This is a genomic window from Corynebacterium sp. 20-84, assembly GCF_053479455.1.
This window is the reverse complement of sequence record NZ_JBRBCB010000006.1, coordinates 1-57,671: the sequence shown is the minus strand read 5'-3', so window position 1 is coordinate 57,671 and position 57,671 is coordinate 1. Positions and strand designations below refer to the sequence as shown.

Sequence of the window (57,671 nt, the reverse complement as noted above, 5' to 3'; positions counted from 1 at the left end):
CAAGCCTCATCTGCTCCTCGTCGGAGAGACCACCGTGCATGACTGCGATGGAGTCTTTGGGCATCTTGAGGTCTTTGGTCAGATTCTCCTGGAGCCAGGTGAGTGTGGCGACGCGCTCGGAGAAGATGACGGCGCGGGTGTCGGACTTTTTGCCCACGCCGATCTCAGTGAGGTAATTGATCAGCGCCGCATACTTGTTGGAGTTCTGACGGGTGACCTTGGAGTTTAGCTCGTGGAGTCGCTCGAGCGCCTCACGCTGTTTCGAGTCGCTGGTGGGAATGCGTTTCAGGCGGTTTGAGACCGTCTCCGCGAGCGCGGCAGGCGAAGACAGGAACGCTTTGACCAAGGTCCACGGGAAGAGCCGATCCTGCGCCGGGATTTGGCCGTCCTCCGGGTGAATCCATGTGGCTTCAAGTTCAGCGGTGACTGCGTTTTCTTCTTTCGATGCCTCCACCGGAATGTTCAGTGGGTCTTTTCGGACGGCCCACTTCTCCCCCACAACCGTGGCTACTTCATCACTGTGCCGGTGGCGGCGGATGAGGAGTCGCCTCACCGCGTCCTTGTCAATCGTCCCGTCCGGCATGACTGCGGTCGGGTCCAGCAGACGGAGAATCTCCTTGAAAGACTCGGGATCGCCGTTGTGCGGCGTTGCCGACGCAAGAAGGAGCGCTTCGGTGGTCGGCGCCAGAGTGCGGGCGAGCTCGTTGTTCTGCGTGCCCACATTGGTGGCGTTGTGGATTTCGTCGATGACCACCGCATCCCAGCGGACCTTTTCCAACTGCGCACGGTATTTGGGACTCTTCAACGTGTCCATCGAGACAATCACGCGGGAAAAGTAGGTGAACGGGTTCCGGCTCGATGGCAGGATTCGACGGACACGCTGGATTCCAGCCGAGTCGAGGCGGACCAGGGGGATGGCGAAGCGGGACCACATCTCCTGCTGGAACTGCTCCATGACGTGCTTCGGAGTGACCACGAGGATGCGGTCCCCGCGGCCGCGACGGATCAACTCGGAAAGGATCATTCCGATTTCCAGCGTCTTTCCCAATCCGACAGCGTCGGCGATGAGCACACGGGGTCGAAGGTTGTCGTCGGACAGGGCCTTCTTCACAGCAGTGAGCTGGTAATCCAGAGGATCCATGAGCATCTGCTCCGCGACGGAGAGCTCTGCCTGGTAGAGCGGAACCGGGGTTTGGCGCAGTGTCGTCTCCAACCACAGACGCGTGGTGCGGTATCCCGGCGAGTGGTCCGGTACCACCTCGACCTTGGCGGGGTCGAACACCTCCACATCGTCGATCGCTGTATAGAAGCTCGCCGTGGTGTCGCGCACGTAATCCGACAGACCACGCACCTTGAGCAGGTAGCCATCGACAGACTGGGTCACATGCGTAATCAGCCACAGCTCATCGCGCACACGGACCATGAGGCCTGGAGCGAATGCTGTTGACGATGCAGGGGTAGGCATGGGTTCGAGGGTACTGTCGCTCATCGCCATGTGAGGAATATTCATGCCCACAGATCGCGGCGTTTGGCCAGCACGCGACGCAGGTCCCGGGCACGCCGAGGGTCGAAGTCCGTGGCGATCACAATGTGCTACCCCTGTGCACCGCAGGCTCGAGATCGTACCCAAGCACTGCGAGCACGTCGATGACTTTGCCAATCTCAGCGGATGGTTTACCATGCTCCAGCTCTCGCAGGAAGCGGTCCGACACCTCCGCGAGCTCCGCGACATCCAGCTGTGTGAGCCCACGGGCTTTGCGCTGCTGGCGCACGAACGCACCCAAGGCCGCAGTGTCCATAAGGGCTCTCCTAACGGATCGATCGTTCCGGAATGTTCACTCGGCACCTTATCGCACCCATCAAGTCCGACATTTCGGTGCGAACGTTCCTTTTTGTAGTGCTTTGCCGTCGAATCCTCCTGCCGGACCCCATTTTCGGTGCGTTCGTTCCGTATGAGGAAGACCCGAACGATGAGGGGTTGTGCCGTATGAAGGAGGCCTGAAAGCGCGGACGCAGCGAAATGCCGGGGCTGGGATCCCTGCCCCGACTTCAAAGAAAAACTTGAGCGCGTAGACAATAGTGGTCCTAAGAACCGAGATTCCGTAGGCAGTTCACCGAAGTTCAAACGAAGGACACTTATGCCCGCTATTTTCAAGACCGTCCCCTGGCAAGTTGATCAGCTCGTCTCCGGGGTGAAGCAGGGAAGCATTAGCCTGCCGGATTTGCAAAGGCCGTTCGTATGGCCGGCGACGAAGGTGCGTGACCTTTTCGATTCGATGTACAAGGGCTACCCAGTCGGTGCACTGATGTTCTGGGATGTGTCCGAGGACGGTGCAACCAGAAAGATCTCATCGGGCATCGGGGTCAATGCGCAGCACCAGATCATCGATGGGCAGCAGCGTCTGACGAGTCTCTTCGCTGCGATGAAGGGGGTCAATGTCCGCGACGAGAACTACCGGAACCGCCGCATCAAGATCTCTTTCAACCCTTTCACCGAGCGGTTCGAGGTGCGTACCGCCGCGATAGCCAAGTCGCCAGAGTGGATCGACGATATCTCCAAGATCTGGGACACCGATTTCGATGAAGACGAAGATTTCTTCGAGCCGCTCGAAGCCGCTGGGCGCGAATTTCCGAAAGCCCAGCGAAAGAAACTCAAGAAGACCATCCAGCGTCTCGAGGGCATCGAGAATTACACATTCGACGTCGTGCACATTCAAGCCGATGTGGAGAAGCGTCTCGTCGCGGACATCTTCGTTCGCATAAACTCCGAAGGCGTTAGCTTGAAGGCCTACGACTACATCCTCACCTGGCTCAGTGTCTTCTGGCCTGAAGGCCGCGATGACATCGAGCGGTTTGCACAGCAATCGCGAATCACTCCGCAGGCTGCTACGGAAATCAGTGGCGAACGGGTGTCGTGGACACCGTGGAACCCCTTTTGGAAGGTCGAAACTGGCCATATCGTCCGCATCATGGTCGCCTACGGGCAGAATCGTGCGAAGCTTCTCGACGCCTATTCGAACCTCCAAGCCAAGGACCGGAGCACCGGCCAAGTTGATTCCGAAAAACAGGAGCATGAGCTGCAGTTGCTCAAAGACGCACTTCCCGTGGTGACGAACCACGTCAACTGGACCGAGTTCATCCACTCAATCCAGTTAGCTGGTTTCAGGTCGGAATCGAACATCACCTCTGACTTCAACAAACTGGCGAGCTACACGCTCTTCATCATCGGCCGCGAGCGTTTCAAGGTGGAATTGACCGAGCTGCGCATATTGATTGCGCGCTGGTTCTTCATGGCTCAGCTCACCGGCCGGTATACGGGTTCCTCCGAATCTCAGCTACAGCGCGATCTGGATTTGTTTGCGACACCGGAGGTGAAGAATGCCGATTCATTCCGCGGCATCGTCGAAAACACCATCCGCGTCACACTCACGAACGACTTCTGGGAGGTGAATCTCCCGCAGCAGCTCGTCTCGTCCCAGTACAAAATGTCGCCGTCCTACCTCTGCTACCTCGCTGCGCTGAACATTCTCGATGCCGATATGTTCATGCTTCCTATGAAGGTGAGCCACTGGATGGATCCGTCCATCCCAGCCGAGAAAGGTACGGAAGGCCATCACCTATTCCCGCGAGCTTTCCAGCAAAGAGAACTCGGGATCACCGACACCAAACGGATCAACCAAGCGGCCAACTTCGCCCCCACCGACTGGCAAACGAACGGAATCATCTCCGACCGGAACCCTGCGGAGTATTGGCCGGACCTGGTTGCTAAACGGTCGCACGGTGATGACTGGATCAAACAGCAAATGTACTGGCACGCTCTTCCCGAGAACTGGCACCAACTCCCCTACGACGATTTTCTTGAGCAACGCCGCCACCTCATCGCCCGGGTCACCCGCGATGGCTTTGAAAAGCTAGGCACCACAGCCTCTGTCCCCCAGCTGACTACTGATTTCGTCGCAACGTCTGAGGAGGAGCTGACCTTGGAGGCGCTTCTCGACGGCAACTATCTGCTCCCCGGTGACTTGCTCGACCCGATCGACCCAGACTGGGAGGTCGACGCCGTGATCACCGATGACCGCACCATCCGCATCGACGGTGTAGACGAATTCGACAGCCTCGACGAAGCAGCTCAGCACGTCGGCGTGGACAACCTCAGCGGTTTCGAGTTCTGGGCGCTCGAAAAAGACGGTGGCTTGGTGACGTTGGCTGAAGTGATTTCCGACGGGCCACGCGAATCCGAGCTAGTCGAGGAGAGTTAGTTCCCCCTACCCACGCGGAGTGCAAGAAATTTTTCGCACGATGAACCGACAGTGAACCCTTGAGCCGTGTAGCAGGCGCACGCAATAGAACATCCGGTCGATTCTTCCGGGAGGAATGTCGCGTCTGAATCGTATGGTCGAGTACATGAACGGGAACATTGTGGAGCACATCCAGGCCCTGGGCGAGGCGGGCGTAGCAGCGGAGGCGGATGCGAAGAGCTTCACGCGCGGGAGCGCGATTGCTTCGACGGACATGGATGCACTGCAGTTCACCGGGGAGGAGTTCTACGCCCAGGTGATGGGCACGACTCCGGATCTGGTGTAGGTGTGGTTGGAACTTGATGACGGGGCCGAGGTGGCGGACCGGTTGAGCGTGGACTGCACGTGCCCGGTGCGGGCGCTGTGGTGCAAGAACGTGGTGGCGGTGGCACTGCGGATGATCGAAGAACCGGAGTGGGCGAAGCGGGCGCCGGGACAGACGTTTCAGCCGGTGGATCTAATCACGGAGCAACTGGAGAAGTACGGCACCGATCCCTCCACGGCGGAGATCACGATGATGCTCGCCGTTGAACACACGCTAGGCAGAATGGGGAATCAGGAGCTGCTGGGGATCATAGATAAGCTGCGCGCAGCACACCCGGAAATCACGCCGACGCTGACGGCGGCTGTGGAGCCGTACATGAGCGAGCCGATGCACGGGTTCAAGCGCTGGAGACTGTGACGACAGTTGTGCTTAGCTCCGGTGCCGCTCAGCCCCGCTTGATGCTCGTGATTTTCTTGCCGCGGGCCAGTTCGTCCACAAGCAAATCCATCCGGCGAATTTTGCGCATGAGCTCGTTGTCGACATCCTCCACACGGACCCCACACACCTTGCCGGTGATCAGGTCCTCATTCGCGTTCAGCGTCACTTCGCTGAAGAAATCGCGCAGGGTCTTCTCGGACTCGGCGGCAGCATGAAGCTGGTCGGGGCTCAGTCCGGTGAACCACCCGAGCACGTCGTCAAGCTCGTCTACCGTGTGCCCTTTGCGCTCCACCTTGGCCACGTAGTTGCCGTAGATGTCGCCGAAGCGGTAGCCGAACACCCGCTCCAGCTTTGCCTGCTCGTCCATGGCTCGCTCCTTACACCTAGTGGTTTCATGTTGGCGCTGTTCATGCCCTAACGTACGCGGCGTGCATACCCGCCGGCGGGCACTGGTCAGCGGAACATGTCCCAGATGGTCACGCCGACGATGAGCACGCCCATCACGCCCACGAAGATGGTGTCGGGGCGGTTGGCGTAGTGCTTGTAGGCGGTGGCCTTGCGGAAGAGCAGCGTGGGCACGAGGTAGACGAGGAAGGCGACGAAGATGCCGCCGACGACGGAGATCAACGTCATGATCGACGGATTGAACACCGCGACCAGGGTGCCGGTGATGAAAATGAAGGCGTTGATGACCCAGCGCATGGTGTTCTCACTGATGCGCTGGGCGAAATTCGGTGCGGCGACGCGCAGCAAGTACGTCGTGCCTTCTTCCGTGCCCATCATGTGACCGAAGTAGGACGAGGAGATCGCGCAGATCGCCACAATGGGGCTCAACCACGCCATGATCGGCGTGCCTGTCTCATTCGCCAGATACGACAGCACCGGGATGTTCTGCGCAGACGCCTCATCTAGGCCGTCCGCGCCGAGTGCGAATGCGCACGACCAGACGAAGAACATGGTGAATAGCACTAGTGCGGTGACCGCGATCAGCTCGATCTTGGTCACGTCTTTCTCCGTTTTGGCCACGTCGTCGTCATGCTTCTTCTGCACGTCGCGGGCAAACTGGGACAGCGCCGCCATGTGGCTGAAGGAGAACACCAGGACTGGCAGGAGCAGCAGCAGCGACTGCCAGATCGGGGTGTCCGACTCGTACGACATGAAGCTCTGGATGTCCCACCGCGGGATCAAGTAGAGCGACACACCCGCCAGCGCGACGATGAGCGGGTAGACGAGGAAGTTCGCAATGGCCAATGTGGTCTTCTGCCCGAATGCGAATGCGCCGGTGAGAATGCCCACGCAAATGGGTGCCAGCACCCAGCGGCTGATCTCCGGGCCACCGAACTGGTTGGCAATGAAGCTGTCGATGGTGTTGGTGATGGACACGCCGTAGATCAGCACCGTCGGGTAGACCGCCAGCCAATACACCAGGGCCGTGATGAAGCCGCGCGTGCGGCCCGTAAGCGCGGTGACCACCTGAAGCACGTCCAAGCCGGGCATCGGCGAGCCGGAAACGATGCGCGCGTACGTGCGGTGCGAGAAGAACACCAGCGGCCCGATGAACAAGGTCGCGGCGACGAGGGGCCAGAAGCCGAATGTGCCGGCGTCGAGAGGCAGGAACAAAATGCCGGCGCCGACAGCGGTGCCGAATAGCGTCATCGCCCAGGCCATGACAGTGCCGTCGGGGACCTCGTCGCTGGCTACCTGCTCCTCATACTGCTCACGGTCGGCATCGGAAAGATGATCGAGTTCGAACTCGTCGCGGGCTTGCTCGAGGTGCTCGTCGCTGTGCAGCTCCGGCAGTTCGTCGGCGTCGCTCTCAGGCGAATTGGGGGTCGGTGTACCGGAAGCGGTGGACATAGACGGCGGCCTTTCGTGGGTGGATTAGTAAAACTTTATTCCTGTTCTGCCGCCATTCCTGCTTTTTCCAGGCCATCCACTGTTTTTATATTCGATGTCCTTGAAAGATCGGCGCGCTGACCAGCGGTTAGTTGTGAAGAGCTAACGTGCACTATCTTTTCGGCGATAAAAGCAGCGAGTGTGACAGCGGGGTGACGATCCGTGACGAAGGGGTAACGGTATCTGCTTAGCCATTCACAATGGTGTCCACCGCAATTAGCTTTCGTGGCATGAGACACACCACCAGAGCAATCGCAAGCATCGCAGCTGTCGCGGCACTGGCGACAGGCTGTGCAACCACCGACGAGATCAAAGACCCGAACGAGACCGCAGTCGCTGAACCGCCTGCCGAGGCCAATCCGGACGAAGATGCGGAAGAGGGCGCGGAGGAAGGCTCCGACGGCAACGGGCCGGTCGAGACAGTGACCGAGGAAGTCGTCGCCGACGACCCGGCCGGTGATTCCGCTGACGGTGAGCAGGCACCTGGGGCACCGGAAGGCGCACCGCCCGCCGAAGGCGAGGAGTGCCAGGCGCTGCCGACGGATCCGCACGAGCAGTACCCCAGCGGCACCGCGCCGGGCCGCATGCCGGCCGTGGGCGACGCCACCGGCGAGGACAGCTACTGGATCGAGGACATCGAGAACAACTACGACCCGTGCGCGCACGTCAGCTGGATCGTGTTCCGCGGCAGCTTGGGCTGGGCCGACCGCCCCGCCGGAACGGGCGCTTCCATCACGGACGGCATCGCGTTCTACGTCGACGGTGTGCCGGTCAGGGGCATGAAGACCTTCACCGCGGTCGAGGGTGTGAGCAAGAACGCCGACGACTCCGTGAACTTCGCCTGGGGCGAGCTCGGCGAGACCACCGCCGCGGGCATCACCGACCACTACACGGTCACGTTGCGCATCGAGAACGGCACGGTCACCGCAATTGGCGGCGACGTGGACAAGTTCAACGAGTGGTGGAACCGCCCCGACAATGAATATGAATTGGGCCACGGCGAGCTTCGTTAGCGCCCGCGGGCCACACTGGCTGCCGGTTGCTCATTTGAGCGCCCTGAAGAGCCGGCGATGAACGGCGTCGATGGTGGCACCGTTGGATATTACTGGGGTTAGCGCACGGCTACGCCGCCGATCGCATCAACGCGATCGGCGGCTAATGAGGATTGTGGGCTGTTAAGAGCAGTGCGGAGCACTAGTGAATAACGTCGGAACCAGTAGCATTGACGAGGGCCCAGCCGGCGTACTGGGTGTCGGAATCCACAAGTGCCTCGCTGTACTGGGTTGTGGTGACCATCGCGAAGTTAGAGTCCTCCCATGCATCCAGGAACTGATCGAGCGGGACCTCAAATCCATCGCCGCCCTCGAAGCCCGAGTCGAGAAGGGTGACGGTCTGCATATTGAAGTCGATCTCACTGACGACCAATACGTGGTCTGAGGTGTTGTCTTCGTACCGCATATCTTCTTCGTCACCCCACAGCTCACCCGAATCAACACAAGCGATCACGCCGTACCCCATCTCCAGCTTCGCAGCCAGATCATAAATACCACTCTGAACGGCTTCTGCAGGAAGACCGCACGATGTGAGCAACTTAGCCAGGTTGTCCACGGTCATGCCCTGCGTGGGATCACCCATGTACCCCATATTCACGGCTTGCTCCACCATGAACTCGGGATTGTTGATGCCTGCCCCAGTGAATTGATTGAGCAGGAATGCTGCTGCAGTAGGCCCGCAGTAGCCGTCCACTTCCTGGGAGAACCAGATGTCCTGCCAGAGGTAACTGCCGCCTGCCACACCATCGTTGAGGAAAAACTCCTCGTTAATCACAGAATTCTCAATGGCGGGACCTTCGTCTGCCGGCAAATACTCGGTGTTGTCTTCTACCGCGGGAACGACCGTCTCTGTGGGTTCGGCAGTTTCCTCCCATTCAGGGTCTGACGGCACTTCTTCAGCGGGTTCGGAGAAAGAATCATCGCTGTAGTCATCGGTGAACTCGTCCGCGAAATCGTTCGTCGACTCGTCAACCGCGTCGCCGCTCTCCTCCGGTGCGGGCTGGGTTTCCGGGACAGGCTCTGCGTCGACCTCCGGTGCGGGCTGAGCTTCCGGTGCGGGCTGCTCCTCGATTCGCGGCTCGACCGTAATCGGCTCAGCCTCAGGCCAGGAGATCTCCTCTGCATAATCGGGCTGAGTCATCGGCTCATCAGCGAAGTTCTCGGTCATATCGTCGAGGTAGTTGGGAAGTTCGAAACCGGACATTGTCGTTGCCTTTCTTGAAGAAGCAGTCTTGCTGTTGTGCTTATGGTCTTTAGACGCAACGACTCCGAGAATGGTTACATCCCGGATTCAAAACTTTTCAAAGACGACTAGGTGAATGCCTCGGCTTGACGCTCCAACTGGTCGTAGACCTGGCCAAAGACGACCATGGCCTCTTCCTCACTCGGATCAAGCAATCCAAATGCACGCCGTTGCAAAGCTTCTCTGCGAACACGGATCTCATCAAGAACAGCCCACGAGGTGGCACCACCATCAAGCCCAAGGCGAACCGCCGGAGAACCATTTGAGGCAAGACGGGTCGCCTCCTCGATGAACTCCTCAGAAGCAGAAGCCGCAACGAGTGATTTAAGAGTCACGAGGAGCTTCGCAGGAAGTGCTGCGGGGTGGTTCCTGATGGCATCCAAAGCATTGCGAATATCCCCAGAGTGCTCCGGATGCTTGTACACCAAAGCTTCCAGATCACGGAGGATGACACCAGCGCGGTGCAGGTAGGCGAAATAAGACAGTTCCCGTTCAAGGACCGAGCGCAAAGCACCGATGCCAGACACAGAGGTCAGCCACTCGTTAAACCCATGGGCGCCCCGTCGCGCAGCGTCGTTCCCACGGAACAATCCAAATTCGCCGATCAGGTCAATGATTCGGAACAGATCGTCTTTCGGCTGATCAGAATAGATGCTGTTCACCAGCGACGTACGCGATCTGTTCGTCGCAAACGCGATATCGCGCGTCACGCTCTCGCTAAGCGCTCCCGTTGCAGCGGTCTCGGCCAACAACGCGGACACAGGGATAACTCGTCCGACATAGGCACTCACTTCGCGTTGAAGCCTTTCTGCATGCCGCGTGGCTTCCTCAATCGGATCCAAAATGCCCAGGGCCCCTTCTCCGAAGGAATCCGCACGCGAGAGCACTCCCAACGTGTTCAGCGGGGTGAAACCGAGGTCTCGAAGGAACTCCACTTCATCGGTACGAGGTGCCGAATCAAAAAGAAAGATGGCGGCATCGGCATCAACGGAAGCATTACGCGTCTGCTCAAACCCATCGATCAACGCTGCGCGCGTGGTGGATTCATTCTCCTCCGTCAGCGTTGCTAAGCCAGGAGTATCAATCAGCGTGTATGAACCGACCGCACTAGAAGTCATCCACCGATCGATGAAAGCGATTTCCGATGGCTTAGCAGGGAGTGCAGCCACTTCACCGCGGTAGGTGTGAATGGGAATTCGCGTGCCGTCGATAAGTTGTGCTTCGGCGCGGGCTGGCTGGCCGTACTGATAAACAGTGACGACATTCGTCGCCTCAAGGGCAGCGGTTTCTGCGACTGGTGCGCCAACGAGGGCATTCAATAGCGTCGATTTACCCGCTTTGATTCGGCCCGTAAGCACGATTCGCGGCGGCTTTTTCGCACGGGTCAACAATGGGGCGCACGCCTCATACATTTCTGGGGATTTCGCTGCCAATCCCTCAAGTTCACGGTTGAGCAGCTCTGAAATCGAAACCATTTACGCCACCTGCTCCCCTAAAAAGCCAATGAATTCTTCTGCGCGCGCATGAGCATTTCGCGCCTTGCTCCTGCGTCGCTTCAGCTCTTTCGCCTTATCGACGCGTTCTTTTTCCTCAAGTTTGCTGGTCTGCTCGGCTTCGCTGATCTGCGCATCTACTGATGCGATCTCGTCGGTCAGATACTTCTTGTAACTCACCACGATCAGCGGACGGGCGCGTGCGAACACGCTATCCATCACACGCGTCGTTTGCCGCTGTGTGACACCCGACGCCTCCTTGAGCCAATTCTGCAACTGGGTCTTGCCCTGCTTCATTGCGCGGAAGCCCAGTGTGGCCGTGATCATTCCGACACCACCCAGGATTCCGCCGAAAAGAGCTGCACCTAAAACGGTGCCGGCAACAGACCCGCCACTGATTCCGATCATGAGGGAAGCCGGGTCCATGATGTCTTTAGTCGCGCGCTTCAGCTGCGTGGTCTGCAGGTCTTCAAGAACGATCTCTTGATGCAATTCCTCGAGGATCTCCTCAGGAACAGCGGACCCCTCAAAGCGTTCCTCGATCAGCTTTTCCAATTTCAATGAGCATCGGTCAACGGCTTTGACTGCTGCCCGTTGAAAATCTTCCTCGATCAAACGGGTGAAGTACTGCGGGTCGTTGCGCAGCAGCTTGAAACCGTGCTCGTTGATGTAGTCTTTCCACTTCCGGTTCACGCCATACAGATCATCCTCAAGATCGGTGATCAGCTGCGTGCGCAGGAGTGTTAGATCACGGGTGAGGAACTGGTCCCAACCCTCGCTCTTCTTCCGGAGCTCCTCGAGCCTTGCACGCTCCGCCGTGAGATCCGGCAACGCAGTCTCCGCATGCTCGAGTGACTCAATCTCGCGCGTCAAACGTGTGTCGATCGCTTCAAGCGCCAAGGAGGCTGAGCGCAGTCCATTCGCGATCGGGATCGTGGCCGCGTTGGCAAATCGAGTCGAGACCGCCTCCCGCAAGGCCGTCAGGCCCGCGAGCTCATCGACCTTGTCTTCGCTTTCTGCCAAACCGGCAAAGGGAAGGATCGATGAAACGGGCAGAACGGGAATGTCTACGCCAATGTGCTCGTCGATAAGCGCTTTGTTTTGGTCAACGATGCTGCGGTATCGGGTGACATTCTTGTCAGTCTTGGTCACCGCGACGATCACTGAGGCAGATTCAGCTGCTGCATGAGCGAGAAATTCCATCTCCGGGCGGGTGAGCTGACTGCTCGCATCCGCCACAACAATGATCACGCTTGCTTGAAACTGCGTGTCCTGATGGACAACAGATCCCGCGCCACGAATCCCTCCGACGCCTGGCGCATCAACAACGATGACATCCCCCATTTTCGAGTTCTCCACTGCGACATACGCACGGGTGGGGACCATTCCAGTGAAATCCTGCGTGGAACGACCAACCTTCTCCACCAACTCAGAGTGAGAGACAACCTCCTGCTCATCCCCCGAGAACAAAACAGCCTTGTTAGCTGGAACCCCTTCCATCGTTGGACCGACCATGACGGGGATCGCTGTGGTGTAGTCCGCTCCGACCGGGGTGGCTCCTCTAACCCCGATAAGAGCATTAGCCAAATGGCTCTTGCCGCGGTTGACCTCTCCCACCAAGATCACGCTGTTGCTCTGGTGCTCTGCAGAAGAAACGGTGCGCACACGCTCAGCCGCCTCGCGCGCCCCCTCCGGCTCTAAGACTTTCGTGCAAATAGCGTCGAGCAGCTTTTCCGCGCGGGTGGCGAGGTTAGCGGAATCCTCCACCTGCGATCGCGCGACCTCCTCCAACGAGCCCGCGACGCTGGTCGAAGGGGCAGCGGAAGACGGTGCCGACGAATCGGAGAGACGGTGGTCGGGCACGGGCGTCCTTTCTAGACCAGGGTGTGACGTGTCTTAACTGCGCAAATTCGCCTGCTTGAACGAACTTGAAAAAGAGATTTGAAAAGTATTGTAACTATTTCACGTGTTTGACCGTCCAACTATGTGAGTTCACCTTCTATCCCCTGAAAGAGGTTCCCGTGTTTTCTAAGAATCGGTCTGTGCTCGCATTGGCACTTTGCACTATCGCCACTACGACGTCGCTTGTCGCATGTTCCGCTGAATCTGAAGAGCCAGCCCAGTCCGCAATGGAAACCGTGGGTGATTCAGCCGGCGCCGAGCAGGGCGATCAAGATGGCCAGTTCGACACCGGGGAGTACCGCACAACGCCGCACCCGGGGTGGACAATGGACGACAAGCTCGGACCAATTTCCGAAACCAACATGATCGGCCAGAACACACTGCTGCCATATGAGGTCGATGAAGACTTCCCTAAAGGGCGAGCTACCAACCGCGAAACCGACTTCGACTTCTTCACCATGCGCTTCGACAAACCTACCCAGGAGGCACTCGAAGAATTGAGAACGTCGTTCCTGACCGGCTATGCCCACGGCGGAAAAACAGAGAACGGCGACAAGCTCGTTGAAAATGTCGTCTACCGGTTCGTCGATGCTGAAAGTGCGAAAAAGGCCGTCAATCTCATCGAACAGAGCAAATACTCCAGCGGAACAGTCTTCCCTCTGACTGGCGACGAAGAAGAGCTGTCCCCACTCGAGATTCCAGGACATGCGGACGCCGTTGGAAAAATCGCACCTTCGCGGGGCAGTGCGAAGGCCGTCACCGCCCACAATGAGTTCGTCATCCTTACGTCCGCATCGCACGAATTGAACTTCGACCCCTCGGGCGAAGCAGACCCCCAGGCCTTTGAGGAAAAGAACCAATGGATGGCCCCGTACATGGGCGCATTCATCGACAAGCAGATCCCCTTGCTTGACACCCTCCCCACGAAGAAGACCGAGCAAGGTTTCGGGATGAGTGATCAGTGGCAGCCCATGGATCCGGACGACATTCTCAAGTACGTCGTCATGGCCCCAGAGGGAGTTGACCGTGTCGGTCCCCCGCCAGCTGCGACTAATAACCGCATGATGGCCGGCAACTTCTCTGATCAAAAGCACATCCTGACTGCACTCGACCAATCCCGCGTCGAAGCTTCAGCACAGGGTGAAACGGTGCTTTTCCGCACCAAGAACGAGGCAAGCGCAGAACTGCTTCGCGCTTCAATGAACGTGATTGATGCGACCGGTACAGCCGAAGAATATGACGAACCTCAAGGTCTGCCCGGCACAAAGTGCCACACATTCCCTACCGAGCGTGGAGATGTGCATTCCTGCACCTTGGTCGACGGAAACTATTTCGCCGCTGCATCCGTGAAAGAAGCCGACCCAACTCTTGATCAAAGCCCTGAGGTTGGTGGCAAGGAAACCACTGCCGAGGACAAGAATGATGTCGATCCCCGCACCAAGCTCTCCCAGATCATGGCTGCTCAACACGCGCTGCTCAAGGACGCACCGAAGCACTCCTGACCCGCCCGCAAAATTGCTCAAATGCTCACTGTAACCTTTCGAGCCTTTCCGCCATCTAAGAATTAGAAAGCCAATCAATCCCCAGGAGGACACCATGAAAAAGCCATTTCACATGACAATCGCTGCTCTTGCCAGTGCGACTCTCCTCGTCGGCTGCAGCAACGCTGACGGCAACAAGGAACATGCTTCAAATGAAACGGTCGGCCAGGCCGAATCCCAAACTGATCAAGAAGCCGAACCGACTTTTGACACCGGTTCCTACAACGCCGAGCCGCACAAGGGTTGGCCGTCTCTGCCCGATGATGTCGGGCCAGCCTCGGAGATTGCGCGCATCACCGATAACACTCTCTTGCCGTACGAGGTGGACAAGGACTTTTCTAAGGGCACAGGCGCTGAGCGCCAGTACAACTTGGATGGCCTCGCGCTTTTCCTCCACGAATCGATGTCCGCCAAGCTCGAGCCTTTCGCCGCAAACTATGTTCACGGCTTCATGCGCACTGCAACAACTGAAAACGGTGACAAAGAGGTCGGACACTATGTCTTGCGCTTTACTGACGCCGAAACAGCACAGCAGGCAGCTACTGACGTCATGGCGGGCTACCTGGAATCCGGCGACAATTTTCTCGCTTTGAAGCCCACGAACGATGGCGGCACCGAAGAACAGCTCGCTGGTCATGCGCAGGCTAAGGCTGTGCGCAGCACCGATGGCCAGCTCCTTAGCGCCGCTGTGGCACACAATGAGTACGTGGTTCTGGCATATGCCGGGAATGCTGAAGACTCTCAATCCGCCTCACCGCAGGAAGCCGAATGGCAGACAGGTTACCTAGACCAGCTGATCACTATGCAGATCCCGCTGTTGGACACGATCCCGACTAAGAAGACTGAAGCTGGTTACGGCATGTCGGATGATTGGCCCGCCCTCGACCCGGACGACATTCTCAAATACACACTCCTCGGACCCAAGGACGACAGCCTTCCTTCCATGGGCCGTCTCCCTGCTTCGGTCACTCCCCGAGCTATGGCCGGCCAGTACGAGGGGGTCAGCGCCATGCTCACCGCGATCGACCAGGCTGGTGTGGAAGCCATGGCGGACAGCGAGTTCAAGCTCTTCCGTGCGAAGAACCCCGAGTCTGCCGAGCTTCTTCTCGCAACCATGCGTGCTTTCAACGCCGATGGTGAGGTAAAGAAGTGGGATGAGCCGCAAGGCGTTCCGGGCGCTGAATGCGGGACCAAGTTCAACAGCTCAGTTGGCAAGACGCACTTTTGCCACCTGACCTACGAGAACTACTTCGCAACAGCCGAGATCTTCGAAGGCGACGAGCGGGAGGACGAAGTGGGCGGCGAGACCACTGAGGCCCCCGCAGTCGATCCCAAGAAGCAGCTCTCCCAGGCAGTCGCAGCGCAGTACCTGATTTTGCAGCAAGCGCCGACATCCGGGTCCAAGTAGCCCACCACCGCACGAGACAAGAAAAGGAACGCACATGTCCAAGGACTGGACGCTCTCCATCGACTTTGGCACCTCGAATACTGCGGCTGCCCACACGAATCCAACGCGTGGCGGAGTCGAAGCAGTGAATCTTGCGCACGACCGTCGAACCATGCCATCTTCTGTGTACATCGAAGGCCCCGATGTGGTCTCCACGGGAGACGCCGCATTGAATAAGGCCGAAAGCGCCAGCGGAGGAATGTTCATCCCTTCCCCGAAGCGTGTTATTCCGGGCGCGATTCAGGTCAACGGGTATGAGATTCCTGCCTCCACTCCAGTTGCCGCGGTCCTCAAAACCGTGGTCGAACGAGCATCGCGGGAGCACAATGATGAGCGCCCCACCGAGCTCGTGCTCACTCACCCGGAGGCATGGTCCGACAACGAGATCAAAGTGCTTCTCGACGCTGCATCTCAGCTGGGTTTGAACGCCACCACCATCACAACGCTGTCGGAGCCCAAAGCAGCAGCGAAGTACTACTCCACTAATGAGCCGCTGCAACCGGGCGACAAGATCGCTGTTTTCGATTTCGGCGGTGGCACCCTCGATGTCGCGGTGCTCGAAGCGCAGCCAGATGCCTCTTTCAACATCGTCGCTGCTCGCGGTGATGATGCGATCGGTGGCCGCAGCTTCGACGCACTCATCCGCCACTGGCTAAACGAGCAGTTGGAAGATGACCACCCAGAGGTACTCGACTACCTGAAAACAAAGGCAACACGGGAAGAGCTGCACGCTCTCGAAGACAAAATCCGGCGTGCAAAGGAATTTCTTTCTGACGAACCTTCCGCTTCCATAACTGTGCCGACTGCTGGGCAGCCTATCCAGCTTCAAATCACCCGAGCTGAATTTGAAGACCTCGTCCGACCGAAACTGCGCACGATCATTGAAACAACCCGAAATACGCTTAACGACGCTGGCATCACTGGCCCCGAGAGCTTGAAGGCGCTGTATCTGACAGGCGGCTCGAGCCGCGTCCCGATCGTGCAGGAAGAGCTCAAGCAGCTGGGCCCGGTGACCACTCTCGACGATCCGAAGCTGGTCGTGGCACAAGGCGCGATCTCTGCTGCTACTCCAGTGGTGACTGGGCTGAGGATTGACGATGGCACTCAGGCCGCTCTGGGAAACAGAGCTTCACTCCCCGGCGCGACATTTGGTTCCTCCCGGAATGCCAATGCTCATCAAACGGAAACTGCTGCTTTCCCCGCCCAGAACCAGTTGGACTCAGCTACTGCATCGGATGCTGCAAAGCCTGCCAAGAAGTCTAAGAAGGGTCCGTGGATTGCTGCCGCTGCAATCGCAGCAGTCGTGGCCCTAGGTGCTGGCGGATTCTTCATCTTTGGGCAAAATTCTGATGACTCCACTACGACAGCCCAGGAGGAAACCGCTTCGCCGCCAGCCAGCGGTGAGGGAGATGCTCAGCCAACGACTGACGCTGCTGATTCCAGTGACAGCGGTGAGCGCGCGGAGACTACAGCAGAAGGTGTTTACAACGCTCTTCCTGCTGAAATCCAAGAAGCCACCAGCGGCTGCAATTCAAGCTCTGTGCCCGCGGGTATGGCGTCCTTCTCAATCAGCTGCGACATGATCATGGACGGGGACACCGTCGAATACTTCAAAGATCTCGGCCCTTATTCCAAGCCTAAGATCAAATTCTCCGTCAATACTGACGAAGCACTGCGGGAACGCGCTTTGATTAAGAGAGGAAGTTACAAGAACGGCTCTGATGCTGAACCTGTAAGCAGCTCCGACAATGCCGCGCTGGCCATCGCTTCAGAGGACTCGTTGTCCAACATCGAGCTCCACTACGCAAATAAGGAAACTGGCCTGATCATCCAGTCGAACGACTTCGCTTCCACTGATGCTGGGCTTGATTGGCTGCGCACATACAACCTGCTCTAACAGAAATGAAAAATTTGAAGCTCCGAGGTGTAACCATCCCGGAGCTTTACTCATCTAAAGATATGTAAGCCACCGAATGGCTCACCTTAAGAGCCGAAATTGAAAGGACACTCCCATGAGCGGCGAGAACACCTCCCCCAACAACCTGGACATCAACTTCGACGACTTCACCTACGTCTCTGAGCGCGACACGAACGGGGACGGACAGACAGATTTGATCCATGCCACCGACCAGGATGGCGTGGCCCACGTCATTCATGTCGATGCCGATGGGAACGCGCTCTCCGAGGAGGTGGACACCGACGGCGACAGCACTTTTGAAACGATGCGCACTGCCGGCGAAGAAGGCTTCGAGAACTTCGCCGTCGATTCCGACAATGACGGCGCCTTTGACCGCGTTTCCGTCGTAGATAAGGAATCTCAAACCACAATCCAGCAGAATGAGTTGGACGAAAATGGTCGGGTCACAGAAACCCGCGTTGATCTTGATCGCGATGGGACCACTGACATGGTCTTCCGCGACACCGATGGTGATGGTCAATTCGACGAGATCAAGTTCGACAGCGACTCTGACGGGTATGTGAACACGCGAATGGTCGATTCGGACGGCGACGGAAAGATCGATGAGATCCACACTGACGTGGACAACACCGATGGCGTGCTCGAGACCGTGACCTATTCAAGTGACTACGCAGGCGGTCTGGGATCGGTCGATGACTACACGAACCTCATTCCAACGTCGAGTGAGGAAACTGATTTCTCCTTCGACAGCGATGCAGGCACTGCCGACGATGCGGACGTGGACTTTTAAGTGGCCCACTCCGACAATCCAGTCGCATTATGATGAACCAAGTTAAGCTACAACGACGAAGAGGTTCAGAGAGGAGGCCGCAATGATCAAGCCTGAACCAGTTCCAGAGAATCTCCTCGCTCGGTCATTGCGCCAAGCGTTCACCACCGAAGAATGGCCCGAGTGGGACAACCTCGATCTGGTGCCCGAATCCTTGGGGACACCTGACGACGACTTCGATTTCGAACCCGCTTACGATGCGGACACGGAAGAACCTGCAGAGTCACAAAATGATTCACACTCCGCAGAGAAAATAACGGATTCGGCCGAGAACAGAGCCTCCGACTTCGGTCTGGATTCCCCCGCGAACGATGTCCCCACTGCCCAAGAAGCTGACCTCGATGTCTCTGAGGGAGAACAGTCAGATGACGATGGCATATCTGATTACGAGGACACTTTCGACTTTTAGTCTCTAGCATCTCTGGCTAGAGGCTAAAATCACGATATCAACATTGAACGAATCGAAAGTGGCTCATGACTGAATCTCAGCTTATCGCCGACGCAAAGCGCGGCGATCAGTCAGCTTTCTCCGAGCTAGTGAAACAGAACGAGTCCCGCCTCTACAACGTATGTCTGCGCATCACGGCAAACCACCACGATGCTGAGGACGCTTTCGCAGCCGCAATCTACCTCGGCTGGAAGAATCTCTCTAAATTCCGTGGTGCATCGGGCTTCGGAACATGGATGTACCGCATCGCCTCGAATGCTTCACTTGAGCTTGTGAGGAAGCGCCGTCCGGACGTTTCCATGGATGCCCCCGTCTCAAACGATGACGAGACGTCATCATTCGAATTCGCAGACCCCGTAGCTGAATTCGAAAATTCCATCGCAGATAACGACGCGTTGAACAACGCACTATCAAAGATTCCGGCTACCTCACGTGAAGCTCTGATTCTCGCTGAAGTCGCCGGATTCTCCCTTGCAGAGATCGCCGAGCACCAAAACTCCACGTTGTCAGCTACGAAGGTTCGTGTTCACCGCGCCCGCAAGAGCCTACGAGAATTGCTGCAGCCTGCAAGCTAGTGGGCAGTTGTTGCGGCCAGCGAGCGAAGACGCATGCCATAGCGGTTTTGGGTGTATGGAAACAAATGCTTCGCGGGTGGTAGCAGAGTAACAACCCGCGACAAGAAAATAGAGACTTGTGCTTTGGCATACGCAACGATGACCGCGCGGCTGAACTTCCGCCATGAAGTACTTATGTAACTAATTGGGCCCCACAGCAAGCCGAGTTAGCGCCCGCGGGCTACACTTCAGCCCATGAAATCCCACCGCACTCCCCTTTTTGCAGCCCTGGCGGCCGTGGCGACACTGGCCGCCGGTTGCGCGTCCGAGGGCCTTGAAGAACCGGCGATGAACACCGTCGCAGCCCCCTCCCCCGCTGATTCCGCCGAGGACGAAGTGGTCACCGAAGTCGTGACCCGTGAGGCCGCGCCGGAGAAGGACTCCGATGACACTGGGGAGTCTTCCTCATCCAAGAAGTCCGATAAGAAGAAGGGCTCGGGCTCGTGCGCGTCCCTGCCGAAGGACCCGCGGGACCAGTACGCGGACGGTACTGCACCGGGGCGGATGCCGGTCGTTGAGCCTGACAGCGATTACAACTACTGGATCGCCGACATTGAGAACCACTACGACCCCTGCGCGGAGGTCAGCTGGATTCTCTTCCACGGAGAGACCGGATCTCCCGAAGGTCCAGCAATGACCGCAGGCGCGCGTTCCGACGGCGTGGCTTTTTATATCAACGGGGAGCCGGACGGCGAGATGCGTTTGCTCACGTCCATCGAGGATATTTCCGTCGACGGCGACACCATTGAACTGTCCTGGGGCGAGCGCACGAGCTACACCGCCGACGGCATCACCGCGCACTATTCAGTCACGCTCAGCGCGGCAAGCGGACGCATTGAAGCGGTTGACGGTGAAGTGGGCAAATTCAACGACAGGTGGAACGAGCCATCGTTCCAGTACATGCTGGGCACCTACGACTAGTCCGGCCACTCAGACGTGGTGGTGCGGCCCGGAGCGGTCGCTACACTCAACAGGTATGAGATCCCGTCGCGCTTCGGTCCTTGCAGCTCTGACTGCGCTCGCTACTCTCACCGCTGGTTGCTCCACGTCGGAGAACTTGGCGGAGCCTGAACCGCAGTCAGCACCGCTCAGCACGGTGTCAGCGCCGTCGGCGGACGAGGGGGTGGAAGAAGAAGTGGTCACGGAGACGGTGACCAAAGCTCCGGCCGAGAAAGAAACGAAGTCGGAGAAGCCCAAGAAGAAAGAGAAGTGCGCCTCCCTGCCCAAGGACCCACGGGACCAGTACGAGGACGGAACTGCCCCGGGGCGCATGCCCCGGGTGGGCGATAACCCTCACGACACCCATTATTGGATCGAGAACATCGACAACTTCTACGACCCGTGCGCGCCCGTCAGCTGGATCATCTTCTACGGTGGACGCGGCGGTATAGACGGCCCGGCGAATACCGGTGCCTCCGTTTCGCAGGGCATCGCCTTTTATATCAACGGCGAACCGGACGGAGAGATGCGCACATTCCGTCGGATCGACAACGTTTCCCTTGACGGCGACACCATCAGTTTCGACTGGTACGAACGGCAACAAGACCTCATGGGCAGCGTGAAGCTGGAAAACAGCGTCACACTTGCTTACGACAACGGGCACATCGAAGCAGTCGACGGAGACGTCGACGCATTCAACCAGTACTGGAACCGCTCTGACCAATACATTCTCGGCCACTACGACTAGGGCAATTCGCTCCTGCCGCGGGGATGAGGGGATTCGGGGTGCAGGGTGGGCGTCGATAAGCGCTTCGCGAAACATTGGGGACGCGCCGACCGATAGGCGGTGTGGAACCTGATGAAGAGGCTGTGAGCCCGTAAAGTGGAGCGCTATGACCGACAAAAAGCCCGACCTGACCACGACCGCTGGCAAAATCGAGGACCTGCGCAACAGGCTCGCTGAATCGCGCGAGCCGATGGGCAGCGAAGCAACCCGGGCTGCGGGAGAAGCGGGGATTTCCACCGCACGGCAGCGCATCGAGGCGTTGCTGGATACCGACAGCTTCCTCGAAACGGACGCGCTCGCACGCCACCGCGTCGAGGAATACGGCATGGGACGCACCAAGCCCGCGACCGACGGCGTTGTCACGGGCTATGGGCTTATCGACGGCCGACGGGTCACCGTTTATGCCCACGATGCCTCGATCTTCGACGGTCAGATGGGCGAGGTCTACGCCGAGAAGATCCTGAAGATCTACGACTTGGCTATCAAGACGGGTGTGCCGGTCATCGCGATCCACGACTCCACGGGCGGGCGCCTGCAGGAAGGCGTGGTCACCGCGGCGATGTCCGCGAAGATCCTGCGCAAGGCCACGGAGGCATCCGGTGTCGTGCCGCAGATCTCCGTCGTGGCGGGCGAGGTCGCGTCCCTGGCGGCGCTGCTCGTGCCGGTCAGCGACATCACGGTGATGGTCAAGAATGCGACCATGCATCTGACGTCGGTGAGTGCCGTGACGAAGGTGACTCGCCGCGTGGCCACCGCGAAGTCCCTGGGTGGTTCCGACGTGCACTCCAAGGTCACCGGCATCGCACACCTGGTCGCCCCGACCGATGTGGAGGCGATGTCGACGGTGCGCGACCTAGTCGGCTTCCTGCCGGAGAACAACCGCGCGGCCTCCCCCATCAACGAGAGCTCCACCGAGCCGGAGACCGGTGATCTGGACACCTTCATCCCGAACTCGGACGCGGAGTCCTACGACGTCCGCGAGATCATCACCCGCGTCACCGACAAGGGCCTGACCGAGCTGAGTCGCGGCTATGCGGACAATATCGTCACCGGCTTCGCGCACATCTCCGGTCGCGCCGTCGGCATCGTGGCCAACCAGCCGAGCGTGCTCGCTGGCTGCCTCGACCACGCCGCCGCGACAAAGGCCGCGCGCTTTATTCGCGTGTGCGATTCCTTCAATATCCCGATCGTCGAATTCGTCGACTCCCCCGGCTTCTTCCCGTCCGAGGAAGAAGAGCACCTGGGCTCCGCCACCCACGGCGCGGCGCTGGCCTTCGCGTACGCCGAGGCCCAGGTGGGCAAGATCACCGTGATCACCCGTCGCGCGATCGGCCCGTCATACGTGACCATGGGTTCGAAGGACCTGGGTGCCGATATCGTGCTCGCATGGCCGACCGCGCAGATCGCGCTTGCCGACGCCACCACTGCCGCCGAGCTCCTGTCCGTCGACGCCGATGAATACGCCGCGACCACCATGACCCCGTACGTGGCCACCGAGCGCGGCCTCGTCGACATCGTCATCGAGCCGTCCCAGACCCGCACTCAGGTGCTCGAGGCGCTGCGCCTGCTCGAGCGCAAGGTCGTCTACTCCGTGCCGAAGAAGCACGGCAATATCCCGCTCTAGTTCCCTGTTCCGTCTATTTCCCACCCTGTTAGGAGGTCACACCTGCGATGTCCCAGCCCACGGCACAACCCCTGTTCACCGTCGTCAAAGGCCAGCCCACCGATGAGGAGCTCGCCGCACTGACCCAGGTGCTCACCGACCTGCAGCAGGCAGCCAAGTCGCGCACCTCCGGCGGCCACCGCAACCTCTGGGGCCGCCCCACCCCGCGCGACCACGGCCCGGTGGTGTACAACCCGTCCGCGTTCAACTCGCAGACGCTGTTTTAGGTTTCGCTCCTTTGGTCTAGGTTTCTCTGCTCTGCTTTAGGTTTCTCTCCTGCTTATGCGCCTCGTTCTCGCCTCCCAGTCCCCGTCGCGTCGGATGATCTTGGATAACGCCGGTGTGGATCCCGTCCAGCACCCGGCGCATGTCGACGAGGACGCGATCATCTCATCTCTGGCGGGTTCTGCCCCGGCGGATGTGGTCTCGGCGCTGGCCCGTGCCAAGGCCGATGCGGTCGCGCCGGAGTATCCGGACGACATCGTGGTCGGCTGCGATTCCATGCTGCTGTTGAACGGCCAGCTGCAGGGCAAGCCCCACACCGTTGAGGCCACCATCAGTCGCTGGCGGGAGCAGCGCGGGCAGACCGCCGAGCTGATCACCGGCCACGCCATTGGTTACAAGGGCACATGGGTCGTGGACACCGTGTCCACCCGCATCCACTTCGGCGACGCCACAGACGCCGATATCGAGGCCTACGCCCGCTCCGGCGAACCACTCGAATGCGCCGGCGCCTTCACCCTCGAGGCCCTCGGCGGCTGGTTCATCGACTCCATCGAAGGCGACCAGACCAGCGTCATCGGTCTGTCCCTGCCACTTTTGCGCAAGGCCCTTTATTCCTTCGGGGTGAACGCCTCGGATCTGTGGCGGTGAATGGGCCTAGGCTGGGCAGCATGAATATTGACAGTCCCGGCCACCTTGTGAAGAAATCCCTCGTCCCGCTGCTCGCCGGTCCGGGCGCCCTTCACTTCCTCAAACCCGAGCCCTTCGACGGGATCGTCCCGCCGCAGTTGCCAGGCAGCCAACGCACGTACACCTACGTCTCCGGGGCCGCGGAACTTGCCACCGCTGCGCTTCTGGCTATCCCCTCGACCCGCCGCACCGGCGGTGCTGCAGCGGCCGCGCTATTCACCGCTGTGTGGCCGGGCAATTTCTACATGGCCTATCTGTGGCGGGACAAGCCCTGGCACAGGCAGATCATCTCGCTGGGCCGCCTGCCTTTGCAGATCCCGCTGATCCGCGCCGGAATCGACATCGCCCGAGGCGTCTAGCCGCTGTGTCTGGCACTCGCCTTCGGCGGTTGCTCCTAACCGCTGACCTCCTCCCCCTCCCGGGCCGGTTCGTTCCCGCCCATGATGCCCGTGCGCAGGAAGCTCTCTGACTGGGCCTCGATGGACAGTTGAGCACCGTCGAGGCGGCGGAGCTGGTAGGAGAAATCGTCGGCGTCGATACGCCCGGCGTCGCGGTCCGCGACGAGTGCCTCGCGCTGGGCCTTCACGCGCGCGATGCCGTAGTCCGCGAGCTGCTGCGGAATCGCCTTGAGGTCCACCTCTTCCTCCTCGTCGGCGGCCGCGCTGAAACCGTGTGGATTGCGGAGCACGCCGAGCAGGTCCTCGACCTTCGCCGCGTGAATCTTCTCCTCCGACAGGCCGCCGTAGCGCAGAGCGCGCTCCAGATCCGCCGGAACCGGCACGGCAGTCGCCGCGTCGCGGAGCAGCGTGCGCTGACGCTGGCGTTCCTCCCACGAACTCGGCTCGTCCTGGCCGGGGTTGACTACGTCGACAAGCAAGCCCAGTGTGCCGCCCTGGACAATGAGCGACGCACCCGCGACGATGAACGCGACGAGCACGAGGAAACCGCGTCCCTCCGTGTCGTGCGGAAGCGTCTGCGCCGCGGCCAGAGTGATCGCGCCGCGCATGCCCGCCCACACGATGACGGAGCCGGCGCGGAAACCGAGCGATTTCTCCGCGAAATAGCGCGCATCACCGTAGCGGCGGCTGACCGTCTGCTGCGCTGAGCTGAGGCGCCGCTGCGCACGCTCGTTCTGCATCCGCGGGTCAGCGGAGACCTCCTGGATGTGGCTATCGAGAACGTCGAGGCGCTCCATGCGCTTAAGCGTGCGCTCCGCCTGCGAGCGCATCACGTACATCATCGGGGTGACCGTCAGCGTGCGCACGACGAGCACCGTCGCCCAGCACGCCATGGCCACGGTGAACGACATCATGAACGTGTAGCCGGATGCCCGTGCGTCGTCAATCAGGTGCGGCATCTGCAATCCCATCAGCACGAAGACCAGCGACTCCAGAACGAGGCCGAGCGTGTCCCAAGTCTGCGCGTCGGACATGCGCACCGACGGCCCCAGCACCCCCACGCTCTTTCGCGCCACCACGAGACCGGCCACGACCGTGCCCACCAGGCCCGACGCGCCGATCTCCTCCGTCGGGAGGAACGCCGCGAACGGGATGGCCAGCGAGAGCACCGTGTTCGATGTCGGATGGTGGACGAACCGGCGCAGGAACATCGCGCCGTAACCGACGAGCAGGCCCACGATCACCGCGCCGGCCACCGCCCAGAAGAAGTTGGCCAGCACTTCCCCCGCCGTCACCTTCGACCGCGCCGCCAGCAGCGCCGTGCCCAGGGTGACCAGTGCGGAGGCATCGTTGATCAAGCCCTCGCCGTCCAGGATCGCGATGATGCGCCTATTCACACCCGCCTTCTTCACAATGCCCACAGCCACCGCGTCCGACGGGCTGACCACGGCACCCACCGCGATCGCGATCGGCAGCGGGATCGCCGGGACGATCAGGTGGATCACCCAGCCCACCGACACTGCCGTGAGCACCACGAGCACGACCGCCAACAGGAAGATCGAACTGAAATTCCGGCGGAAATCGTGCACCGGCATGCGCATCGCCGTCGCGAACAGCAGCGGCGGCAGGATCAACTCCAGAATGATCTCCGGGTCGATGACCACCTCCGGCACCTGCGGCACGAATGCCACCGCCGCGCTGAGGACAAGCAGAAGTACTGGAGCGACCACCCCGATGCGCTCCCCCAACGGTTCCGCGAGCGCGATGACCGACAGCATGATCACGATGAGCAAGATGATGAACGTCACGGTCACAAATTCTAGTGGCGCACACGAAAACCGCCCCGCTCCCCCGTGAGCGGACTGTTTGTCCTTACGGGGGTGCGGGGCGGCTCGGTTTGATGCGCTGCGGTTCAGCGCAAGGCTGCTACTTCCGTGCCTCGCCCTGATCCACCAGCTCGGTGGTGTTCTGGGCGATGCGGACCACCGAGACGAGGACCTCGAGCATCACACGCGAAATCACGACCTGGAACAGCGCCCAGAGGGTGCCGAAGATCAGCCAACCGATGAGCATCAGCAGACCGATGCCCGCGCCCTGAGAGAAGCCGCTGAACGCGGCGATCAGGCCGCCGACCCACATGAGGGCAGCGAAGACCAGGTAGATGATGTAGATGATCTTGACAAAGTCAATGGTGACAAAGCGACGGAACTCGAAGTCGAAGAGAGCACCGAAGAAGCCGTCCTTCTTCTTGCTCACAGCCGCCTGTGCATCCTGCGGGAAAGCGCCAGCACCGAAGTTCTGGTTCTGAGCCTGGCCCTGACCGAACTGGGCGCCCTGTGCCTGGCTGCTCTGCGTCTGGCCGTACTGCTGCTGACCGTACTGGTCGCCGTAGTTCGGCTGCTGGGAGGTCTGTGCGAAGCTGCCAGTTGCTGCGGAGGCGTTGCTGGAGTCGGTCGCACCGTAGGAGCCGAAGCCGGAGTTGGTGTTGGCTGCACCGGTGGATGCGGTGTTCTGGCCGGTGGAAGCAGCGCCGGTGGAGCCGGGGCTGGATGCACCGAAGCCAGAGTTGTTGGACGCGCCGAAGCCGGAGTTGGTGTTGGCTGCACCGGTGGATGTGGTGTTCTGGCCGGTGGAAGCAGCGCCGGTGGAGCCGGGGCTGGATACACCGAAGCCAGAGTTGTTGGACGCGCCGAAGCCGGAGTTGGAAGCACCGGCAGACGATGCGCCGTAGGAACCGAAGGAATCGGAGGACCCGTAGTTACCCGGGGCGCTGTGGGCGCCGGAGCCGGTGTTCTCCGCACCAGAGGACGACGGAGTCGAACCGTAATCCGGGGTGGAGCCGAAATCCGGGTTCGAGGAATTTTCAGGGTTGTACGGAGTAGACATGTGCAATCCTTTTCAAATTTCGCGGTCAGACCTAAGACAGTCTACGGTTCAGCACGGATAAGCGCTCGTCTTATCGCTATCGTGGTGGACTTGTGCCCTTTTTCGGCACGAAACACCAGTCTTTTTCCGTTTCCCAAATGAATATGAAGGAGCAACAGTGAGCCCCGACGCGTCGCGCGCACGAGCTTCAGCCCCTACAAAATCTAAAACCGATACCAATCAGAACAAGGACACTGAAGGGATCGACGTGGAGAGCTTCCACGACGAAGCCCACGAAGAACTAGGCGCCAAGGGATACTCCCGCGTCAACAAACCAGTCTTGCCTCCGGCATCCTGATCGTCGGCTTCGTGCTGTGGGCCGCAATCTTCCCGGACCAGACCGAGAACATCATCTTCGGCTCCATGGACTGGATCGGCCGCACTTTCGGCTGGTACTACGTCCTCACCGCGGCACTCATCGTCATCTTCGTGCTCACCGTTGCGTTGAGTAAATTCGGCGAAATCCGCTTAGGGCCCGACCACTCGCGGCCGCAATTCAGCCTCTTCACCTGGGCATCGATGCTTTTCGCCGCCGGCATCGGCGTGGACCTGATGTTCTGTGCCATCTCCGAGCCGGCCACGAACTTCCTCACCCCGCCGGACAGCAAGCCGCTTTCCGACGCCGCCGCGCAGATGGCGCCAGTGTGGACCATCTTCCACTACGGCATCCCCGACTGGCCCATGTACGCGCTGATGAGCGTGGCACTGGGCCTGGCCGCTACCGCTAACACCTGCCGCTGTCCATCCGCTCAGCTGATCGCCGGCGAAGCATAGCCCCCCGCCGACCGGACACGTAAAAGAGCCCCGGGCTTCCCCACCATCTAGAGGGGAAGAGTCCGGGGCTTTTGTCAGCTAGAAGCGAGCTGTCTTAAGCGTGCTTCGCCTCGACGCGGCCGATGGCCTCCTCGGCGACCATTTCCTGGATGCCCATGTCCAGCTCGGAGGTGAAGCCGACGCAGGAGCAGTTGATCTCGCCGAGGACGTAGGTGTCCTCGCCGGTCTCATCATCGTCGGCAAGCATGAAGTCGGCGGTCCAGATCAGCGGGATGTTGTCGCCACCGAGGTTCTCGGCGATGACCGGGCGAGCCTCGGCGAACATGTCGACGAGCTCCTGCCACTCCTCCGGCTTCTGGTAGGTGTACTTCGCACCGGAGAACAGGGTGGCGGAGAATGCGTCGCCGCCCTCGGCCGGCTTCTTGTGCACGACGAAGACCGGGTGCGGGCCGACGAGCAGGATGCGGATCTCGCCCTCGACGATGCGCGGCATGAAGCGCATGTCCACGAGCATGCCGTTGTCGCCGACGATGTACTGGTCGCAGAAGTCCATGAACTCGCCCAGCTCGCGGTCCTCGGTGTGGTTGTCCACGGCCTCGGTGCACTTGAGCTTGGTGTCCAGCGGCAGAGCGGTGCCCGGCTCGACGGACTCGGCGACGGACTCGTCGGCGAGGCGGACGCGCCAGATGCCGGAGCCGGTGGAGCCGCGGTTCTGCTTGAGCACGCGCTCGCCGTAGGACAGGGAGGTCGGGAAGGTGTCGTGGAAAGACTCGACGTCGTAGTACGCGGCGGTGTCCTCCGGGACCAGGTCGGTCTTGTTCAGCTTCACCAGTGCGTCCTTGGCACCGTAGGAGACCATCTCCTCCGGGGTGGACATGCCCACGAGACCGGCCTCGGACAGGCGGGTGAGCAGGTCGAAGTAGCCCTTTTCGCCGCCCGGGATATTGCCCGGGTTCACGCGGGAAATGTAGGCGTCAAAGTTATTGGAGACATACTCGAAGATGTCGTCGGACCACTCGGGGCGGAAGTACACGACTTCCGAGTTCCAGCCCTTGTCCTTGATGGCGTTGACGATGGGCATGGTGTCCTTGCGGTGCCCGTCGAAGTACTTGTCGGAACCGCCTTCGACCTCGAAGACGACGATTGCCTTGTGCACGGTGAATCCCCTTAAGATAAGTGCTTTCAATGCGGAGAGGAACACCCAGTCCCAATTTCCCGGAGGTTCCCACTTTGAGATTAAGGTGTTTTTCACGGTCCCGCCGTGCAAGTGAAATGGATAGTAATTAAGTTCACACGCTCGAAACTTCACATTTACTTGACCAGTCCCCGGGGGTTCACAGGTAGTGTTGGCGGTGACCGGCCACACGAAACGTGTAGCCACATTTGCCCCGATATTCATTTTCGCCGTACGCCTGCACGAAGAGGTTAGTCACATGGGAATTCCCGCTGATCCGTTCCCGCTGTTCCAGGACTTCGCGCATCCGGAAAAGTTCGTGTCCGCTTCCTGGCTGTCCGCCCGCTTGGGCGTCGAGGGCCTGCGCGTGGTGGAGTCGGACGAGGACGCGTTCCTCTACGACATCGGCCACATCCCGGGCGCGGTGCGCATTGACTGGCACAAGGACCTCAACGATGAGGTGGTGCGCGATTTCATCGATGGCGAGGCATTCGCTGAATTGATGAACGCCCGTGGCATCGGCCGCGACGACACGGTGGTCATTTACGGCGACCACAACAATTGGTGGGCGGCGTACACGGCGTGGGTGTTCGAGTTGTTCGGCCACCCGGACGTGCGCATTCTCGACGGCGGGCGCGACGCGTGGATGGGCGAGGAACGCGACACCTCCTTTGCGGTTCCGGAGTACCCGTCGCAGAACTATCCGGTCGTGGAGCGCGAGGATAAGCCGTGGCGCACGTTCGTGGACGAGGTGCGCGACCGCGACGACAAGAGCTTGCTTATCGACGTCCGCGGTCCGGAATTCTTCTCCGGCTCCGAAAACGAACTGGAAACGGACCGGCTGCGTGTCTCCCCTGTTCTGCGCCACGGCCACATTCCGGGCGCGGTGAACCACCCGTGGGGCGATGCGGTGTACCCGAACGGTCGCGTGAAGGACCACGCCTCCATCGCCGCTGCGTACGCCGAGGTGCCCACCGATGCCCCGGTGATCACGTACTCGGGCAACGGCCAATCCGCCGCGCACACGTGGTTCATCCTCCGCTACGCCCTTGGCCTGGAAAAAGTTTCCCTCTACGACGGGTCTTGGTACGAGTGGGGAAACATGGTGCGGATGCCTATCGATAGGACCTAGTAGAGTTCTTGAAATCTAACTCCACGAATTATTCACCGATCAGGAAGCGTTGTTGAGAGTGCCTACACCGTCGACCATCTCGAAGGTTCTCATTGCTAACCGCGGCGAGATCGCCGTGCGCATCATCCGTGCCGCCAAAGACGCCGGCATTGCGTCGGTGGCTGTCTATGCCGAGCCGGACACGGACAGCCCGTTCGTCGAGCTCGCCGACGAGGCATTCGCCTTGGGCGGCAACACCGCCGCTGATTCCTACCTGAGCTTCGACAAGATCATCGGTGCCGCGAAGGCCTCCGGCGCCGATGCGATCCACCCGGGCTACGGCTTCCTGTCGGAGAATGCCGACTTCGCGCGCCGCGTGATCGACGAGGGCCTGACCTGGATCGGCCCCTCGCCTGAGGCGATCGCCCTGCTCGGCGACAAGGTGGAGGCCCGCCACATCGCAGAAAAGGTCGACGCACCGATGGCGCCAGGCACCAAGGAGCCGGTGAGCACCGCCGACGAGGTCATCGCCTTCGCTGACGAGCACGGCCTGCCCGTGGCCATCAAGGCCGCATACGGTGGCGGCGGCCGCGGCATGAAGGTCGCTCACACACGCGAGGAGATCCCGGAGCTGTTCGAGTCCGCCACCCGCGAGGCTGTCACCGCATTCGGCCGCGACGAGTGCTTCGTCGAACGCTACCTCGACCGCGCCCGCCACGTGGAAGCACAGGTGATTGCCGATGTCCACGGCAACGTCGTCGTCGCCGGCACCCGCGACTGCACCCTGCAGCGCCGCTTCCAGAAGCTCGTGGAGGAAGCCCCTGCACCGTTCTTGTCCGATGCTCAGCGCGAGGCGATTCACTCCTCTGCCAAGGCCATCGTGAAAGAAGCCGGCTACCACGGTGCTGGCACCGTCGAGTACCTGGTCAGCCCTGCCGACGAGCAGAACCCGGAGGGCATCATCTCCTTCCTGGAGGTCAACACCCGCCTGCAGGTCGAGCACCCCGTCACCGAGGAGACCGCAGGCATCGACCTGGTGCGCGAGCAATTCCGTATCGCGAACGGCGAGAAGCTGCGCCACACCGAAGACCCGGCCCCGCGCGGCCACTCCATCGAGTTCCGCATCAACGGCGAGGACCCGGGCATGAACTTCATGCCGGCACCGGGCACGATCTCCCGCTATGTCGAGCCCGCCGGCACCGGCATTCGCGTCGACTCCGGCGTGCGCGCCGGCAATGTGATCGGCGGCCAATTCGACTCCATGCTGGCCAAGCTCATTGTCACCGGTGAGACCCGCGAGGAAGCCATCCAGCGCGCACGCCGTGCTCTCGACGAGTTCATCGTCGACGGCCTGCCCACTGTGATCCCCTTCCACCGCACAGTGCTGAACGACCCGGCCTTCATCGGCGACGAGAATGGCTTCGACGTCTACACCCGCTGGATCGAGGAGGAGTTCACCGCCGAGATCCCGCCGTACACCGATGATGAGGAAGAAGGCGACGAGCCGGGCACCAAGCGCACCTACGCCGTGGAGATCGACGGCCGTCGCGTCGAAGTCGCCCTTCCTGCTTCACTCGTGATCGGCGGCAGTGGTAAGCGCAAGGCAAAGAAGCGCCGCAATTCCGCGGCAGCCCTGTCCGGCGATGCCGTGCCCGCCCCGATGCAAGGCACGGTGGTCAAGGTGAACGTCGCCGAGGGAGACACCGTCAACGAGGGCGATATCCTCCTCGTGCTCGAGGCCATGAAGATGGAAAACCCCGTCAAGGCGCACAAGTCCGGCACCGTGAAGGGGCTCGCTGTGGAGCAGGGCGATCAGGTGAATAAGACCTCCGTGCTCCTGGAGATCCGCTAACTACTGGTTGGCGTACGGGTCGCACCGCTTTCCGGGGAGGGTTCAAGCTCTTCCCCCGGTGTTTCTCTTATGCCCAGCCAGCCGGGACAAGCCCCAGCAGCGAGATAATGGAGTAGATGAACGCCGCCACGTAGACGATGATGATGAGCGCCTGGATGACGGTGTTGTCTACTCCGCGCACCTGCCACACCGGAGTCTGATCCCCGTTCGCCCGGGCGCGGCGAAGCAGCAACACGGGAACGACCGACATGATGGCGCCAGCGAAACCGCCGGCGTAAGTCAGCGCAGAGACGAAGCCGCCAAGGCCCGCCACGGCAATCACGAGAGGCGGAAGCACCGTCAGTCCAGTTGCGGCGAGACGCTGCCACCCGTGTTCCGGCCAATGGAAGATGTCCAGCACGTTGCGCATCGCGGTGAAGCCGATGGCCAAGAAGGACGTGAACATGGCCAGCAGCGCGAACAAGTTGGCCATGTAGTAAGCCGCAGTCCCGAGTTTCTCGCCCCAGGCGATGGTGACCACCTCAGTCACCTCTGTGCCCAGCAGGCCGAGCGCCGCGAACGGCACAGCCGCGAGGGTGAACGCGGTGATGCACATGCCCGCGATGATCGCTTTCGGCAGCATTTCCGGCTTGGTGGCTGCCATACCGCGCGCCATCTCCGGCACCACGTACTGGGCCAGGAATGTGAACACGGCCAGATTCATGATCGGGATGATGAAGTAGGGCTTGAGCACCCAAAGGTTCGCGGGCTCAATGCCGGGACCGGCGATTGTCCACACCACCAGCGTGAAGATGATGATCGCCATGCCGCTGGTGATCAGCCCTTCCACCTTCCCTGTGGCTTGCAGGCCCTTCCACATGATGAAGGCACCCAGGGCATAGAAGATCAAGGTGCCCGCCAAGGAAGGCAGGTTGAACAGGTTGTGCATGAGTTTGCCGGAGCCGGATGCGTACGCGATCAATGCACCGACGCTGTTGACCATGATCGCGGTGAAGACGAGGAAGCGGCCGGTCTGGCCCAGGTACTTCTCCGCCAAGCCGGACAACTGGAGCGGCTCTTTCGTCCGGAGGGAGACTTCCGCGACGTAGAGCATGGAAATAGTGGTCAGGGTGCCTGCGATCGCGAGCGCCACCACTAGAGCGAGGAAGCCGCCGTTGCGGGCCGCGTACGGCAGGGAGAGAATTCCGGCCCCAATGTTGGTGCCGAAGATCAGGGCTACGCCCTTCCAGAAACCGAGGGCGTGACCCGCTTCATCGGAACGGGCAGATTCGTCGTCGCGCAACGGCGCGTGCACAGAAGTGGTTGATGACATAGCGAGAATGTAGCAACAACTTGACCGGGGTCACACTTGAGGTCCTATGTGGCCCAGATGTCACCCCAGTCCGTGCGTCGTCAACTGCGCGGAACGCGCTGGTTCTACTGGTTGGCGTACGGATCGCGGACACCGATGTACTGCACCTCGGTGTACTCGTCGATGCCCTCTGCTCCGCCTTCGCGGCCCAAGCCGGAGTGCTTCACGCCGCCGAACGGAACAGCGGCATTGGAAACGACACCGGCGTTGAAGCCGACGATGCCGAATTCCAGGCCGTCAGCCAACCGCCACATGCGGTCCGGGTCCTCGGAGTAGATGTAGGAGGCGAGGCCGTATTCGGTGGAATTGGCCAGCTCGATGACCTCGTCTTCATCGCTGAACTCGTAGATCGATGCGACCGGACCGAAGATCTCTTCCTTGAAGATCCGGGAATCGGTGCTGGCTCCACGCAGGACCGTCGGTTTGAAGAAGTAGCCGTCACCCTCGGCGGCACCGCCGCCGGTGAGAACCTCGGCGCCGTTCTGCTTCGCGTCATCCACGAGCGCGGCGACATTCTTGCGCGCCTTCTCCTCGATCAGCGGGCCGACGTTGACGCCCTCGTCGAGGCCGTTGCCCACGGTGAGTGCCTCCATCGCCGCGACGAGCTTCTCGGTGAACTCGTCGGCGATGCTCTCGTGCACGAGGAAACGGTTCGCCGCAGTGCAGGCCTCACCGATATTGCGCATCTTCGCTGCCATTGCGCCGGTGATCGCCTGCTCAATATCCGCGTCCTCAAAGACGATGAACGGCGCGTTGCCTCCAAGCTCCATGGAGGTGCGCAACACTGAATCAGCTGCCTGCTTCATCAGGATCTTGCCCACCGCCGTTGAACCGGTGAAGGACACCTTGCGCAGACGCGGGTCGGCGATGAGCGGCTCGGAAATAGCTGCCGGGTCGGTACCGCAGACAACGTTGAGGACACCGGCCGGTAGGCCTGCCTCAACCATCGTCTGAACGAAGTAGTAGGTGGTCAGCGGCGTGAGCTCAGCCGGCTTGAGCACCATCGTGCAGCCCGCCGCGATCGCCGGGGCGATCTTGCGGGTCGCCATCGCCAACGGGAAGTTCCACGGGGTGATCAGCAGGCACGGGCCCACCGGCTTGCGTCGAGTGACCATGCGGATGCCGCCCTCCGGCACTTCCTGGGAGCGGCCGTACTGGCGGACGGTCTCCTCCGCGAACCAACGCAGGTACTCTGCGCCGTACTTGACCTCACCTCGTGCTTCCGCCAGCGGCTTGCCCATTTCCAGAGTCATGAGCGTGGCGAATTCCTCGGAGCGCTCGGTGACCAGATCATACGCACGTCGCAGGATCTCACTGCGCTCACGGGCCGGGGTGCGTGCCCAGTCCTTTTGCACCTCGACCGCAGCGTCGAGCGCTGCAACCGCATCGTCGCTATTCGCAGATTGGAGTGTCGCCAGGACTTCGCCGGTGGCCGGGTTCTCCACATCGAATGTCTCGTTGGTGGAGGCGTCACGCCACTGGCCACCGATAAACAGACCGGTGGGCAGGGAATCGAGCAGTTGTGCAGTATCGACAGCGCCATTGGAATCAGCCATGATCTCGCCTTTCGTAATTGGTTTCGCCGGTGTTCAGCGAACTGGCTCACGCCAGCCTTTTCTCGAAAACACGCTATACCGCTGCAGGCTACTCAGCGTACGGTTGCCGCACGCCCCCGTTCAGGGGCATTGAAAACGCCAAACTCCTGTGCTAGGAGTTCGATCCCGCAGTGTTGAGCAGCACAAGAATCTCCGCGCGGCCGAGCGGGTCATCCAAAGGCAACCCGTAGCGTTGCTCGGCGCGGTCGATCCGCGCCTTCAGGGTGTGTCTGTGAATGCTGAGAGACTCAGCGGCAGCACGGATCTCGCAACCATGCACCAAATAGGCTTGGACTGCATCGAGCAGGGCTGGGTCATCCTCTGCGAGCGGCGCAAGCACTTCCTTATAGCGGCGGGACAGCACTTGCCTGACCCCCGTGTCTTCCGTCCAGTCGAGCCGTCGAGGAACATATTCGTCGACGGTGCCCGGGGGAAGCGAGCGCGCACGATCGAGCAATGCCTGCAGCTCGTCACGGCCTAGCTCGCGCCAGGGCTGTTGCCGACCGGACAAGACGCGCAGCCGGGCCCCGAAATCACCGAAAAGATCCGTCACGACGGCCTCGGAGATCACCCCGCGTGACAAGAACACGAAGCCGTCCGGGGCGAGTCGCACATGCGCCAACGGGTTGTCGCGCAGATTGAGCCCTTCATCCAGACGAGCTAGCGACCTGTTAGAGGCGGCCTTATTCGCGGCGACAATCGCGACTGGGACGACAGCCCCGTCAGCGTCCGCGGCACGATCCAGCAAACGCGCGGCTGCCAGCGAAGCCTCCTGGTCTTCGAGGAAAGTCTCTAGGGCCGACCCGTGCAGTTGCGTTTCCGCACTCCTGAGCGCCTGCGGATCTCTCAACACGATTTCCGCGAGCCCCACGAAATGCTTCACGGCACTGCGCGCGAGCGGCGGCAGAGGGCGCGGGGAATCCACCACAGCGACGAAGTATTTTCCTCCCATCGCCCGCATCCGCTGGACGATCATGGTGCGGTTCTCCGTCCGGTACGCGCGGCTCCGCCCGTTATCGGCAACGGCCAGACGAAGGGCTTTCAACGCGCGCTCCGTCGGCTTCGCGGGGGCTGAGGAGATGATCCTGCCGGTGTTGTCCCCGATCAGCACATCGGCGCCGACTGCTGTCCGGGTGCGTCCAACGAGTGCATCGACTCCGCCATTCCACGCTGCGCGGTTGAGACCTTCCGCAGCCTCGAGAATCTCGTTGGCCGCGACTGCCTGCAATCGCGCGTACTCCTCCCCCACCACCTTTGAGATCAATGCGAAAGGAGTCGCCCGCGGCACCTCGAATAGCGGCAGAGCCGCGTCGGCGCAGGCCCGGATGAGGGCGGGAGGAATCTCGGCATGCTGCAGCCCCGTACCGAAGCCAAGCGCAGCCACCCCAGAATCCTTCAACTGCTCCACGTAGTGAGCGATGCCTGCTTCATCGTCCGGCTGAATGCGCAGGCCCAACGTGAGAATGACAGAGAAAGGCCGGAAGAACTCAGCGGTCTCCACAATCTCACTGGCTTGGACGGACTCGAATCGCCCCCGCCTGAGGTCTCCTACGGGGTCGAGGTTTAAAGCTCTGATTCCGTACAACCAACTGAGATCTAGCAGATCAACGGCGGTCTCCCACTCGGGATGACCGCTTCGTGCGTCGTCAAGCACATCCTTGCCCATGGACACAGTGTAGAAGTTTCACAAAGAAGATCGACACTGTGTCGGTTGCTTTGAGGGTGGGCGGGGGACGGATACTACAGCCATAAACCACTGTCCGTTTTCGGGCAGCCCGTTGGATTGAATTGGAAAGGAACCCGCACCATGCAGGATCTCGAGTACCGCCTCCCCCAGGTCCGTCGAATCGACACCGAGCTGCCGGGACCGGCAAGCGCAGAACTGGACAAGCGCCGCGCAGCGAGCGTGGCCTCCGCCTTGAACCCGGGCTTGCCCGGCTACATCGTCGACGCCGACGGTGGCGTGCTTGTCGACGCCGACGGTAACTCCTTCGTCGATTTCGCATCCGGCATCGCTGTGACCTCGGTGGGCGCTTCCAATAAGCGTGTTGCGAGCGCAGTCGCCGATGCCGCCGGCCACTTCACTCACACCTGCTTCATGGTCAGCCCCTACGAGAGCTACCTGCAGGTCGCTGAGCTGCTCAACGAGTTGACCCCAGGCGATTTCGAGAAGCGCACCGTCCTATTCAACTCCGGTGCGGAGGCAGTGGAGAACGCCGTGAAGATCGCCCGCTCCCACACCCGCAAGACGGGTGTGGCCGTTTTCGACTACGCCTACCACGGCCGCACCAACCTGACGATGGCCATGACGGCGAAGAATAAGCCGTACAAGTCGACCTTCGGACCGTTCGCCAGCGAGGTGCACCGCGCTCCGATGTCGTACCCGCTGCGCGACGGCTTGAAGGGCCCGGAAGCCGCTGAGCGCACCATCCGCTTCCTCGAGCAGAATGTCGGCGCCGAGAACCTCGCCTGCGTGGTCATCGAGCCGATCCAGGGCGAGGGCGGCTTCATCGAGCCTGCTGAAGGCTTCCTGCCCGCCATCGTCGACTGGTGCCGCGAGAACAACGTCGTCTTCGTCGCCGACGAGATCCAGGCCGGCTTCTGCCGCTCAGGCGAGTGGTTCTCCTCCAGCTTCGAAGGCATCGAGCCGGACTTGGTCACTACCGCAAAGGGCATCGCCGGCGGCATGCCGCTGTCCGCCGTGACCGGCCGCGCCGAGATCATGAACGCCCCGATGGCCGGCGGCCTGGGCGGCACCTACGGCGGCAACCCGGTGGCCTGCGCAGCCGCTATCGCCGCGATCGAGGAGATGAAGGAGCACAACCTCGCTCTGCGCGCCAAGGAGATCGCCGAGATCATCCACGAGGAGCTCGATCCGCTGACCGAGCTGGACGAGGTCGCCGAGATCCGCGGCCGTGGTGCGATGATCGCTATGGAGCTCGTCACCAAGGACGGCAAGCCGAACGCTGAGCTGACCGCCAAGGTCGCTGCCGAATGCAAGGCTGCCGGCGTGCTCATCCTCACCTGCGGCCTCGACGGAAATGTCGTGCGCCTCCTGCCGTCGCTGGTCATCCCGGAGGAGCTGCTCCGCGACGGCCTGCGCGTCATGGCTGAGGCCGTGCGCAACAACGCCTAATAACAACTAGTTGGACGGATCCGTAATTCCGTCCAACAGGTCTTTCAGACCGGCTTCAAAGGGCTGGTCGGCATAAGGGTTAGCGTCATGCTGACCCTTTTTTGCTGCCCGGGCACGCATGGCATCCGCTGCTCGGCGCAACTCCGAGTGTTCCGGGGAAATCGCGGCAGGATCGAAGAGGTCCGCCGGCGCAGTGGCATCCCATGCGGAGCCATAGATGAAGGATTCGAGCGCGATGATGCGCTCCATCACTTTCTCGTGCGGGCAGCCGGCGGCAGAGACTGCACGAGCGACGATCTCGTACATTTCCTGGGTACGTGGCGAATCGCCGATGGGCTGCCGTGCGATGACCGGGATCAACGGGGTATGCCCGGCGAACACATCGCGGTAAGAGTGTGCCCACGCCTCGAGCGCCTCCCGGTAGCCTTCGCCTGCGGCGATGGCGTGCTGCAGCGATGTGACGTCGACAAGCTGCATGACTGCGTCCTGTAGCAAGTAGAGCAGCTCTTCCTTGCCCGCGATGTGGTTGTACAAAGCGCTGGGAGCCACTCCAATTTCGCGAGCTACCGCGGCCATTGTCAACGCCTCGTAGCCCCGTTCGGAGGTAATACTTAGTGCCGCAAAACCAATTTTTTCGCGGCTGACCAGGGGTTCGGCGGGGCGCCCGCGTTCATTTCCCATGTGACCCTTTCTTCGACCCGTACTCGAATGTATCCTGAATCACACCATTAATGAATGGCGTTCATTACCCGCGACGGCCGGATCCATCCGGCCTCAAGAACAGGAGCAGAAGCATGAATCCTAGCGCACAACGCACAGAAATCGAGCGCGACGTTGTCGTCGTCGGCGCTGGCCCTGCAGGTCTGATGGCGGCACGCACCCTGTCCAAGGCTGGCAAGTCCGTTGCCGTCCTCGAGGCGCGCGAGCGAGTCGGTGGCCGCACATGGAACGGCCGCGTGCGCGACGACAACGGCGTCGACCACTTCGTCGAGCTCGGCGGTCAGTGGATCTCCCCCGACCAGACCCGCCTCATCGAGCTTGTCGACGAGCTGGGCCTGTCCACCTTCCAGCGCTACCGCGAAGGCAAGTCCATCTACCTCTCCCCCAACGGTGAGCGCCACGAGTACGAGGGCCCGGTCTTTCCGGCTGCCGACAGCACCCAGGCCGAGATGGACAAACTGATCAAGATTCTCGACGATTTGGCAGCCGAGATCGGCGCCAAGGAGCCGTGGGCACACCCGAAGGCCGCGGAGCTCGACTCCATCTCCTTCCGTCACTGGCTCGAGCAGCAGTCCGACGACGAAGAGGCGATCGACAACATCTCCATCTACGTCGCTTCCGGCATGCTGACCAAGCCGTCCTTCACGTTCTCCGCCCTGCAGGCCGTGCTGATGGCCGCCTCCGCCGGCTCCTTCTCCAATCTCGTGGATGAGGACTTCATCCTCGACCGCCGTGTCGAAGGCGGCATGATGTCCGTCTCCGAGACCCTGGCCGCAGAGCTCGGCGACGATGTCTTCTTGGGCACCCCGGTCCGTGAGATCCAGTGGGCCCAGCCTGACCCGTCCACCGAAGACAGCCTGAACAACGTCAAGCCGGACGTGCGCAACGGCATCCCGAACAACGGCGAGCCGGGTGAGGTCACCGTCGTCTCCGAGCAGGTGACCGTCCGCGCCAAGAACGTCGTCATCGCTGTTCCGCCGAACCTGTACAACCGCATTTCCTACGTCCCGCCGATGCCGCGCGACCTGCATATCGCTCACCAGCACATCTCCATGGGCCTGGTCATCAAGGTGCACGCCATCTACGAGACGCCCTTCTGGCGCGACAAGGGCCTGTCCGGCACCGGCTTCGGCGGCGGCCGTCTGGTCCAAGAGGTCTACGACAACACCAACCGCGGCCAGAACATCGCTGGTGGCACCGCTGGCGAGGAGGACACCTACGGCACGCTCGTGGGCTTCGTCTCCGATGTGTACGCCGAGGAGATGTGGCACTTGCCGGAGGAAGAGCGCAAGCAGCGCATTTTGTCCGCCATGGCCGAGTACCTGGGGCCGGAGACCATGGAGCCGATCGCGTTCTACCTCTCCGACATGGCTGCTGAGGAGTGGACCCGTGGTGCCTACGCCACCAGCTACGACCTGGGCGGCCTGTCCCGCTGGGGCCACCTGCAGAACCAGCCGGTCGGACCGATCCACTTCGCATGCTCCGATATCGCCGACGAGGGTTACCAGCACGTCGATGGCGCTATCCGCCAGGGCGAGCGCGCTGCGAACGCCATCCTCGATAACGGATAGGAATAGGTGATATGACACAGCCGTCACCACAACCCACTGACCAGGGACCGGCGAAGATTCTGGTCGGATACCTCGCCACTCCGTCCGGCAGCGATGCCTTGAACCTCGGCATCGGCCTGGCTCGGAGTTGGAATGCCGACCTCGAAATCGCGATGGTCGTCCCCCACTCCGAGGCACATTCCGGCACGTACCCGCACACGCGGGCGCATGAGACGGTGATCAGCCGCAAGCTGAGCACATGGCTGGAAGACGCACTCGCGAAAGTTCCCGACGAGATCAACGCCACCGGCCGGGTCGTGTCGGGCAGCGACGCTGCACGCTCACTCCACCGCACTGCGAAGGAACTGGACTGCGACCTGATCATTCTGGGGACCCGCGGTGGCGGACTGCTCCGTCGGTTCAGCATCGGGTCGTCGGCGAACACGCTGCTGCATTCGTCGTCGATCCCCGTCGCACTGGCACCGCCGCGCTACGAGGCTCCGGAGCGCATCAGCCGCATCTCCTGCATGTTCGGCACGCTCTCCGGATCGCACGAGCTGATCGACACAGCGATCCAGACAGCGAAGAAGTCCGGCAGCGAGCTCCGCCTCATCTCCTTCCTCACCCAGGAAGACGCAGGCGCGCTCAACCAGGAAGTCAGCCACAAGGTGCTGGAAAACATCGAGGCGAATGCGAACCGCTACCTCGCGGAACAAGCAAAGCAGCTTGTCGACGCCGGGTCTGCCTCCACCGAGATCGTCACCGGAAAGACGGTCGCTGAGGCAGCCACCGAACTGGAGTGGAACGACGACGAAATCCTGCTCGCCGGGTCGTCGCGCCTGGCCACTGCAGGCCGAGTGTTCATGGGTCCGCGCGCTGCGAAGGTGCTTCGCACCCTGCCGATTCCGCTCGTGATCACTCCCGCACTGGAAAAGAAAGACGAGTCCGATAAGGCGGGTGATGAGCATGCGTAAGAAGGTAGAGAACCTGGCACACCAGCCGTCGCAAAGCGAAAAGGGCCTCATCACAGGACGCGTCGGCCTCATCGGCGCCGTCGTGATCGGCGTGAGCTGCATCGCTCCCTCGTACACGCTGACATCCGGTCTCGGCCCGACGATCTCTGAAGTCGGCGACCACGTCCCCGCTATCCTGCTGCTGGGTTTCTTCCCCATGCTGCTCGTCGCGTTCGCCTACCGCGAGCTGAATAACCGAGTCCCCGACTCGGGAACCTCGTTCACGTGGGCGACGAAAGCATTCGGCCCCTGGGTCGGCTGGATGGGCGGATGGGGACTGATCACCGCGACGATCCTGGTGCTGTCGAATCTCGCAGCTGTGGCCGTGGACTTCTTCTATATTCTGCTCGCCCAGCTGACCGGAAATGAGGCGATCGCGGATCTCACCCGCAACCTGTGGGTGAATATTCCGACGACGATCGCGCTGCTCGCAGTCGCCGCATACATCTCGTACCGCGGGCTCGAGTCCACGGAGAAACTCCAGTACTTCCTGGTCGCCTTGCAGCTGTTCACCCTCGTGCTCTTCGGCGGAATGGCGCTCTGGAACGCGTACCACGGCAAAGGCTTCGATTTTCACCCGGTTGAGGCGGATTGGTTCAATCCGCTGACCATCGGTGACTTCTCCACAGTCGCAGCTGGCATCTCCTTGTCGATCTTCATGTTCTGGGGCTGGGATGTCACCCTGACCATGAACGAGGAGACGAAGGATCCGGAGAAGACCCCGGGCCGCGCGGCCACGCTCACCGTGCTCGTGGTCATCACCGTCTATGTCCTCACCGCTGTCGCGGTCGTGGCCTGGGCAGGCACCGGCGACACCGGCTTGGGCGCCGGCAACCCGGAGAACCAAGAATCGATCTTCGCCGCGCTGGCGAGCCCGGTCATGGGACCGTGGGCGATTCTGATGTCGATTTCGGTGCTGGCGAGTTCATTCGCCTCCCTGCAGTCGACGATGGTCGGTCCTGCCCGCACCCTGCTGGCGATGGGCTTCTACAAGGCGCTGCCGCCGATCTTCGCGCAGATTAGCCCGAAATTCCACACCCCGGCAGTGGCCACTGCTGCCTCCGCTATCGCGGCAGGCGGGTTCTACACCGTGACCCGAATCGCGTCGGAAAATGCACTGTGGGACACGATCACCGCCTTGGGCCTGATGATCTGCTTCTACTACGGCATCACCGCGTTTGCCTGTGTGTGGTTCTTCCGCAAGGAGATCACGGATTCGGTGCGCGGCTTCATCTTCCGCTTCTTGCTGCCGTTGATCGGCGGCACGATGCTTCTGGCGATGTTCTTCGTCACCGCATTCGACTCGATCGATCCGTCCTACGGCTCCGGCTCCTCGATCTTTGGCGTGGGAACCGTGTTCGTGCTCGGCATGGGCATCCTCCTGCTTGGCGCCGTGCTCATGCTGTTCACACGCCTGCGGCACCCGGCGTTCTTCCGCAACGAGACCCTGCCGCGGACCACGGCTGAAGACGATGAGCAAGGCGAGATGTTGACCATCTAGGCAGCGCACAAGGCACATCTGATTCACAGGACGCCTCCCTACACTGGGCCGCACAAAAGAACACAGATAACGAACACAGACATCGAAAGCTCTACGAATTAAGGAGAAACATGGCTGAGAAAGATATGTCCTACCGGGTAGAAAACCCGGCCACCGGCGAGGTCATCACGACCTTCCCCACCGCTACCGACGATGAGATCCAGGAGGTTCTCACCGCCTCGGAAAAGGGCTTCAAAGAATGGTCCGCCCTCGACATTGCTGAGCGCAAGAAGTACGTGCTGCGCATCGCCGAGCTTTTCGACGAGCGCCAGGACGAGCTCGTGGAGATCATCGGCCGCGAAATGGGCAAGTCGCGCCCCCACGCCATTGACGAGGTGGAGCTGTCCGCCAATATCTTCCGCTACTACGCGAATAACGGCGAAGAGTTCGCCGCTGACCGGAAGATCGAGAGCTTCAACGGCGGCACTGCTATGATCCGTCACCTCCCGCTCGGTGCCCTCGTGGGCATCATGCCGTGGAACTTCCCCTACTACCAGGTCGCACGTTTCGCAGCGCCGAACCTGATGAACGGAAACTCCATCATCCTCAAGCACGCTGAGATCTGTCCGGAGTCCTCCGCCGCGATCCAGAAGATCGTCAAGGATGCTGGTGTCCCCGCGGGCGTGTACCAGAACGTGTACGCCTCCCACGATCAAATCACCACGATGATCGAAGATCCTCGCGTTCAGGGCGTCTCGCTGACCGGTTCCGAGCGCGCCGGTGCCGCTGTCGGCGCGACGGCAGGCAAGAACCTGAAGAAGGCAGTCTTGGAGCTCGGCGGCAACGACCCCTACGTGCTGCTGGACACCGACGACGTAAAGGCCGCTGCTGAGCTGGCGTGGGAGACCCGTATCTACAACATGGGCCAGGTCTGCAACGGCAATAAGCGCATGATCGTCATGGACGACATCTACGACGAGTTCGTCGACGAGCTGGTCAAGCTCGTCGAGCAAGCAAAGCCCGGCACGCCTGAGGAAGCTGGCGAGAACGGCATCTACTCCCCGCTGTCTTCCCGCGACGCCGCCGAGCGTCTCGACGAGCAGGTCACCCGCGCCGTCAAGGAAGGCGCAACGCTTCGCGCCGGCGGCGGCCTCGGTGACAACGCCTACTACGCCCCGGCTGTGATCACCGACTTAGGCAAGGAAAACTCGGTGTACAGCGAGGAGCTCTTCGGCCCGATCGCCCTCGTCTTCAAGGTTTCCTCCGACGAGGAGGCTCTCGAGCTGGCCAACGACACCCAGTACGGCCTCGGTGGCGCCGTCTTCTCCCAGGACACGGAGCGCGCACGCGCAATCGCCCGCCAGATCAACTCCGGCATGGCGAATGTGAATACCCCCGCAGGAGAGGGCGAAGAGATTCCGTTCGGTGGCGTGAAGCGCTCCGGCTTCGGACGCGAGCTCGGACCGCTGGGCATGGACGAATTCGTCAACAAGCAGCTGTACTTCGAAGAGGACTAAACAGCCCGTCCCCTCACTACTGCCACTGCCCTTTTGTCTCTGCCGCTGTCGCGGAAACCAGAGACGAAGGGGCAGTTTTCGATGTCATTACAGATAATTAGAGTCCCATAAGTGGCGTCTATTGGTCGTGCGTTTCGTTACAATTGGTGTTTATGGAATTCAGACTCAAGCCCGCCACCGAATCGGACCGCACCTACATCCGTCGTCTGTACTACTTGGCAGATGTGTTCGGAGACGAGTCCAAGCGACTCAGCAGCGGCCAGGAGAAGGTCAAGGCATTTGTCGACGATTGGTCGCCCGAGGATGACGGCGGCTGGATCGCCCACGACCAGGACCAGACCCCGGCCGGTGGTATCTGGCTGCGCTACTGGGAAAACGGCGACAAGACCAGCGAGGCCAACCTGGGCCCGGACGTGCCGGAGCTGATCCTCGCTGTGGAGGAGCGCTCCCACGGCTACGGCCTCAGTGCCGTGCTGCTGCACTCCGTGTGCGAGCTCGCCATCGACCAGGGCGCGAAGCGCATTGCGCTCGAGGTCATGCCTGAAAACAAGCGTGCGCGCTACGTGTACGACAAGTTCGGCTTCATTCCCACCAAGGAGAACCCGAACGTGATGTACCGCGACTTGGTCTAAGTTCTCACCATCACCGATTTTCCGCCGTGCGCCCGCTTTCGGGCCGCGGCGGTTTTCGTATTGCACGCGCTGCACGTGGCTGGCTCTCCCCCCCTAACCGCGGGGTGCACGACGGGGAGAAATCCACGTTCCGCGTGTGACGGCTGCGACCAAACGGGCCTCATCCGGAATGAAACCCCCCGGGTCGGGGGTGACGGGTGTGGCATTTCTGCAGGATTGTTCACTGAAAGTTCACTGAATCCCGGTTTCAAGGCACACGTTATTTAAGATTGGGGAAACCTCCTATCTGAAAGGTCTACGCATGAAACTTCACGCAACCCGTCGTCGGACTGGCGCAGCGCTGTGCGCAATCGCACTGTCCGCTACTACTCTCGCAGCATGCTCCAGCGATTCCTCCGGCTCCAACGGCGGCTCGGAAGGCGCCGGCGAGCGAGGCCCCATCACCTTCGCCATGGGCCGCAATGACACGGACAAGCTGACCCCGATCATCGATGCGTGGAATGCGGAGCACCCGGACGAGCAGGTGACTCTGAAGGAGCTCGCCGGTGAGGCTGACGATCAGCGCGACACCCTCGTGCAGTCGCTTCAGGCAGGCAACTCCGACTACGACGTGATGGCACTCGATGTCGTGTGGACCGCTGACTTCGCGGCAAACCAGTGGCTCGAGCCGCTCGAGGGCGACTTCGAGGTGGACACCTCCAAGCTCCTGCAGTCCACTGTCGAGTCCGCGACCTACAACGACACCCTCTACGCGCTGCCGCAGAACACCAATGGCCAGCTGCTCTTCCGCAACGTGGACAAGGTCGACTCCAAGCCGGACACCTTCGCCGACATCAAGTCCGCCTGCGAGGCCGTCGAGGGCGACTGCCTGACCACCCAGCTGAAGCAGTACGAGGGCCTCACCGTGAACGCTCTCGGCTTCATCAACGGCTGGGGCGGCACCGTGATCGATGACAATGGTGAGCCGACCGTCGAGTCCGACGAGGCCAAGGCTGGCCTGCAGGCACTGGTCGACGCGTACAAGGACGGCACCATCGCCAAGGGCTCCACCGCCGCCACCGAGGAGGAGACCAACCTGGCCTTCACCGAGGGCCAGACCGCCCTCGCCATCAACTGGCCGTACATGTTCGCCAACGCGCAGGAGAAGGGCCTGAACTTCGAAGTCCAGCCGCTCGTCGGTGAATCCGGAGTCGGCGTGTCCACGCTCGGCGGCTACAACAACGGCATCAACGTGAACTCCAAGCACAAGGCGACCGCCAAGGACTTCATCGAGTTCATCATCAGCGAAGAAAACCAGCTCTCCTTCGCCAAGGCATCCTTCCCGCCGGTGCTCGCGTCCATCTACGACAACGAGGAGCTGATCAAGGAGCAGCCGTACCTGCCGGCGCTCAAGGAATCCCTCGAGAACGCGAAGCCGCGTCCGGTTTCCCCGTTCTACCCGGCGATCTCCAAGGCGATCCAGGACAACGCCTATGCGGCACTGACCGCCGATAAGAGCGTCGACGACGCCACCAAGGATATGTCCGCCGCGATCAAGCAAGCCGCCCAGTAAAACGGCGGGCGCAACAGTTTAAAATCAGTCTGCAGATTCGGTCTAGCTTTAACGGACCGAAGCTGCAGACTCTGTTTGTTTCAGGGCCTGCACCATGCGCGAAGCGCGCATCTTTGCGCGTGCTGGTTGTTAAGGAGAGTTCATGAGTACCGTCGTCAAGCGGCGCGGAGCTGCGGAAAACGCGGAACCCGCTGAAAAGAACACGCGCTCCCGCAGCGATGCGGGCAAAGCGTGGGGCCTGGTCACCCCGGCGCTGATCGTCCTGGCCGTGGTCATCGGCTACCCGATCCTGCGCGCCATCTGGCTGTCGTTCCAAGCCAACCGCCATCTTGACCCATCCACCGGCGTCTTCGTCGACGGCGGCTTCGCGGGGCTGGACAACTACCTGTACTGGATTCAGAACCGGTGCATGAGCCCGTCGGGCACCATCGGTGAATGCCCGCCCGGCGTGCTGGCCACGGACTTCTGGCCGGCGCTGGGCATCACGCTGTTCTTCACTGTGGTGACCGTGGCGCTGGAGGCCGTGCTGGGCATGGTCATGGCGTTGATCATGAACCACCCGTCGCGCGTGCGCGCGCTGATCCGCGCGGCCGTGCTCATCCCATGGGCGATTCCGACTGCGGTGACGGCGAAGCTCTGGCAGTTCATGTTCGCGCCCAACGGGATCGTGAACTCGCTGCTCGGCCAGTCCATCGCGTGGACGACGGACCCGTGGGCTGCGCGTATCGCGGTGATCATCGCGGATGTGTGGAAGACGACGCCGTTCGTGGCGCTGCTCATCCTCGCTGGCCTGCAGATGATCCCGAAGGATGTCTACGAAGCCGCGCGTGTCGACGGCGCGTCGGCGTGGCAGACCTTCACCCGCATCACGCTACCGCTGGTGCGCCCGACGCTGATGGTCGCGATCCTCTTCCGCACCCTCGACGCCCTGCGCATGTACGACCTGCCGGTGATCATGATCTCCGGGTCCTCGAACTCCCCTACCGCCACGATCTCCCAGCTGGTGGTCGAGGACATGCGCCAAAACAACTTCAACTCCGCTTCCGCGCTGTCCACGTTGATCTTCCTTCTCATCTTCACTGTCGCTTTCCTCATGGTGCGCTTCGGCGGCGCCGATGTCGGCGGCGATCAGACCCGCGCTCGGCGGGAGAAACGCGAAGCGAAGAAGCAGGCGAAGAAACAGCGGAGAAAGAATGGATCCGCTGACGGCAATGATGTTGTGGCTCCTGCCGCGGCCGCAGCGACGACGAGCACGGAGGCAGCGCGATGAAGAAGAATTTCGGCAATATCGGCCACAAGATCGGCGTGGTCTTCATCCTCGTGTGGGGTCTCGCGCCCTTCTACTGGATGCTGGTCACCGCGCTGCGCGACAAGAACCACACCTTCGACACCACCCCGTGGCCCACGCACGTCACGCTGGAGAATTTCCGCGATGCGCTCGCGACCGACAAGGGCAACGACTTCCTCGGCGCGATCATGAACTCGCTGATCATCTCGTTGATCACCACCGCGCTCGCCGTTGTTGTCGGCGTGTTCACCGGCTATGCGCTGGCGCGTCTGAACTTCCGCGGCAAGGGCATCGTCACCGGCATCATTCTCGCCGCATCGATGTTCCCCGGCATCGCGCTGGTCACCCCGCTATTCCAGCTCTTCGGCGACATCGGGTGGATCGGCACCTACCGCGCCATGATCATTCCGAATATCTCGTTCGCGCTGCCACTGACGGTGTACACGCTCATCTCGTTCTTCCGCCAGTTGCCGTGGGAGCTCGAGGAAGCAGCGCGTGTCGACGGCGCCACCCGCGGCCAGGCCTTCCGCCTCGTGCTGCTGCCCCTGGCGGTGCCGGGTATTTTCACCACAGCGATCATCGCGTTCATCGCCACGTGGAATGAGTTCATGCTCGCCCGCCAGCTGTCCACCAACGCCACCGAGCCAGTCACCGTGGCGATCGCCCGCTTCTCCGGCCCGAACGCCTTTGAGTACCCGTACGCGGCGATCATGGCCGCCGGCTCCCTGGTCACCATCCCGCTGATCCTCATGGTGTTGGCTTTCCAGCGCCGCATCGTCTCCGGTCTGACCGCCGGCGGTGTGAAGGGATAAGTGGCCTGCCCCACTTTTGTGGCGTTGACCTGGGACTGACAGCTAGGCTTACCCTGAAGACTGAAAGGGAATGCCAATGGCAGACAAAGAACTCAATAATGGACTTGATGTCCGTGCCACTGAATCCGACGAGCTGACGCGGCCGAACCGCAAGCCGTGGATCATCGCCCTCGCCGTGATCGCCGCGCTCGTGCTGCTGATCACCGCGCTCAGCCCGACGATTCGAGGGGCCTTCAGCGGCGGCGGGGACGAGGCGGAAGGGACACACAACGAGGTGGACGTCCACTTCCTCGGCATGATGGTCCCCCACCACCAGCAGGCCATCGACATGTCCGACGTGCTGCTTGAATCCGATGTCGACGACGAGGAGGTCCGCGACCTGGCTCAGCGCATCAAGGACGGTCAGGAGCGCGAGAACGAGCAGATGCGCGCCTGGGCCGACGAGTGGGGCATCCAGGACGACATGGAGATGCACTCGGCCCACATCGCGAACGGCATGTTCCAGCCCGAGGAGCTCGAAGAATTCGCCTCGCTGGAAGGCGACGAGCTGCGCACCACCTTCCTGGAGATGATGCACTACCACCACGAGCACGTCATCCCCATGACGCAGGACCAGATCGACAACGGCGGCTACGCCCCGCTGCGCGACATGGCCCAGGAGATGGTCGACGTCCAGACCGCGGAGATGAAGGAGATGGAAGAGCTGCTCAAGTAGAGTTCGCTCCTCTTCCCTCTCCCCCCAGGTCGGCTCCCCGGAGAGGCGAAATAGTTCCCGGCTTCAAGGCTCACCCGTGAACTATTTTGCAGGCCCGCCCGCTACGGGAGTTGAGTCCCACTCCTGACATATTTCACAAAATTTGTCAGGGTCGATTTCTAACCAGGCACGATGCCGGTCGCTGACAGATTCCGCTGCAATCTGTCAACCGCGATCCACCTTCAACCATCACCTATCCCGACTTTCAGCAGCGCAAACCCCTTGACCCCCGACGGACACTGTCATAGTCTCGACGAGGAACTGTCCCCGTAGGAAGGAATAGGCCGTGCTCAAATTCCGTGTTTCCGCCTAACACGAAACAGAAAGTTGAATGAGCATGCCTATTTCCCTGAATAACGTCTCCCTCGAGTGGCCTAACGGAACCCTCTGCTTCTCGGACTTAAATGCCATATTTTCAAGTCACCTGACCGGCCTGATCGGCGATAACGGTTCCGGAAAAACGAGTCTGATCAGGGTCATCCTCGGCGAGCTACAACCGAGCACTGGTTCGGTCGAACGCCCGTCGAAAATCGCTTACCTGCCTCAGGATCTTGGACTGCAACCGGACACTACGGTTTCAGACGTCTTTGGGATCACCGGAATCATCGAGGCAATCAACGCCATCGAAGGTGGCCAGTTCAATCCCGAGTTGTTCGAGCTCATCGGTGACCGGTGGGATGCTGCCGAAGAGACTCGGGCTGTGTTGTCAGCTCATGGCCTCGAGCTCAACCTGGATAGGCCGCTATTTACCCTGTCCGGTGGAGAGGCTGTTCGTGTTGCACTAGCTGCGCTCATGGCTGACAACCCCGATTTCATTGTCATGGACGAGCCCACGAACAACCTCGATGTGGAAGCGAAAGCCCAGCTGATCCGCTCTCTTTCCAAATCGACTGTTCCTGCGATTGTGGTGAGCCACGATCGCGACTTGTTGGATTCCGTGGACGAGATTGCAGAACTTCACGACGGGAAGCTACGACTTTTCCCCGGTAACTACTCCGCCTACCGTGAAGCTCTGGCCAATGAACAGGATGCAGCGATGCGGGAGGTGCGGGAAAAGAAGACGATTCACAGTAGGCAGGTTCGAGAGCGTGAGGCGATGCAAACACGCATTGCTCGGGACGCTCGTCGCGGAAGGAAGTTCGCTGCTAACAATCGTAAACCTGGCATGGCGATGGGGCTGGACAAGGATCGGTCTGAGAAGACTGCTGCTCGGCGTGGTGCGGCTCATGCCGAGTCTGTGGAGTCGTCTCTCGCTGAGTATCGTCACGCGCAAGACAAGGTCCGCGACGATCAACAAGTGTACATTGAGCTTCCCGGTACGGCGCTTCCGAACGGAACCCGCGTTGTGGAAATCCCAGAACTCACTGTTGTAGGCCCCGAGCGTGTCCGGATCACTGGACCGAACGGCAGCGGAAAGACGACCCTGCTCAATTCTGTTGCAGACGGAGGCGCGGGGTACGTGATTGGGAATGTGGGGTACCTCCGGCAGCGCATTGTTCTTGACCGCAACCGGTCAGTTTTGGAGTTGGTCTCGGAGGCCAACGCGTCTGCTGATCCGCAGTATATTCGGGACCAACTCGCGCAATTGTTGTTTCAGAATGAGACTGTGCACGCGCCTATCGGAACGCTTTCGGGTGGTGAGCGTTTCCGCGTAGAGTTTGCCCGTGTTCTTCTTTCGTCGCCTGCTCCGCAGCTTTTGCTTCTCGACGAGCCCACCAACAACATCGATATCTCAACCGTGAACTGGCTTGTCTCCGCTCTTGAGAGTTATGCAGGTGCGCTTCTTCTCGTCAGCCACGACGAAGACTTCTGTGAGCGTATGAACCTTGACAGGGAAGTTTCCATCGATGATTTGACCTGATGTTATGGGCCTCTTCCCGAAAATAGTTCCCGACCAGGGAACTATTTGGGGTATTCGACCCCTTCTCGCCGACATTCCCCCCCCTACACAGCACAAAGCCGCTAGGTTCCGCCCCAGTAGTTGGGACGGCGCCTAGCGGCTTTTTCTGTGCGCTACGCTGCCATGGCCCTTAGCGGATCACGGCGACGAGGTCGCCGCCTTCGACCTTGGTGGCCTGGGTGAAGGCGATGTGTTCGACCACGCCGTCCTTCGGGGCGGAAATGGAGGCTTCCATCTTCATTGCCTCGATGGACGCGACTTGGTCGCCGGCGGAGACGGTGTCGCCTTCCTTCACGGTCACGGTGACCACACCGGCGAACGGCGCGGCGACGTGGTTCGGGTTGGACGCGTCAGCCTTTTCCACCTCGGCGACGGAGGACTCGGCGTTCTCGTCGCGCACGGTGACCGGGCGGATCTGGCCGTTGACGTTGATGATCACGTGGCGCATGCCCTTCTCGTCCGGCTCGCCCACGGCGTCGAGGCGCACCACCAGCGGAGTCTGCTGCTTTTCCAGGTCGCCGAACCAGATCATGGTCTCCTCGCCCTCCTGGAGGCCGTAGAAGAATGTCTTGTCGCCGAGCTGGTCGGTAAAGCCATAGGTGCGGCGGTGCTCCAGGAATTCGGCGTACTGCTTCGGGAACAGCAGCTTGTCCAGCCCCGCGCGGCGGACGCGGTGGTTATCGGACTCGAGGTCCTGAGCCAGGTCGTCTGGCACTTCGTTGAGCTGCGGGGTCTCCTTGCGTCCGCCGAGAGCGCGGTCGCGCAGCTCCGGCCAACCGCCTGGAGGGGTGCCCAGCTCGCCGCGGAGGAAGCCGATGACGGAATCCGGAATATCGAATTTCTGCGGGTCGGCGGCGAACTCCGCCGGGTCCACGCCAGCGCCGACGAGGTGCAGCGCCAGGTCGCCGACGACCTTGGAGGACGGAGTCACCTTGGTCGGGCGGCCGAGCATCTCGTTCACCGCGGCGTAGTAGTCCTCGATGAGCTCGAAGCGGTCGCCCAGGCCGAGCGCCACTGCCTGCGTGCGCAGGTTGGACAGCTGGCCGCCGGGGATCTCGTGGCGGTAGACGCGGCCGGTCGGGCCCGGGATGCCGGACTCGAACGGGGCGTAGAGCTGGCGCACGCCTTCCCAGTACGGCTCGAGGTTGCTCACGGCCTCCAGCGACAGGCCGGTGTCGCGCTCGGTGTTGGCGAAGGCGGCGACCAGAGCGGACATCGACGGCTGTGAGGTGGTGCCAGCCAGCGGTGCGGACGCCACATCCACTACGTCGGCACCGGCATTGGCGGCGGCGAGGTACGTGGCCAGCTGGCCGCCGGCGGTGTCGTGGGTGTGCACGTGAACCGGCAGGTCGAAGCGCTCGCGCAGGGCGGAGACCAGCTTCGCGGCCGCCGCCGGGCGCATCAAGCCGGCCATGTCCTTGATGGCCAGAACGTGCGCACCGGTTTCGACGATCTGTTCTGCCAGGCGCAGGTAGTAATCGAGGGTGTACAGGTCCTCATTCGGGTCCATCAGGTTGCCCGAGTACGCCATGGCGACCTCGGCCACGGTGGTCTGAGTGTCCAGCACAGCGTCGATGGCGGGGCGCATCTGGGAAACGTCGTTAAGCGCGTCGAAGATGCGGAAGATGTCCACGCCGGTGGATGCTGCTTCCTTCACGAATGCTTTGGTCACGGAATCCGGGTACGGCGTGTAGCCGACGGTGTTGCGGCCGCGCAACAGCATCTGGATATTCATATTCGGCATCGCGTCGCGCAGCTCCTCGAGGCGCGTCCACGGCGATTCGTGGAGGAAGCGCATGGCCACGTCGTAGGTCGCGCCGCCCCACGCCTCAACGGAGGTGAGCTCCGGGGTGAGGTGGCCGACGTGCTTGGCCGCGGCAACCAGCGTGTTCGTGCGCACGCGGGTGGCCAACAGCGACTGGTGCGCATCGCGGAAGGAGGTGTCGGTAACACCGAGCGCGGTCTGGCCGCGCAGTTTCTCCGCCCACTTCTGCGGGCCGAGCTCGCGCAGCTCGTCGCGCGCGCCGCGCGGGGTGGACTCGTAGTCGAGCTCTGGCAGCTTCTCGCTCGGACGGATATTCGTCGGGCGCGGGCCGTTCGGCTTATTCACCGTCGTCCACGCCAGGTACTCGAGGATGCGGCCGGCCTCGTCCGGGGCCGCGGGTGCCTCGAGCAGGTGCGGGTGGTCCGCGATGAAGCTGGTGGAGATTCGCTTGTTGATGAAGTCCGGCTCGCTCAAAAGCGCGCGCAAAAAGCCGATATTGGTGGACACGCCGTTGACGGAGAACTCGTTGAGCGCACGGCGGGCGCGCGCCACCGCGGTCTCGAAATCCTTGCCGCGGCAGGTCATCTTGACCAGCAGGGAGTCGAAATTCGGGGTGATCTCGCCGCCAACGGAGATACTGCCGTCCAATCGCACGCCGGCACCACCCGGGGAACGGTAGCCGGTGATCACGCCGGAATCCGGGCGGAAGCCGTTATTCGGGTCCTCCGTGGTGATGCGGCACTGCAGCGCGGCGCCCGTCAGTGTGATCTCGTCCTGGTGCAGGCCTAGCTCCTCCAGGGACGCGCCCGCAGCGATGTGCATCTGGGATTTCACGATGTCCACGCCGGTGACTTCCTCGGTCACCGTGTGCTCGACCTGCACGCGCGGGTTCATCTCGATGAACACGTGATTGCCGTGCTCGTCCACCAGGAACTCGACGGTGCCAGCACCCTGGTAGTTGATTTGGCGGCAGAAATTCACCGCATCCTGGCAGATCCGCTCGCGCTGCTCGTCGGTGATGTGCTGCGCGGGAGCGATTTCCACGACCTTCTGGTGGCGACGCTGCACGGAGCAGTCGCGCTCAAAGAGGTGGATGACGTCGCCGGAGGCGTCGCCCAGGATCTGCACCTCGATGTGCTGCGGGTTGATCACGGCGCGCTCGAGGTACACATTCGCATCGCCGAACGCGGCTTCAGCTTCGCGGGATGCTTCCGCAGCCAGCGTGGCCAGGTTTTCTGGCTTATCGACGAAGCGCATACCCCTTCCGCCGCCGCCCGACACAGCTTTGACGAAGACGGGGAACTCGAAATCGTCCGCCCAGCCGACCAGTTCGTCGATGTCGGTGGTGGCCTCGGAATCCTTGAGCACCGGCAGGCCCGCCTCTTCCGCGGCGCGGACCGCGGCGGCCTTATCGCCGGTCAGATCCAGCGTCTCGGCGGTCGGGCCGATGAAGGTGATGCCACGCTCTTTGCACGCCCGCGCCAGGTCAGCGCGCTCGGAGAGGAAGCCGTAGCCCGGGTAGACCGCATCTGCGCCAGTCTTCTCGGCAGCGCGGATGATCTCATCGATGGACAGGTAGGCGCGGACTGGCTGGCCTTCGTCGCCGATCTGAACTGCCTCATCCGCAAACGGACGGTGGAAGGAGTGGCGGTCCTCGCGCGGGTACACCGCGACGGTCTTGGCGCCCGTCTCGAAGGCCGCGCGGAAAGCGCGCACCGCGATCTCGCCGCGGTTAGCGACGAGGATCTTGTTGAATGTGGGCAGGTGCGCCGCTTCGGTTCCGGCCGTGTGGTCAGGACCAGTCATGGATTTCTCCCCTGAATCAGATAGGTGCAGTACACCCACCGATCTTAAAGGCTGAGCACCCCACAAGCCCTGTGACCTCGACTACTCTCCCACCGCCCTGCCCTGCGGTGGATCCAGCTTTGTGGATCCAGGTTCCTTTATGCCCCCGGCACGTGGCGCTCGGCCGGCCCGTTGTAAGCGGCCAGAGGACGGATAATGGTGTTGTTCTCGAACTGCTCGATAATGTGCGCGGTCCAGCCGGTGATCCTCGCCATGACGAACAGCGGGGTGAAGAACTCAATGTCGAAACCGAGAATGTAATACGCCGGGCCCGCCGGGAAATCCAGGTTGGGCATGATGTTGATCGAGGTATTCTCGTACATCGTCTTCGCCATGATGTCGTACATCTCCACCCACTTCGCACCGTCTTTTTCCGGGTGCTCGGAAGCGAGCTTCTTGAAGGCTTCCTCCATCGTGGGCACGCGCGAATCGCCCTTCTTGTACACGCGGTGGCCGAACCCCATGACCAGCTCTTTATTCTTCAGCTTGTTCAGGGTCCACTCTTCGGTCTTCGCCGGGTCGCCGATGGCGACCATGTTGTGCATGACGAATTCGTTGGCGCCGCCGTGCAGCGGCCCTTTCAGTGCGCCGATCGCACCGGTGACCGCCGACCACGTGTCGGACTGCGTCGAGGTGATCACGCGGGCGGTGAATGTTGAGGCATTGAAGGAGTGCTCGGCATAGAGGATCATCGACTTCTCAAAGGCCTCGATATCCGAAGGGATCGTCGCCGGCGACCCTTCCCCATCACCGAAGACCATCCAGAGGAAATTCTCCGCGTACCCCTTGCTCGTGTCCGGCTCGATATAGCCTTCCCCGCGCCGGCGGCGGATATCCAGGGCGACGATGGTGGGCAGCTTGGTCAACAGCGTCAGCGCGATATCGCGGATGTGGTCGGAATCTGGGGTGAATTTCTCCGGGTCGCGCGTGCCCAGAAATGACACCGCTGTGCGCAGCACATCCATCGGGTGGCAGTCTTTCGGCATCGCCTCAATCACGCCGATAAGCTCCTCGTCGAGCCCGCGGCGGCTTCGCGCCACGTCGTAGAACTCCTGCAGTTCGTCCTCGTTCGGCAATTCCCCATTCCACAGCAGCATGGCCACTTCCTCGAAGCTGACGTTGTTGGCCAGCTCGTGCACCGGGTAGCCGCGGTACAGTAGCGAATTCGTCTCCGGGTTGACCTTGGACACTTCGGTGTAATCGGCGATGACGCCGTTGAGGCCCTTGCGGATTCCTGGTTGCTCCGACATAGTTTCTCTCCTCTACAAAACTTTTATTTGAGTGAAAAAGTGGGCCTGGTTTTATCCAGGCCCTGCGTGGGTGTTTAGAAAATGCCCTCCGGTGTCGCCGGCGCGGTGGCAAGCGCCTCGTCGGTCAGGCGGACATTCAACTCGTTCAGATCAGTGAGGTTTTCCAGGTTCTCCGCCGCAGCGATGAAGCGGTCCTGCTCGTCGGCGCTGACCAGCCCGTCGGCAAGCGTGCGGAATTTCGCGATATAGTCCGCCCGCGCGAACGGCCGTGCACCCAGCGGGTGCGCGTCCGCCACAGCCAGCTCGTCCTCGATCACTTCCCCATCGCTAAACGTGATCACTGCCTTGGCGCCGAAGGCCTTCTCATTCGGATCCGTCGAGTGGTAACGGCGCGTCCACTCCGGATCCTCCGTGGTTGAGATCTTGCGCCACAATTCCACCGTCTCCGGGCGGCCGGCACGCTCCGGCGAGTAGGAGTCGCGGTAGTGCCAGGTGCCATCCTCGAGCGCGACGGCGAAGATGTACATGATCGAGTGGTCGAGCGTCTCGCGCGAGGCCGTCGGATCCATCTTCTGCGGGTCATTCGCTCCGGTGCCGATGACAAAGTGCGTGTGATGCGAGGTGTGCAGGACGATGGACTCGATCTCCGCCGTCTTCCGCCCGGCGTCGGCGATGGTCTGTTTCATGCGCCGCGCCAGGTCGATCGGCGCCTGCGACTGGTATTCAGCGGAGTGTTCCTTGGTGTAGGTATCTAAGATCGCGCGCTTTTCCTCCCCCGGCGCAGGCAGCGGCACCGTGTAGGTGCGGTCCGGGCTGTGCAGCATCCACGCGATGACGCCGTCTTCACCCTCCCATATCGGGGCGGGCGCACCCTCACCGCGCATGCAGCGGTCCACCGCCTCGATGGCCATTTTTCCGGCGAAGGCCGGGGCGTACGCCTTCCACGAAGAGATCAGCCCCTTGCGCGACTGGCGCGTGGCCGTCGTGGTGTGCAGCGCTTGACCGACCGACTGGTAAATCGTGTCCACATCCAGATTCAGCATGGTGCCGATGCCCGCTGCCACACTCGGCCCCAGATGCGCCACATGGTCAATCTTGAATTCATGCAGCGAGATGCCCTTGACTAGGTTCACCTGGATCTCGTATCCGGTGGCGATGCCGCGGATCAGCGTCTTGCCGTCCAGCCCCTTGTGCTGAGCGACCGCCAGCAGCGGCGGAATATTATCGCCCGGGTGCGAGTACTCCGCGGCCAGGAATGTGTCGTGGTAGTCCAGCTCACGCACGGCCGTGCCGTTCGCGAGCGCCGCCCACTCAGCAGAAAAGCGCCCATCCACGCCGAAAACAGAAGCGCCATGCTTATCGACGGGATGTGCCTGCGCCATCACCCGTGCCGACGTCACCGGCCGGCGCACCACCGAGGCCACCGCGACGGCGGCATTGTCGATGATCCGGTTAATGATCATCTGGGGATGCGGACGGAATCTTGGAGGATTCCATTATGAACCGCTCATACACCAAGGAGCAGCGACGCAGAGCTCTCCAGGTTTACAAACGCACTCAATCTGTGACCAAGACCGTCCGTGAACTTGGTT

General features: G+C 61.3%; 46 protein-coding genes and 2 pseudogenes (1 of these 48 running past the window's edge). 31 read left to right on the top strand and 17 right to left on the bottom strand.

Translation table 11 applies throughout. The annotated features are described in order from the left end of the window. Positions 1–1,465, bottom strand: the 5' portion of a protein-coding gene (locus ACUY2Y_RS05920; RefSeq protein WP_448325217.1) for a helicase-related protein. It extends 1,421 nt beyond the left edge of the window; the window shows 1,465 of its 2,886 coding nt (coding positions 1–1,465); it begins with the start codon at positions 1,463–1,465; its stop codon lies beyond the left edge, outside the window. Between the two features lie 118 nt (positions 1,466–1,583). Further along, complete coding sequence (locus ACUY2Y_RS05915) at positions 1,584–1,799, bottom strand: helix-turn-helix transcriptional regulator (protein ID WP_296146015.1); 216 nt, start codon at positions 1,797–1,799, stop codon at positions 1,584–1,586. 339 nt (positions 1,800–2,138) lie between these two features. Here ACUY2Y_RS05915 and ACUY2Y_RS05910 point away from each other — a divergent pair, with 339 nt between their 5' ends. The 3 genes from ACUY2Y_RS05910 to ACUY2Y_RS05900 all read left to right on the top strand — a co-directional run bounded on the left by ACUY2Y_RS05910 (position 2,139) and on the right by ACUY2Y_RS05900 (position 4,980). After that, positions 2,139–4,259 carry a GmrSD restriction endonuclease domain-containing protein gene (locus ACUY2Y_RS05910; protein WP_448325216.1) on the top strand — a complete coding sequence of 707 codons (2,121 nt, stop codon included), beginning with the start codon at positions 2,139–2,141 and terminating at the stop codon, positions 4,257–4,259. 145 nt (positions 4,260–4,404) lie between these two features. Then, positions 4,405–4,584, top strand: a complete 180-nt coding sequence (locus tag ACUY2Y_RS05905) for a hypothetical protein (protein ID WP_296146022.1) — start codon at positions 4,405–4,407, stop codon at positions 4,582–4,584. A gap of 6 nt (positions 4,585–4,590) precedes the next feature. Beyond that, positions 4,591–4,980: a hypothetical protein gene (locus ACUY2Y_RS05900; protein WP_448325215.1), complete on the top strand. Its 390-nt coding sequence runs from the start codon at positions 4,591–4,593 to the stop codon at positions 4,978–4,980. A 28-nt stretch (positions 4,981–5,008) separates the two neighbouring features. Here the strand turns inward: ACUY2Y_RS05900 and ACUY2Y_RS05895 are convergent, their stop codons facing one another. Then, on the bottom strand, positions 5,009–5,368 hold the full coding sequence (locus ACUY2Y_RS05895; protein ID WP_448325214.1) for a DUF2200 family protein: 360 nt from the start codon (positions 5,366–5,368) through the stop codon (positions 5,009–5,011). 86 nt (positions 5,369–5,454) lie between these two features. Beyond that, on the bottom strand, positions 5,455–6,858 hold the full coding sequence (locus ACUY2Y_RS05890) for a septum formation initiator (protein ID WP_448325213.1): 1,404 nt from the start codon (positions 6,856–6,858) through the stop codon (positions 5,455–5,457). Between the two features lie 269 nt (positions 6,859–7,127). Here ACUY2Y_RS05890 and ACUY2Y_RS05885 point away from each other — a divergent pair, with 269 nt between their 5' ends. Beyond that, positions 7,128–7,910: a hypothetical protein gene (locus ACUY2Y_RS05885; RefSeq protein ID WP_448325212.1), complete on the top strand. Its 783-nt coding sequence runs from the start codon at positions 7,128–7,130 to the stop codon at positions 7,908–7,910. Positions 7,911–8,091: 181 nt separating this feature from the next. Here ACUY2Y_RS05885 and ACUY2Y_RS05880 read toward each other — a convergent pair whose 3' ends face one another. The 3 genes from ACUY2Y_RS05880 to ACUY2Y_RS05870 form a co-directional block, all read right to left on the bottom strand. After that, positions 8,092–9,153: a C39 family peptidase gene (locus tag ACUY2Y_RS05880; RefSeq protein ID WP_448325211.1), complete on the bottom strand. Its 1,062-nt coding sequence runs from the start codon at positions 9,151–9,153 to the stop codon at positions 8,092–8,094. A 107-nt stretch (positions 9,154–9,260) separates the two neighbouring features. Next, positions 9,261–10,667 carry a dynamin family protein gene (locus ACUY2Y_RS05875; RefSeq protein WP_448325210.1) on the bottom strand — a complete coding sequence of 469 codons (1,407 nt, stop codon included), beginning with the start codon at positions 10,665–10,667 and terminating at the stop codon, positions 9,261–9,263. Continuing rightward, positions 10,668–12,548 (bottom strand): dynamin family protein, encoded by a 1,881-nt coding sequence (locus ACUY2Y_RS05870; RefSeq protein WP_448325209.1) that lies wholly within the window; start codon positions 12,546–12,548, stop codon positions 10,668–10,670. 158 nt (positions 12,549–12,706) lie between these two features. Here ACUY2Y_RS05870 and ACUY2Y_RS05865 point away from each other — a divergent pair, with 158 nt between their 5' ends. The 12 genes from ACUY2Y_RS05865 (at position 12,707) to ACUY2Y_RS05810 (ending at position 24,044) form a co-directional block, all read left to right on the top strand. Further along, positions 12,707–14,089, top strand: coding sequence for a DUF7373 family lipoprotein (locus tag ACUY2Y_RS05865; protein ID WP_448325208.1), 1,383 nt, complete (start codon positions 12,707–12,709; stop codon positions 14,087–14,089). 94 nt (positions 14,090–14,183) lie between these two features. Next, positions 14,184–15,536 (top strand): DUF7373 family lipoprotein, encoded by a 1,353-nt coding sequence (locus ACUY2Y_RS05860; RefSeq protein WP_448325207.1) that lies wholly within the window; start codon positions 14,184–14,186, stop codon positions 15,534–15,536. A 34-nt stretch (positions 15,537–15,570) separates the two neighbouring features. After that, positions 15,571–17,472 carry an Hsp70 family protein gene (locus tag ACUY2Y_RS05855; RefSeq protein ID WP_448325206.1) on the top strand — a complete coding sequence of 634 codons (1,902 nt, stop codon included), beginning with the start codon at positions 15,571–15,573 and terminating at the stop codon, positions 17,470–17,472. A gap of 115 nt (positions 17,473–17,587) precedes the next feature. Beyond that, complete coding sequence (locus ACUY2Y_RS05850) at positions 17,588–18,283, top strand: hypothetical protein (protein WP_448325205.1); 696 nt, start codon at positions 17,588–17,590, stop codon at positions 18,281–18,283. Between the two features lie 82 nt (positions 18,284–18,365). Next, positions 18,366–18,731: a hypothetical protein gene (locus ACUY2Y_RS05845; protein WP_448325204.1), complete on the top strand. Its 366-nt coding sequence runs from the start codon at positions 18,366–18,368 to the stop codon at positions 18,729–18,731. 65 nt (positions 18,732–18,796) lie between these two features. Continuing rightward, positions 18,797–19,345 (top strand): RNA polymerase sigma factor, encoded by a 549-nt coding sequence (locus ACUY2Y_RS05840; RefSeq protein WP_448325203.1) that lies wholly within the window; start codon positions 18,797–18,799, stop codon positions 19,343–19,345. Between the two features lie 234 nt (positions 19,346–19,579). Beyond that, positions 19,580–20,305: a hypothetical protein gene (locus ACUY2Y_RS05835; RefSeq protein WP_448325202.1), complete on the top strand. Its 726-nt coding sequence runs from the start codon at positions 19,580–19,582 to the stop codon at positions 20,303–20,305. Between the two features lie 55 nt (positions 20,306–20,360). Next, positions 20,361–21,071, top strand: coding sequence for a hypothetical protein (locus tag ACUY2Y_RS05830; protein WP_448325201.1), 711 nt, complete (start codon positions 20,361–20,363; stop codon positions 21,069–21,071). A gap of 145 nt (positions 21,072–21,216) precedes the next feature. Then, entirely contained in the window at positions 21,217–22,734 is a 1,518-nt protein-coding gene (locus tag ACUY2Y_RS05825) for an acyl-CoA carboxylase subunit beta (protein WP_259901048.1), read from the top strand. A gap of 47 nt (positions 22,735–22,781) precedes the next feature. Beyond that, on the top strand, positions 22,782–23,000 hold the full coding sequence (locus ACUY2Y_RS05820; RefSeq protein ID WP_259901050.1) for an acyl-CoA carboxylase subunit epsilon: 219 nt from the start codon (positions 22,782–22,784) through the stop codon (positions 22,998–23,000). Positions 23,001–23,055: 55 nt separating this feature from the next. Beyond that, positions 23,056–23,646: a Maf family protein gene (locus tag ACUY2Y_RS05815; protein WP_448325200.1), complete on the top strand. Its 591-nt coding sequence runs from the start codon at positions 23,056–23,058 to the stop codon at positions 23,644–23,646. A 20-nt stretch (positions 23,647–23,666) separates the two neighbouring features. Continuing rightward, positions 23,667–24,044 (top strand): DoxX family protein, encoded by a 378-nt coding sequence (locus tag ACUY2Y_RS05810; RefSeq protein ID WP_448325199.1) that lies wholly within the window; start codon positions 23,667–23,669, stop codon positions 24,042–24,044. Between the two features lie 35 nt (positions 24,045–24,079). On the opposite strand, the gene ACUY2Y_RS05805 is transcribed toward ACUY2Y_RS05810, so the two are convergent. Further along, a complete protein-coding gene (locus ACUY2Y_RS05805; protein ID WP_448325198.1) occupies positions 24,080–25,891 on the bottom strand; it encodes a cation:proton antiporter in 1,812 nt (603 codons plus the stop codon). Positions 25,892–26,009: 118 nt separating this feature from the next. Next, positions 26,010–26,969, bottom strand: coding sequence for a DUF4282 domain-containing protein (locus ACUY2Y_RS05800; RefSeq protein ID WP_448325197.1), 960 nt, complete (start codon positions 26,967–26,969; stop codon positions 26,010–26,012). A gap of 348 nt (positions 26,970–27,317) precedes the next feature. Between ACUY2Y_RS05800 and ACUY2Y_RS05795 the strand changes: the two genes are divergently transcribed. Next, on the top strand, positions 27,318–27,782 hold the full coding sequence (locus ACUY2Y_RS05795) for a BCCT family transporter (protein ID WP_448325196.1): 465 nt from the start codon (positions 27,318–27,320) through the stop codon (positions 27,780–27,782). Between the two features lie 94 nt (positions 27,783–27,876). Here the strand turns inward: ACUY2Y_RS05795 and ACUY2Y_RS05790 are convergent, their stop codons facing one another. Continuing rightward, positions 27,877–28,938: a Cj0069 family protein gene (locus ACUY2Y_RS05790; protein ID WP_448325195.1), complete on the bottom strand. Its 1,062-nt coding sequence runs from the start codon at positions 28,936–28,938 to the stop codon at positions 27,877–27,879. 277 nt (positions 28,939–29,215) lie between these two features. Here ACUY2Y_RS05790 and ACUY2Y_RS05785 point away from each other — a divergent pair, with 277 nt between their 5' ends. Both ACUY2Y_RS05785 and ACUY2Y_RS05780 read left to right on the top strand, forming a co-directional pair. Continuing rightward, the gene (locus tag ACUY2Y_RS05785; protein WP_448325194.1) at positions 29,216–30,088 is read left to right on the top strand and encodes a sulfurtransferase; all 873 of its coding nucleotides are present in this window, start codon (positions 29,216–29,218) and stop codon (positions 30,086–30,088) included. Positions 30,089–30,146: 58 nt separating this feature from the next. Then, a complete protein-coding gene (locus tag ACUY2Y_RS05780) occupies positions 30,147–31,919 on the top strand; it encodes an ATP-binding protein (protein ID WP_448325193.1) in 1,773 nt (590 codons plus the stop codon). Between the two features lie 67 nt (positions 31,920–31,986). On the opposite strand, the gene ACUY2Y_RS05775 is transcribed toward ACUY2Y_RS05780, so the two are convergent. The 3 genes from ACUY2Y_RS05775 to ACUY2Y_RS05765 form a co-directional block, all read right to left on the bottom strand. After that, complete coding sequence (locus ACUY2Y_RS05775) at positions 31,987–33,231, bottom strand: aromatic amino acid transport family protein (RefSeq protein WP_448325192.1); 1,245 nt, start codon at positions 33,229–33,231, stop codon at positions 31,987–31,989. 104 nt (positions 33,232–33,335) lie between these two features. After that, a complete protein-coding gene (locus ACUY2Y_RS05770; RefSeq protein WP_448325191.1) occupies positions 33,336–34,826 on the bottom strand; it encodes an NAD-dependent succinate-semialdehyde dehydrogenase in 1,491 nt (496 codons plus the stop codon). A gap of 151 nt (positions 34,827–34,977) precedes the next feature. Then, complete coding sequence (locus ACUY2Y_RS05765) at positions 34,978–36,531, bottom strand: PucR family transcriptional regulator ligand-binding domain-containing protein (protein WP_448325190.1); 1,554 nt, start codon at positions 36,529–36,531, stop codon at positions 34,978–34,980. A 141-nt stretch (positions 36,532–36,672) separates the two neighbouring features. On the opposite strand from ACUY2Y_RS05765, the gene gabT reads away from it, so the two are divergent. Further along, entirely contained in the window at positions 36,673–38,001 is a 1,329-nt protein-coding gene (gene gabT / locus ACUY2Y_RS05760) for a 4-aminobutyrate--2-oxoglutarate transaminase (RefSeq protein WP_448325189.1), read from the top strand. Between the two features lie 6 nt (positions 38,002–38,007). On the opposite strand, the gene ACUY2Y_RS05755 is transcribed toward gabT, so the two are convergent. Continuing rightward, positions 38,008–38,682 (bottom strand): TetR/AcrR family transcriptional regulator, encoded by a 675-nt coding sequence (locus ACUY2Y_RS05755; RefSeq protein ID WP_448325188.1) that lies wholly within the window; start codon positions 38,680–38,682, stop codon positions 38,008–38,010. A 113-nt stretch (positions 38,683–38,795) separates the two neighbouring features. On the opposite strand from ACUY2Y_RS05755, the gene ACUY2Y_RS05750 reads away from it, so the two are divergent. The 10 genes from ACUY2Y_RS05750 to ACUY2Y_RS05705 all read left to right on the top strand — a co-directional run bounded on the left by ACUY2Y_RS05750 (position 38,796) and on the right by ACUY2Y_RS05705 (position 51,180). Further along, positions 38,796–40,292, top strand: coding sequence for a flavin monoamine oxidase family protein (locus tag ACUY2Y_RS05750; RefSeq protein WP_448325187.1), 1,497 nt, complete (start codon positions 38,796–38,798; stop codon positions 40,290–40,292). Positions 40,293–40,303: 11 nt separating this feature from the next. Further along, entirely contained in the window at positions 40,304–41,245 is a 942-nt protein-coding gene (locus ACUY2Y_RS05745; protein WP_448325186.1) for a universal stress protein, read from the top strand. After that, on the top strand, positions 41,232–42,785 hold the full coding sequence (locus ACUY2Y_RS05740; RefSeq protein WP_448325185.1) for an APC family permease: 1,554 nt from the start codon (positions 41,232–41,234) through the stop codon (positions 42,783–42,785). Before ACUY2Y_RS05745 ends, ACUY2Y_RS05740 begins: the two co-directional genes overlap by 14 nt. 110 nt (positions 42,786–42,895) lie before the next feature. Further along, a complete protein-coding gene (locus ACUY2Y_RS05735) occupies positions 42,896–44,281 on the top strand; it encodes an NAD-dependent succinate-semialdehyde dehydrogenase (RefSeq protein ID WP_448325184.1) in 1,386 nt (461 codons plus the stop codon). A gap of 152 nt (positions 44,282–44,433) precedes the next feature. Then, the gene (locus ACUY2Y_RS05730) at positions 44,434–44,913 is read left to right on the top strand and encodes a GNAT family N-acetyltransferase (protein WP_296146514.1); all 480 of its coding nucleotides are present in this window, start codon (positions 44,434–44,436) and stop codon (positions 44,911–44,913) included. A 301-nt stretch (positions 44,914–45,214) separates the two neighbouring features. Continuing rightward, positions 45,215–46,465 carry an ABC transporter substrate-binding protein gene (locus tag ACUY2Y_RS05725; protein WP_210573762.1) on the top strand — a complete coding sequence of 417 codons (1,251 nt, stop codon included), beginning with the start codon at positions 45,215–45,217 and terminating at the stop codon, positions 46,463–46,465. A gap of 142 nt (positions 46,466–46,607) precedes the next feature. Next, positions 46,608–47,735: a carbohydrate ABC transporter permease gene (locus ACUY2Y_RS05720; RefSeq protein ID WP_448325183.1), complete on the top strand. Its 1,128-nt coding sequence runs from the start codon at positions 46,608–46,610 to the stop codon at positions 47,733–47,735. Further along, positions 47,732–48,565, top strand: a complete 834-nt coding sequence (locus ACUY2Y_RS05715; protein ID WP_448325182.1) for a carbohydrate ABC transporter permease — start codon at positions 47,732–47,734, stop codon at positions 48,563–48,565. The genes ACUY2Y_RS05720 and ACUY2Y_RS05715 overlap by 4 nt, the downstream gene beginning before the upstream one ends. A 76-nt stretch (positions 48,566–48,641) precedes the next feature. Next, the gene (locus tag ACUY2Y_RS05710) at positions 48,642–49,280 is read left to right on the top strand and encodes a DUF305 domain-containing protein (RefSeq protein ID WP_448325181.1); all 639 of its coding nucleotides are present in this window, start codon (positions 48,642–48,644) and stop codon (positions 49,278–49,280) included. Positions 49,281–49,656: 376 nt separating this feature from the next. Then, a complete protein-coding gene (locus tag ACUY2Y_RS05705) occupies positions 49,657–51,180 on the top strand; it encodes an ABC-F family ATP-binding cassette domain-containing protein (RefSeq protein ID WP_210573772.1) in 1,524 nt (507 codons plus the stop codon). Positions 51,181–51,349: 169 nt separating this feature from the next. Here ACUY2Y_RS05705 and ACUY2Y_RS05700 read toward each other — a convergent pair whose 3' ends face one another. From ACUY2Y_RS05700 to ACUY2Y_RS05690, 3 genes and pseudogenes are all read right to left on the bottom strand, one after another. Next, the gene (locus ACUY2Y_RS05700) at positions 51,350–54,790 is read right to left on the bottom strand and encodes a pyruvate carboxylase (protein WP_448325180.1); all 3,441 of its coding nucleotides are present in this window, start codon (positions 54,788–54,790) and stop codon (positions 51,350–51,352) included. A 137-nt stretch (positions 54,791–54,927) separates the two neighbouring features. After that, positions 54,928–56,079: a bifunctional 2-methylcitrate synthase/citrate synthase gene (locus ACUY2Y_RS05695; protein WP_448325179.1), complete on the bottom strand. Its 1,152-nt coding sequence runs from the start codon at positions 56,077–56,079 to the stop codon at positions 54,928–54,930. Between the two features lie 74 nt (positions 56,080–56,153). Then, positions 56,154–57,545, bottom strand: a pseudogene (locus tag ACUY2Y_RS05690) (MmgE/PrpD family protein); the annotation flags it as partial. A 32-nt stretch (positions 57,546–57,577) separates the two neighbouring features. On the opposite strand from ACUY2Y_RS05690, the pseudogene ACUY2Y_RS05685 reads away from it, so the two are divergent. Next, positions 57,578–57,671: pseudogene (locus ACUY2Y_RS05685) on the top strand (terminase gpP N-terminus-related DNA-binding protein); the annotation flags it as partial.

Bases quoted from the DNA above. Each gene is read 5' to 3' on its own strand.
- ACUY2Y_RS05825 (WP_259901048.1), top strand. From the start codon at position 21,217: ATGACCGACAAAAAGCCCGACCTGACCACGACCGCTGGCAAAATCGAG.
- ACUY2Y_RS05725 (WP_210573762.1), top strand. From the start codon at position 45,215: ATGAAACTTCACGCAACCCGTCGTCGGACTGGCGCAGCGCTGTGCGCA.
- ACUY2Y_RS05740 (WP_448325185.1), top strand. From the start codon at position 41,232: ATGAGCATGCGTAAGAAGGTAGAGAACCTGGCACACCAGCCGTCGCAA.
- ACUY2Y_RS05750 (WP_448325187.1), top strand. From the start codon at position 38,796: ATGAATCCTAGCGCACAACGCACAGAAATCGAGCGCGACGTTGTCGTC.
- ACUY2Y_RS05855 (WP_448325206.1), top strand. From the start codon at position 15,571: ATGTCCAAGGACTGGACGCTCTCCATCGACTTTGGCACCTCGAATACT.
- ACUY2Y_RS05755 (WP_448325188.1), bottom strand. From the start codon at position 38,682: ATGGGAAATGAACGCGGGCGCCCCGCCGAACCCCTGGTCAGCCGCGAA.
- ACUY2Y_RS05880 (WP_448325211.1), bottom strand. From the start codon at position 9,153: ATGTCCGGTTTCGAACTTCCCAACTACCTCGACGATATGACCGAGAAC.
- ACUY2Y_RS05910 (WP_448325216.1), top strand. From the start codon at position 2,139: ATGCCCGCTATTTTCAAGACCGTCCCCTGGCAAGTTGATCAGCTCGTC.
- ACUY2Y_RS05765 (WP_448325190.1), bottom strand. From the start codon at position 36,531: ATGGGCAAGGATGTGCTTGACGACGCACGAAGCGGTCATCCCGAGTGG.
- ACUY2Y_RS05715 (WP_448325182.1), top strand. From the start codon at position 47,732: ATGAAGAAGAATTTCGGCAATATCGGCCACAAGATCGGCGTGGTCTTC.
- ACUY2Y_RS05730 (WP_296146514.1), top strand. From the start codon at position 44,434: ATGGAATTCAGACTCAAGCCCGCCACCGAATCGGACCGCACCTACATC.
- ACUY2Y_RS05720 (WP_448325183.1), top strand. From the start codon at position 46,608: ATGAGTACCGTCGTCAAGCGGCGCGGAGCTGCGGAAAACGCGGAACCC.
- ACUY2Y_RS05845 (WP_448325204.1), top strand. From the start codon at position 18,366: ATGATCAAGCCTGAACCAGTTCCAGAGAATCTCCTCGCTCGGTCATTG.
- ACUY2Y_RS05875 (WP_448325210.1), bottom strand. From the start codon at position 10,667: ATGGTTTCGATTTCAGAGCTGCTCAACCGTGAACTTGAGGGATTGGCA.
- ACUY2Y_RS05800 (WP_448325197.1), bottom strand. From the start codon at position 26,969: ATGTCTACTCCGTACAACCCTGAAAATTCCTCGAACCCGGATTTCGGC.
- ACUY2Y_RS05905 (WP_296146022.1), top strand. From the start codon at position 4,405: ATGAACGGGAACATTGTGGAGCACATCCAGGCCCTGGGCGAGGCGGGC.
- ACUY2Y_RS05890 (WP_448325213.1), bottom strand. From the start codon at position 6,858: ATGTCCACCGCTTCCGGTACACCGACCCCCAATTCGCCTGAGAGCGAC.
- ACUY2Y_RS05850 (WP_448325205.1), top strand. From the start codon at position 17,588: ATGAGCGGCGAGAACACCTCCCCCAACAACCTGGACATCAACTTCGAC.
- ACUY2Y_RS05735 (WP_448325184.1), top strand. From the start codon at position 42,896: ATGGCTGAGAAAGATATGTCCTACCGGGTAGAAAACCCGGCCACCGGC.
- ACUY2Y_RS05745 (WP_448325186.1), top strand. From the start codon at position 40,304: ATGACACAGCCGTCACCACAACCCACTGACCAGGGACCGGCGAAGATT.
- ACUY2Y_RS05835 (WP_448325202.1), top strand. From the start codon at position 19,580: ATGAAATCCCACCGCACTCCCCTTTTTGCAGCCCTGGCGGCCGTGGCG.
- ACUY2Y_RS05915 (WP_296146015.1), bottom strand. From the start codon at position 1,799: ATGGACACTGCGGCCTTGGGTGCGTTCGTGCGCCAGCAGCGCAAAGCC.
- gabT (WP_448325189.1), top strand. From the start codon at position 36,673: ATGCAGGATCTCGAGTACCGCCTCCCCCAGGTCCGTCGAATCGACACC.
- ACUY2Y_RS05830 (WP_448325201.1), top strand. From the start codon at position 20,361: ATGAGATCCCGTCGCGCTTCGGTCCTTGCAGCTCTGACTGCGCTCGCT.
- ACUY2Y_RS05710 (WP_448325181.1), top strand. From the start codon at position 48,642: ATGGCAGACAAAGAACTCAATAATGGACTTGATGTCCGTGCCACTGAA.
- ACUY2Y_RS05775 (WP_448325192.1), bottom strand. From the start codon at position 33,231: ATGTCATCAACCACTTCTGTGCACGCGCCGTTGCGCGACGACGAATCT.
- ACUY2Y_RS05840 (WP_448325203.1), top strand. From the start codon at position 18,797: ATGACTGAATCTCAGCTTATCGCCGACGCAAAGCGCGGCGATCAGTCA.
- ACUY2Y_RS05895 (WP_448325214.1), bottom strand. From the start codon at position 5,368: ATGGACGAGCAGGCAAAGCTGGAGCGGGTGTTCGGCTACCGCTTCGGC.
- ACUY2Y_RS05695 (WP_448325179.1), bottom strand. From the start codon at position 56,079: ATGTCGGAGCAACCAGGAATCCGCAAGGGCCTCAACGGCGTCATCGCC.
- ACUY2Y_RS05885 (WP_448325212.1), top strand. From the start codon at position 7,128: ATGAGACACACCACCAGAGCAATCGCAAGCATCGCAGCTGTCGCGGCA.
- ACUY2Y_RS05700 (WP_448325180.1), bottom strand. From the start codon at position 54,790: ATGACTGGTCCTGACCACACGGCCGGAACCGAAGCGGCGCACCTGCCC.
- ACUY2Y_RS05770 (WP_448325191.1), bottom strand. From the start codon at position 34,826: ATGGCTGATTCCAATGGCGCTGTCGATACTGCACAACTGCTCGATTCC.
- ACUY2Y_RS05820 (WP_259901050.1), top strand. From the start codon at position 22,782: ATGTCCCAGCCCACGGCACAACCCCTGTTCACCGTCGTCAAAGGCCAG.
- ACUY2Y_RS05815 (WP_448325200.1), top strand. From the start codon at position 23,056: ATGCGCCTCGTTCTCGCCTCCCAGTCCCCGTCGCGTCGGATGATCTTG.
- ACUY2Y_RS05785 (WP_448325194.1), top strand. From the start codon at position 29,216: ATGGGAATTCCCGCTGATCCGTTCCCGCTGTTCCAGGACTTCGCGCAT.
- ACUY2Y_RS05860 (WP_448325207.1), top strand. From the start codon at position 14,184: ATGAAAAAGCCATTTCACATGACAATCGCTGCTCTTGCCAGTGCGACT.
- ACUY2Y_RS05705 (WP_210573772.1), top strand. From the start codon at position 49,657: ATGCCTATTTCCCTGAATAACGTCTCCCTCGAGTGGCCTAACGGAACC.
- ACUY2Y_RS05810 (WP_448325199.1), top strand. From the start codon at position 23,667: ATGAATATTGACAGTCCCGGCCACCTTGTGAAGAAATCCCTCGTCCCG.